Origin of the sequence: Amycolatopsis sp. cmx-11-12, assembly GCF_046269425.1 — a bacterium.
GTDB lineage: Bacteria > Actinomycetota > Actinomycetes > Mycobacteriales > Pseudonocardiaceae > Amycolatopsis.
Window position 1 is genome coordinate 1 of record NZ_JADNQM010000043.1, and the last position, 56,871, is coordinate 56,871.

54 protein-coding genes and 1 riboswitch (1 of these 55 only partly in view) are annotated in these 56,871 nt (G+C 68.9%); of the genes, 26 read left to right on the top strand and 28 right to left on the bottom strand.

Annotated elements, in window-relative coordinates:
- Nucleotides 1–142: 142 nt before the first annotated feature.
- The 3 genes from hemW to ACLARN_RS37640 form a co-directional block, all read right to left on the bottom strand.
- A complete protein-coding gene (gene hemW, locus ACLARN_RS37630) occupies nucleotides 143–1,357 on the bottom strand; it encodes a radical SAM family heme chaperone HemW (RefSeq protein WP_409496253.1) in 1,215 nt (404 codons plus the stop codon).
- Nucleotides 1,358–1,422: 65 nt separating this feature from the next.
- Complete coding sequence (locus tag ACLARN_RS37635) at nucleotides 1,423–1,722, bottom strand: hypothetical protein (protein ID WP_409496254.1); 300 nt, start codon at nucleotides 1,720–1,722, stop codon at nucleotides 1,423–1,425.
- Between the two features lie 11 nt (nucleotides 1,723–1,733).
- Nucleotides 1,734–2,147 carry a VOC family protein gene (locus tag ACLARN_RS37640; RefSeq protein WP_409496255.1) on the bottom strand — a complete coding sequence of 138 codons (414 nt, stop codon included), beginning with the start codon at nucleotides 2,145–2,147 and terminating at the stop codon, nucleotides 1,734–1,736.
- Between the two features lie 81 nt (nucleotides 2,148–2,228).
- Between ACLARN_RS37640 and ACLARN_RS37645 the strand changes: the two genes are divergently transcribed.
- From ACLARN_RS37645 to ACLARN_RS37690, 10 genes are all read left to right on the top strand, one after another.
- The gene (locus ACLARN_RS37645; protein WP_409496256.1) at nucleotides 2,229–2,801 is read left to right on the top strand and encodes a TetR/AcrR family transcriptional regulator; all 573 of its coding nucleotides are present in this window, start codon (nucleotides 2,229–2,231) and stop codon (nucleotides 2,799–2,801) included.
- Nucleotides 2,802–2,954: 153 nt separating this feature from the next.
- Nucleotides 2,955–3,041 (top strand): putative leader peptide, encoded by an 87-nt coding sequence (locus ACLARN_RS37650; protein ID WP_360907593.1) that lies wholly within the window; start codon nucleotides 2,955–2,957, stop codon nucleotides 3,039–3,041.
- A 36-nt stretch (nucleotides 3,042–3,077) separates the two neighbouring features.
- Nucleotides 3,078–4,772, top strand: coding sequence for a nitrite/sulfite reductase (locus ACLARN_RS37655; protein WP_409496257.1), 1,695 nt, complete (start codon nucleotides 3,078–3,080; stop codon nucleotides 4,770–4,772).
- The gene (locus ACLARN_RS37660; protein WP_276368387.1) at nucleotides 4,769–4,921 is read left to right on the top strand and encodes an Insertion element protein; all 153 of its coding nucleotides are present in this window, start codon (nucleotides 4,769–4,771) and stop codon (nucleotides 4,919–4,921) included. The genes ACLARN_RS37655 and ACLARN_RS37660 overlap by 4 nt, the downstream gene beginning before the upstream one ends.
- A complete protein-coding gene (locus ACLARN_RS37665) occupies nucleotides 4,918–5,613 on the top strand; it encodes a phosphoadenylyl-sulfate reductase (RefSeq protein WP_409496258.1) in 696 nt (231 codons plus the stop codon). The genes ACLARN_RS37660 and ACLARN_RS37665 overlap by 4 nt, the downstream gene beginning before the upstream one ends.
- A gap of 11 nt (nucleotides 5,614–5,624) precedes the next feature.
- The gene (cysD, locus tag ACLARN_RS37670; RefSeq protein WP_409496259.1) at nucleotides 5,625–6,545 is read left to right on the top strand and encodes a sulfate adenylyltransferase subunit CysD; all 921 of its coding nucleotides are present in this window, start codon (nucleotides 5,625–5,627) and stop codon (nucleotides 6,543–6,545) included.
- Nucleotides 6,545–7,807, top strand: coding sequence for a sulfate adenylyltransferase subunit 1 (locus tag ACLARN_RS37675; protein WP_409496260.1), 1,263 nt, complete (start codon nucleotides 6,545–6,547; stop codon nucleotides 7,805–7,807). Before cysD ends, ACLARN_RS37675 begins: the two co-directional genes overlap by 1 nt.
- Nucleotides 7,804–8,541, top strand: a complete 738-nt coding sequence (locus tag ACLARN_RS37680) for a sirohydrochlorin chelatase (protein ID WP_409496261.1) — start codon at nucleotides 7,804–7,806, stop codon at nucleotides 8,539–8,541. The genes ACLARN_RS37675 and ACLARN_RS37680 overlap by 4 nt, the downstream gene beginning before the upstream one ends.
- 182 nt (nucleotides 8,542–8,723) lie before the next feature.
- Complete coding sequence (locus ACLARN_RS37685) at nucleotides 8,724–9,347, top strand: cyclase (RefSeq protein WP_409496262.1); 624 nt, start codon at nucleotides 8,724–8,726, stop codon at nucleotides 9,345–9,347.
- A gap of 75 nt (nucleotides 9,348–9,422) precedes the next feature.
- Nucleotides 9,423–10,196: an enoyl-CoA hydratase-related protein gene (locus ACLARN_RS37690; protein WP_409496263.1), complete on the top strand. Its 774-nt coding sequence runs from the start codon at nucleotides 9,423–9,425 to the stop codon at nucleotides 10,194–10,196.
- Here ACLARN_RS37690 and ACLARN_RS37695 read toward each other — a convergent pair.
- The 3 genes from ACLARN_RS37695 to ACLARN_RS37705 are packed head-to-tail and all read right to left on the bottom strand — an operon-like array spanning nucleotide 10,193 to nucleotide 11,243.
- Nucleotides 10,193–10,552: a barstar family protein gene (locus tag ACLARN_RS37695; protein WP_409496264.1), complete on the bottom strand. Its 360-nt coding sequence runs from the start codon at nucleotides 10,550–10,552 to the stop codon at nucleotides 10,193–10,195. The genes ACLARN_RS37690 and ACLARN_RS37695 overlap by 4 nt on opposite strands.
- On the bottom strand, nucleotides 10,549–11,028 hold the full coding sequence (locus ACLARN_RS37700) for a ribonuclease domain-containing protein (protein WP_409496265.1): 480 nt from the start codon (nucleotides 11,026–11,028) through the stop codon (nucleotides 10,549–10,551). Before ACLARN_RS37700 ends, ACLARN_RS37695 begins: the two co-directional genes overlap by 4 nt.
- An 11-nt stretch (nucleotides 11,029–11,039) precedes the next feature.
- Entirely contained in the window at nucleotides 11,040–11,243 is a 204-nt protein-coding gene (locus ACLARN_RS37705; protein WP_409496266.1) for a hypothetical protein, read from the bottom strand.
- Between the two features lie 59 nt (nucleotides 11,244–11,302).
- On the opposite strand from ACLARN_RS37705, the gene ACLARN_RS37710 reads away from it, so the two are divergent.
- From ACLARN_RS37710 to ACLARN_RS37720, 3 genes are all read left to right on the top strand, one after another.
- A complete protein-coding gene (locus ACLARN_RS37710) occupies nucleotides 11,303–12,268 on the top strand; it encodes a zinc-binding dehydrogenase (RefSeq protein ID WP_409496267.1) in 966 nt (321 codons plus the stop codon).
- Between the two features lie 184 nt (nucleotides 12,269–12,452).
- Nucleotides 12,453–13,496: an alpha/beta fold hydrolase gene (locus ACLARN_RS37715; RefSeq protein ID WP_409496268.1), complete on the top strand. Its 1,044-nt coding sequence runs from the start codon at nucleotides 12,453–12,455 to the stop codon at nucleotides 13,494–13,496.
- Between the two features lie 80 nt (nucleotides 13,497–13,576).
- The gene (locus ACLARN_RS37720; RefSeq protein ID WP_409496269.1) at nucleotides 13,577–15,055 is read left to right on the top strand and encodes an amino acid permease; all 1,479 of its coding nucleotides are present in this window, start codon (nucleotides 13,577–13,579) and stop codon (nucleotides 15,053–15,055) included.
- Here ACLARN_RS37720 and ACLARN_RS37725 read toward each other — a convergent pair.
- Entirely contained in the window at nucleotides 15,030–16,079 is a 1,050-nt protein-coding gene (locus tag ACLARN_RS37725) for a nitronate monooxygenase (protein ID WP_409496270.1), read from the bottom strand. The genes ACLARN_RS37720 and ACLARN_RS37725 overlap by 26 nt on opposite strands.
- Before the next feature lie 153 nt (nucleotides 16,080–16,232).
- Between ACLARN_RS37725 and ACLARN_RS37730 the strand changes: the two genes are divergently transcribed.
- Together ACLARN_RS37730 and ACLARN_RS37735 are read left to right on the top strand one after the other, a co-directional pair.
- Nucleotides 16,233–17,996: a family 20 glycosylhydrolase gene (locus ACLARN_RS37730; protein WP_409496271.1), complete on the top strand. Its 1,764-nt coding sequence runs from the start codon at nucleotides 16,233–16,235 to the stop codon at nucleotides 17,994–17,996.
- A 57-nt stretch (nucleotides 17,997–18,053) separates the two neighbouring features.
- Nucleotides 18,054–18,500, top strand: coding sequence for a pyridoxamine 5'-phosphate oxidase (locus ACLARN_RS37735; RefSeq protein ID WP_409496272.1), 447 nt, complete (start codon nucleotides 18,054–18,056; stop codon nucleotides 18,498–18,500).
- A gap of 51 nt (nucleotides 18,501–18,551) precedes the next feature.
- Here ACLARN_RS37735 and lepA read toward each other — a convergent pair whose 3' ends face one another.
- On the bottom strand, nucleotides 18,552–20,390 hold the full coding sequence (lepA, locus tag ACLARN_RS37740; RefSeq protein ID WP_409496273.1) for a translation elongation factor 4: 1,839 nt from the start codon (nucleotides 20,388–20,390) through the stop codon (nucleotides 18,552–18,554).
- A 113-nt stretch (nucleotides 20,391–20,503) separates the two neighbouring features.
- Between lepA and ACLARN_RS37745 the strand changes: the two genes are divergently transcribed.
- Complete coding sequence (locus ACLARN_RS37745) at nucleotides 20,504–21,091, top strand: class I SAM-dependent methyltransferase (protein ID WP_409496274.1); 588 nt, start codon at nucleotides 20,504–20,506, stop codon at nucleotides 21,089–21,091.
- Here the strand turns inward: ACLARN_RS37745 and ACLARN_RS37750 are convergent.
- On the bottom strand, nucleotides 21,088–21,462 hold the full coding sequence (locus ACLARN_RS37750) for a VOC family protein (protein WP_409496275.1): 375 nt from the start codon (nucleotides 21,460–21,462) through the stop codon (nucleotides 21,088–21,090). The genes ACLARN_RS37745 and ACLARN_RS37750 overlap by 4 nt on opposite strands.
- A 23-nt stretch (nucleotides 21,463–21,485) precedes the next feature.
- Nucleotides 21,486–22,364: an EamA family transporter gene (locus ACLARN_RS37755; protein ID WP_409496276.1), complete on the bottom strand. Its 879-nt coding sequence runs from the start codon at nucleotides 22,362–22,364 to the stop codon at nucleotides 21,486–21,488.
- A 360-nt stretch (nucleotides 22,365–22,724) separates the two neighbouring features.
- Between ACLARN_RS37755 and rpsT the strand changes: the two genes are divergently transcribed.
- Complete coding sequence (gene rpsT / locus ACLARN_RS37760; RefSeq protein ID WP_037310642.1) at nucleotides 22,725–22,985, top strand: 30S ribosomal protein S20; 261 nt, start codon at nucleotides 22,725–22,727, stop codon at nucleotides 22,983–22,985.
- Nucleotides 22,986–23,037: 52 nt separating this feature from the next.
- Here the strand turns inward: rpsT and holA are convergent, their stop codons facing one another.
- Nucleotides 23,038–24,021, bottom strand: coding sequence for a DNA polymerase III subunit delta (gene holA / locus ACLARN_RS37765; protein WP_409496277.1), 984 nt, complete (start codon nucleotides 24,019–24,021; stop codon nucleotides 23,038–23,040).
- A gap of 135 nt (nucleotides 24,022–24,156) precedes the next feature.
- Nucleotides 24,157–24,289, top strand: a riboswitch (SAM riboswitch).
- 12 nt (nucleotides 24,290–24,301) lie between these two features.
- Between holA and thrC the strand changes: the two genes are divergently transcribed.
- Entirely contained in the window at nucleotides 24,302–25,567 is a 1,266-nt protein-coding gene (gene thrC / locus ACLARN_RS37770) for a threonine synthase (RefSeq protein ID WP_409496278.1), read from the top strand.
- 17 nt (nucleotides 25,568–25,584) lie between these two features.
- Here thrC and ACLARN_RS37775 read toward each other — a convergent pair whose 3' ends face one another.
- From ACLARN_RS37775 to nadD, 7 genes are all read right to left on the bottom strand, one after another.
- Complete coding sequence (locus ACLARN_RS37775; RefSeq protein WP_409496279.1) at nucleotides 25,585–27,990, bottom strand: ComEC/Rec2 family competence protein; 2,406 nt, start codon at nucleotides 27,988–27,990, stop codon at nucleotides 25,585–25,587.
- A complete protein-coding gene (locus ACLARN_RS37780) occupies nucleotides 27,987–28,709 on the bottom strand; it encodes a ComEA family DNA-binding protein (protein ID WP_409496280.1) in 723 nt (240 codons plus the stop codon). The genes ACLARN_RS37775 and ACLARN_RS37780 overlap by 4 nt, the downstream gene beginning before the upstream one ends.
- A 147-nt stretch (nucleotides 28,710–28,856) precedes the next feature.
- A complete protein-coding gene (locus ACLARN_RS37785) occupies nucleotides 28,857–29,702 on the bottom strand; it encodes a DegV family protein (protein ID WP_409496281.1) in 846 nt (281 codons plus the stop codon).
- Between the two features lie 10 nt (nucleotides 29,703–29,712).
- Nucleotides 29,713–30,438, bottom strand: a complete 726-nt coding sequence (octT, locus tag ACLARN_RS37790; RefSeq protein WP_409496282.1) for a diglucosylglycerate octanoyltransferase — start codon at nucleotides 30,436–30,438, stop codon at nucleotides 29,713–29,715.
- A 3-nt stretch (nucleotides 30,439–30,441) separates the two neighbouring features.
- A complete protein-coding gene (locus ACLARN_RS37795) occupies nucleotides 30,442–31,056 on the bottom strand; it encodes a histidine phosphatase family protein (RefSeq protein ID WP_409496283.1) in 615 nt (204 codons plus the stop codon).
- Entirely contained in the window at nucleotides 31,053–31,457 is a 405-nt protein-coding gene (gene rsfS / locus ACLARN_RS37800) for a ribosome silencing factor (RefSeq protein ID WP_016332398.1), read from the bottom strand. Before rsfS ends, ACLARN_RS37795 begins: the two co-directional genes overlap by 4 nt.
- 54 nt (nucleotides 31,458–31,511) lie before the next feature.
- A complete protein-coding gene (gene nadD, locus ACLARN_RS37805) occupies nucleotides 31,512–32,111 on the bottom strand; it encodes a nicotinate-nucleotide adenylyltransferase (protein ID WP_076166208.1) in 600 nt (199 codons plus the stop codon).
- 161 nt (nucleotides 32,112–32,272) lie between these two features.
- Between nadD and ACLARN_RS37810 the strand changes: the two genes are divergently transcribed.
- From ACLARN_RS37810 to argS, 3 genes are all read left to right on the top strand, one after another.
- Nucleotides 32,273–34,378, top strand: coding sequence for a RecQ family ATP-dependent DNA helicase (locus tag ACLARN_RS37810; protein WP_409496284.1), 2,106 nt, complete (start codon nucleotides 32,273–32,275; stop codon nucleotides 34,376–34,378).
- A gap of 301 nt (nucleotides 34,379–34,679) precedes the next feature.
- Entirely contained in the window at nucleotides 34,680–35,966 is a 1,287-nt protein-coding gene (locus tag ACLARN_RS37815) for an MFS transporter (protein ID WP_409496285.1), read from the top strand.
- 72 nt (nucleotides 35,967–36,038) lie between these two features.
- Nucleotides 36,039–37,763, top strand: a complete 1,725-nt coding sequence (gene argS / locus ACLARN_RS37820; RefSeq protein ID WP_409496286.1) for an arginine--tRNA ligase — start codon at nucleotides 36,039–36,041, stop codon at nucleotides 37,761–37,763.
- Here the strand turns inward: argS and ACLARN_RS37825 are convergent.
- Nucleotides 37,758–39,032 (bottom strand): FAD-dependent oxidoreductase, encoded by a 1,275-nt coding sequence (locus tag ACLARN_RS37825; RefSeq protein ID WP_409496287.1) that lies wholly within the window; start codon nucleotides 39,030–39,032, stop codon nucleotides 37,758–37,760. The two genes, argS and ACLARN_RS37825, sit on opposite strands and share 6 nt — an antisense overlap.
- Before the next feature lie 88 nt (nucleotides 39,033–39,120).
- Here ACLARN_RS37825 and ACLARN_RS37830 point away from each other — a divergent pair, with 88 nt between their 5' ends.
- The 3 genes from ACLARN_RS37830 (at nucleotide 39,121) to ACLARN_RS37840 (ending at nucleotide 41,124) form a co-directional block, all read left to right on the top strand.
- A complete protein-coding gene (locus tag ACLARN_RS37830) occupies nucleotides 39,121–39,756 on the top strand; it encodes a TetR/AcrR family transcriptional regulator (protein ID WP_409496288.1) in 636 nt (211 codons plus the stop codon).
- Nucleotides 39,757–39,832: 76 nt separating this feature from the next.
- A complete protein-coding gene (locus tag ACLARN_RS37835; protein ID WP_409496289.1) occupies nucleotides 39,833–40,324 on the top strand; it encodes a SigE family RNA polymerase sigma factor in 492 nt (163 codons plus the stop codon).
- A 2-nt stretch (nucleotides 40,325–40,326) separates the two neighbouring features.
- Nucleotides 40,327–41,124, top strand: coding sequence for a hypothetical protein (locus tag ACLARN_RS37840; protein WP_409496290.1), 798 nt, complete (start codon nucleotides 40,327–40,329; stop codon nucleotides 41,122–41,124).
- Here the strand turns inward: ACLARN_RS37840 and proB are convergent.
- The 5 genes from proB to ACLARN_RS37865 form a co-directional block, all read right to left on the bottom strand.
- On the bottom strand, nucleotides 41,121–42,230 hold the full coding sequence (proB, locus tag ACLARN_RS37845; RefSeq protein ID WP_409496291.1) for a glutamate 5-kinase: 1,110 nt from the start codon (nucleotides 42,228–42,230) through the stop codon (nucleotides 41,121–41,123). The genes ACLARN_RS37840 and proB overlap by 4 nt on opposite strands.
- On the bottom strand, nucleotides 42,227–43,684 hold the full coding sequence (obgE, locus tag ACLARN_RS37850; RefSeq protein ID WP_409496292.1) for a GTPase ObgE: 1,458 nt from the start codon (nucleotides 43,682–43,684) through the stop codon (nucleotides 42,227–42,229). The genes proB and obgE overlap by 4 nt, the downstream gene beginning before the upstream one ends.
- A 108-nt stretch (nucleotides 43,685–43,792) precedes the next feature.
- A complete protein-coding gene (rpmA, locus tag ACLARN_RS37855; RefSeq protein WP_003067129.1) occupies nucleotides 43,793–44,050 on the bottom strand; it encodes a 50S ribosomal protein L27 in 258 nt (85 codons plus the stop codon).
- A gap of 38 nt (nucleotides 44,051–44,088) precedes the next feature.
- Nucleotides 44,089–44,403 carry a 50S ribosomal protein L21 gene (gene rplU, locus ACLARN_RS37860; RefSeq protein WP_005158538.1) on the bottom strand — a complete coding sequence of 105 codons (315 nt, stop codon included), beginning with the start codon at nucleotides 44,401–44,403 and terminating at the stop codon, nucleotides 44,089–44,091.
- A gap of 169 nt (nucleotides 44,404–44,572) precedes the next feature.
- Nucleotides 44,573–47,692, bottom strand: a complete 3,120-nt coding sequence (locus ACLARN_RS37865; protein ID WP_409496293.1) for a translation initiation factor IF-2 N-terminal domain-containing protein — start codon at nucleotides 47,690–47,692, stop codon at nucleotides 44,573–44,575.
- A gap of 529 nt (nucleotides 47,693–48,221) precedes the next feature.
- On the opposite strand from ACLARN_RS37865, the gene ACLARN_RS37870 reads away from it, so the two are divergent.
- Nucleotides 48,222–49,652: a S8 family peptidase gene (locus ACLARN_RS37870; protein WP_409496294.1), complete on the top strand. Its 1,431-nt coding sequence runs from the start codon at nucleotides 48,222–48,224 to the stop codon at nucleotides 49,650–49,652.
- Nucleotides 49,653–49,926: 274 nt separating this feature from the next.
- Here the strand turns inward: ACLARN_RS37870 and ACLARN_RS37875 are convergent, their stop codons facing one another.
- The 3 genes from ACLARN_RS37875 to ACLARN_RS37885 are packed head-to-tail and all read right to left on the bottom strand — an operon-like array spanning nucleotide 49,927 to nucleotide 52,485.
- Entirely contained in the window at nucleotides 49,927–50,754 is an 828-nt protein-coding gene (locus tag ACLARN_RS37875) for an ABC transporter permease (RefSeq protein ID WP_409496295.1), read from the bottom strand.
- Nucleotide 50,755: 1 nt separating this feature from the next.
- Nucleotides 50,756–51,571, bottom strand: a complete 816-nt coding sequence (locus ACLARN_RS37880) for an ABC transporter permease (protein ID WP_409496296.1) — start codon at nucleotides 51,569–51,571, stop codon at nucleotides 50,756–50,758.
- A complete protein-coding gene (locus tag ACLARN_RS37885; RefSeq protein ID WP_409496318.1) occupies nucleotides 51,571–52,485 on the bottom strand; it encodes an ABC transporter ATP-binding protein in 915 nt (304 codons plus the stop codon). The genes ACLARN_RS37880 and ACLARN_RS37885 overlap by 1 nt, the downstream gene beginning before the upstream one ends.
- Before the next feature lie 118 nt (nucleotides 52,486–52,603).
- Between ACLARN_RS37885 and ACLARN_RS37890 the strand changes: the two genes are divergently transcribed.
- Nucleotides 52,604–53,620: a M14 family zinc carboxypeptidase gene (locus ACLARN_RS37890; RefSeq protein WP_409496297.1), complete on the top strand. Its 1,017-nt coding sequence runs from the start codon at nucleotides 52,604–52,606 to the stop codon at nucleotides 53,618–53,620.
- Nucleotides 53,621–53,690: 70 nt separating this feature from the next.
- On the opposite strand, the gene ACLARN_RS37895 is transcribed toward ACLARN_RS37890, so the two are convergent.
- On the bottom strand, nucleotides 53,691–56,871 hold the 3' portion of the coding sequence (locus ACLARN_RS37895) for a phosphodiester glycosidase family protein (protein WP_409496319.1). It continues 164 nt past the right edge of the window; the window shows 3,181 of its 3,345 coding nt (coding positions 165–3,345); the start codon falls outside the window, past its right edge; its stop codon occupies nucleotides 53,691–53,693.

The window sequence follows — 56,871 nt, forward strand, 5'->3', positions numbered from 1 at the left end:
GCTCGGCGAGCAGCTTCCGCGGCCCCTGAGGCAACCGCGTCTGACGGATCTCGAACAACACAACCCCTGAACAAGTCAGGTGTTGCAACCACCACTAGAACCCAAGGGGAAGGGGGCCTTCACGCGCTTCAAGCCCTGGGCCTCAGGTGAGCCTCCGCACCAACCCGTCCGCCAGCAACCGCCCTCGATCGGTCAGCACCGCCCGCCCCTGACCGTCCAAAGCGGACTGATCGAGCAGCCCCTCAGCGGCGGCGACGCGGGCTTCGGCCCGCCCGTCGTCGTCGAGGGCGTCGAGCGGAAGTCCTTCCGACAGCCGGAGTTCCAGCATCACGCGTTCCAGGTGCCGGTCTTCGTCGGTCAGCAGTTCGCGACCGGCGGCAGGCGAGTCCCCGGCGGCGAGAGAGGCGGCGTACCGGGCCGGGTGCTTGACGTTCCACCAGCGGACACCGCCGACGTGGCTGTGCGCGCCGGGCCCCGCGCCCCACCAGTCGCCGCCACGCCAGTAACCGATGTTGTGCCGGCAGCGGGCTTCCTCCGACGTCGCCCAGTTGGACACCTCGTACCAGCGCAGACCCGCCGAAGCGAGGACACGGTCGATCATCTCGTAGTCGGTGGCGAGTACGTCGTCGTCCGGCGCGGGCAGTTCGCCGCGGCGGATGCGGCGGGCGAGCGCGGTGCCCTCTTCGACGATCAGCGCGTACGCCGAGACGTGGTCGACCCCGGCGGCGAGCACTGCGTCCAGCGAGCCTTGGAGGTCTTCGACCCGCTCCCCCGGCGTGCCGTAGATGACGTCGAGGTTGACGTGCTCGAACCCGGCGGCTCGCGCTTCTGCGGCGGCCGCGACCGGACGGCCCACGGTGTGCACGCGGTCGAGGATCTTCAGGACGTGCTTCGCGGCCGACTGCATCCCGAGTGAGATCCGGTTGTACCCGGCGTCACGGATTCCCGCGAAGAACTCCGGCGAGGTGGACTCCGGATTGGATTCCGTTGTCACCTCGGCATCCGGCGCTAGGCCGAACGTGTCGCGGACAGCGTCGAGGACGCTGCGAAGGCCGTCCGCGCCGAGCAGGGACGGAGTGCCACCGCCGACGAAGACGGTGTCGACCGCGGGCGGCTTCCCGAGCACGCGCGCGGCCAGATCGAACTCGCGCTTGAGACCGTCGAGCCAGGACTGCGGCGATGAATCTCTGTCCAGCTCACCGGCGGTATAAGTGTTGAAGTCGCAGTAGCCGCACCGGGTCGCGCAGAACGGGACGTGCACGTAGACGCCGAACGGCCGGGTGCCGAGCCCTTCCAGCGCGCTCGCGGGGAGCGCGGACTCGACGGGCGCGGTGGTTTCGGGCAGCAACGCGGGCACACCCTAGTGTCCCCCACGCCGTGAAGGCCTCCTTCCCCGGGGAAAGAGGCCTTCACGAAAACGCGTCACCGGTCGACGATGCGCACCTTGACCGACGTCGAGCGGGTGCCGTCCTCGAACCGCACCCAGACGAGGGTCTCCATGGAGATCGAGTAGTCGTTGACCACGTAATCCAGAGACCAGTCGCCGTCCTCGTCGGACCGGAAGTCACGGCTCATGTTCACCTCGAACCGGTACGAGCCGCCCTTGTGCAGCACCGCCCCTTCTTCGGGCGAAACCAGCCCGCACCCTTGCTCGGCCCCGGAAGCCGTGCCCGGGACCAGCAGGGACGCCAGCACCATCGCGGCGACGGCGGCCTTACTCACCCGAAGCGGTCCTAGGCCAACCCGTTCGCGGCCAACCATTCCGGGGACGGCGGGATCACCTCGATGATGTCGACCAGGAAGCCGTTGAGGTCCTCGATGTAGAAGTGCCGCTGGCCGAATTCCTCGTCCACGAGCTCCGTGACGATCTTGACCCCTTCCCCGCGCAGCCGCTCGTATTCGGCCGCCGCGTCGGCGACCATGAACCCGACCATCGAGCCGGCTGCCTCCTGCGACCGCCAAGGCTCCGGCGTGGCCTTGTGGCCGCGCTTCGCGAAGCTCATTTCATACCCCGGCACGCCGGCGTTGAGGCTGGAGAACCAATCCAGCTCGATCGTCACCGTCAACTGCATATGCCGCTTCCACCAGGCGGTGGTCTCGGCGATGTCGTCGACGAGCACACAGGCACCGAAACCGCTGAGTTGCATCTGGTGTTTCCTCCCAGTCGAACCACTTGATGTGTAGTACTATAACCATAGTGGTTTGATCGAGGCAAGGAGAATGTTCCGATGCGACAGAATCCGGAGCGCCGGGCCGCCCTCACCGACGCCGCCATCACCGTTCTCGCCCGTGAAGGCGCACGCGGGCTCACCTATCGCGCGGTCGACGTCGAAGCGGACGTCCCGCCGGGAACGACGTCCAACTACTTCCGGAACCGGGACCAGCTGCTCGGCGAGGTCGGCGTCCGCGTGCACGAACGACTGTCGGCGCCGGCCGAGGTGATGGCGAACCCGCAGGCGGAGACGCCGTCCCACGACCGGGTCGGTGTACTGCTCGGCGAGCTCATGGGACGGCTGACCGGGCACCGCGAGCCCTATCTCGCCCTGCTCGAACTCCGGCTCGAAGCCACCCGCCGACCGGATCTGGCGACCGAGCTGACCAAGACGATCCGCGAAGGAATCGACATGAGCGTCGACTGGCACGTCGCGGCCGGGATGCCGGGCGGGCGGGCCGAGGTACTGCTGATGTATCTCGCGCTGACCGGGCTCACCGTCGAACGACTGACTCTGCCGGAGGTGCTCGCGGACGTCACCGACGAGGACGTCATCCGGGTCATCGTGGACCGCGTCCTCCCTTCTTGAGGCGTGCGCGTTCTGCGTCACAGTGGCGGGCGGCAGACTCGGACTTGACCTTCAAAGCAGGCCTTCGACCAGCGAAAACGTCAGCATTCGGACGTTGTTCCCAGCATTCGGACCGGCCTAGACCACATAGTGGGCGCGTGGCACGCTGAACGAATGACCCGCGCCGGAATCACCCTCGTGGCACGCCGCCACGTGGATCTTCGTCGCGTGGCGAGCGCGCTCTGTGCGACGAACCGCTGACTCCCCGCCACCACCACGATCTGCCGGAGGACTCCCATGTCGTCGCCCACGCGCGAGACCCCTGCCCGCACGCCCCGGGTGAAACAGAAACGGGGCGAAGGACAGTGGGCGTTGGGGTATCGCGAACCGCTGAACCCCAACGAGCGGTCCAAGAAGGACGACGACCCGCTCAACGTCCGGGCCCGGATCGAGAACATCTACGCCCACCGCGGGTTCGACTCGATCGACCCCGGTGACCTCCGCGGCCGGTTCCGCTGGTTCGGCCTCTACACCCAGCGCAAGCCGGGGATCGACGGCGGCCGCACCGCGACACTGGAGCCCGAAGAGCTGGACGACCGCTACTTCATGCTGCGGGTGCGGCTCGACGGCGGCGCGCTGACCACCGACCAGCTGGCCGTGCTCGCCGAGATCTCGCAGACCCACGCGCGCGACACCGCCGACATCACCGACCGGCAGAACATCCAGTACCACTGGATCCAGGTCGAGGACGTCCCGACGATCTGGGCCAAGCTGGAGAACGCCGGGATGACCACGATGGAGGCCTGCGGCGACAGCCCGCGCGTCATCCTCGGGTCCCCGGTCGCCGGCATCGCCGCGGACGAGATCATCGACGGCACGCCCGCGATCGACGAGATCAAGCGCCGCTACATCGGCGACCCGCGCTACTCGAACCTGCCGCGCAAGTTCAAGACCGCGATCTCGGGCCAGCAGGACGTCGCCCACGAGATCCACGACATCGCCTTCGTCGGGGTGAACCATCCCGAGCACGGGCCCGGTTTCGACCTCTGGGTCGGCGGCGGCCTGTCCACCAACCCGATGATCGGGCAGCGGCTGGGCGCCTGGGTCCCCCTGGAAGAGGTCCCCGACGTCTGGGAAGGCGTGATCAGCGTCTTCCGCGACTACGGCTACCGGCGCCTGCGTGCCCGCGCCAGGATCAAGTTCCTGGTGAAGGACTGGGGTGCCGCGAAGTTCCGCCAGATCCTGGAAGACGAGTACCTCAAGCGCAAGCTGACCGACGGCCCGGCGCCCGAAGTGCCCGCCACGCAGATCGACCACGTCGGCGTGCACCCGCAGACCGACGGCAAGTTCTACGTCGGCGCGGCGCCGATCGCGGGCCGCGTCTCCGGTGCCACCCTGCTGGCGGTCGCGAAGGCCGCCGAACGTGCCGGATCGAACCGCGTCAGGCTTACACCGCAACAGAAGCTCGTGGTCCTCGACGTCCCCGAGGCCGAGGTCGCCGGGCTGAAGACCGAACTGGCCGACCTGGGCCTGCAAGTCGAGCCCTCGCCGTGGCGGCGCGGGATCATGGCCTGCACCGGGCTGGAGTACTGCAAGCTCGCCATCGTCGAGACCAAGGCCCGCGCCATCCAGCTGGTCGACGAACTGGAGAAGCGTCTCGCCGACATCCAGGCCGAGTTCGAGAACCCGGTGACCGTGCATCTCAACGGCTGCCCCAACTCCTGCGCGCGGATCCAGACCGCCGACATCGGGCTCAAGGGCCAGATCGTCACCGACGAGGACGGCAAGCAGGTCGAAGGCTTCCAGGTGCACCTCGGCGGCGGGCTCGGACTGGACGCCGGGTTCGGCCGGAAACTGCGTGGCCACAAGGTGACCGCGTCGGAACTGACCGCGTATGTCGAACGGGTCGTGCGGGCGTACCTCGCCGGCCGCGAACCCGGCGAGCGGTTCGCCCAGTGGGTCACGCGGGCCGAAGAAGGCGTCCTGCAGTGACCGAACGAGCGACCCCGTACCACTGCCCATTCTGTGGCGATGAAGACCTCCGGCCGGAAGAGGGCGGCTCCTGGCTGTGCTCGGGCTGCCGCCGGGTCTTCACCGTGAAGTTCCTCGGACTGTCCTTTCCGGAGGTGTCACCAGGATGACCGCCACTGCCGACTACAAGACACTCGCCGAACGCGCCTCGAAAGAGCTCGCGGAGGCGACCGCGACCGAGGCTCTCCGCTGGACCGCGGAGACCTTCGGCGACGACTTCATCGTCGCGTCGAACATGCAGGACGCCGTCCTGATCGATCTGGCCACCCAGGTCAAAGCCGATGTCGACGTGCTGTTCCTGCAGACCGGCTACCACTTCCCGGAGACCATCGGCACCCGCGACGCGGTGCAGGCGGTCTACCCCGGCGTGCGGATCGTCAACGCCGAGGCCGCGCAGAGCGTCGCCGAACAGGACGCGGAGTACGGCCCGAAACTGCACGAGCGCGACCCGAACCGGTGCTGCGAGTTGCGCAAGGTCGTACCGCTTCGGAACACGCTGGCGAAGTACTCGGCGTGGGTGACCGGCGTCCGCCGCGTCGACGCGCCGACCCGCGCGAACACCCCCATCGTCACCTGGGACGACCGCAACGGACTGGTGAAGATCAACCCGATCGCGCCGTGGTCCGACGACGAGTTCAGGGACTACATCGACGAACACGGGATCCTCGAGAACCCGTTGGTGTCCATCGGTTATCTGTCGATCGGCTGCGCGCCGTGCACCGCGAAGGTCGCTCCGGGCCAGGACCCGCGCAGCGGCCGGTGGGCCGGTCAGGGCAAGACCGAGTGCGGCTTGCACGGGTGAGAAGGGACGACATGACCACGCTCGAACCGGCCGCTGACGCTGCCACGGACCACCTGGCGGCACTGGAATCCGAGGCCATCCACATCTTCCGTGAGGTGGCAGGCGAGTTCGACCGGCCGGTGATCCTGTTCTCCGGCGGCAAGGACTCGACGCTCCTGCTGCACCTGGCGATCAAGGCGTTCTGGCCGGCGCCGGTGCCGTTCCCGTTGCTGCACGTGGACACCGGGCACAACCTCGACGAGGTCATCGACTTCCGCGACCGCGTGGTCGAGCAGCACGGGCTGCGGCTGCACGTGGCGAAGGTCCAGGACTGGATCGACGACGGCAGGCTCGAAGAACGCGCCGACGGCATGCGCAACCCGCTACAGACCACGCCGCTGCTCGACACGATCTCCGAGAACAAGTTCGACGCGGTCTTCGGCGGCGGGCGCCGCGACGAGGAACGCGCCCGCGCCAAGGAGCGGATCTTCAGTCTCCGCAACGCTTTCGGCCAGTGGGAACCGCGTCGGCAGCGCCCCGAACTGTGGAACCTCTACAACGGGCGGCACCGCCCCGGCGAGCAGGTCCGCGTCTTCCCGCTGTCCAACTGGACCGAGGCGGACGTCTGGAACTACATCGCGCGGGAGAAGGTCGACCTGCCGTCGATCTACTACGCGCACCGGCGCGAGGTCTACCAGCGCGACGGAATGTGGCTCACCGAGGGCCCGTGGGGCGGGCCGCGGCCGGGCGAGGACGTGAAGGAACTGACCGTGCGCTACCGGACCGTCGGCGACGGTTCGTGCACGGGCGCCATCGAATCGACCGCCGCCACGGTGGACGAGGTCATCGCCGAGGTCTCGGCCTCCCGGCTCACCGAACGCGGCGCCACCCGCGCCGACGACCGGATGTCGGAGGCGGCGATGGAAGACCGCAAGCGTGAGGGGTACTTCTGATGTCCAGTCTGTTGAGGCTCGCGACCGCGGGCAGTGTGGACGACGGGAAGTCGACCCTGGTCGGGCGGCTCCTCTACGACACCAAGTCCGTCCTCGCCGACCAGCTGGACGCGGTCACCCGCGCCAGTGTCGACAAAGGACTGTCCACACCGGACCTCTCACTGCTCGTGGACGGCCTGCGCTCGGAACGCGAGCAGGGCATCACGATCGACGTGGCGTACCGGTATTTCGCGACACCGAAGCGCAGCTTCGTGCTCGCGGACACTCCCGGCCACGTGCAGTACACGCGGAACACGGTGACCGGGGCGTCCACCGCGCAACTGGCCGTGCTGCTGGTCGACGCGCGCAAGGGCGTCATCGAGCAGACCCGCCGCCACGCCGCGGTGCTCGCACTGCTGGGCGTGCCGCATCTGGTGCTGGCGGTGAACAAGATCGACCTCGTCGACTACGACGAAGCGACGTTCACCGTGATCGCCGAGGAGTTCGCGGAGCACGCCGCTTCCCTTGGCTACGAACGCGGTTCCGTGCTCGCGGTGCCGGTTTCGGCGCTGGAGGGCGACAACGTCGCGGAGAAGTCGGACAAGACCCCGTGGTACTCCGGGCCGACCCTGCTGGAGCACCTGGAAACCGTGCCGGTGGCGCCGGATCCGCACGATTCGGCGTTCCGCTTCCCGGTGCAGTACGTGATCCGGCCGCGGACGGCCGACCATCCCGACTATCGCGGGTACGCCGGGCAGATCGCGGCGGGCACCGTCCGGCCGGGTGACGAGATCGTCGTGCTCCCGCAAGGCCTCCGCAGCCGGGTGGAGGGTATCGACACCGCCGACGGACCGCTCGCCGAAGCCGGGTCGGGCACCTCGGTGACCCTGTTGCTGGCGGACGACCTCGACATCTCGCGCGGGGATCTGATCGCCGCCGTCGACCGGCAGCCGGAGGTGACCGACGAGATCGCAGCGACGCTGTGCTGGCTCTCGGCCAAGGCGCTCAAACCGGGCGCCCGGGTGCTGGTGAAGCACGGCGCGCGGACGGTGCAGGCCATCGTCGGCGAACTCCACGCCCGTTTCGACGAGCAGACGTTGTCCAGTGTGGACGGACCGGGGTCGTTGGAGCTCAACGACATCGGCCAGGTCACCCTGCGGCTGGCCGAAGCAATCGGCGTGGACGACTACGGCGTGAGCCCGCGGACGGGCGCGTTCCTGGTCATCGACCCGAAGGATGGCGACACCCTCGCCGCCGGACTCGTCGGCGAAAGGTTCGCATGACGCGGGCGCTCGTCGCCGTCGCGCACGGCAGTCGTGACCCGAGGTCCGCCGCGACCATCCGGGCCCTGCTCGACGTCGCCCGCGGGCTGGCGCCGGGCCTCGACATCCGGGAGTCCTTTTTGGACCTCTCGGAGCCGCTGCTGACCGACGTCCTGCGCGAGTTGTACGCCGAGGGGCATCGCGAGGTCGTCGTCGTGCCGCTACTGCTCGGTGTGGCCTACCACGCCCGGGTCGACCTGCCCGCGCTCGTCGCCGAGGTGACCGCAGACTGCCCTGACCTCGACGTGCGCGTTTCCGGGGTGCTGGGCATCGACCCGGTCATCGAGACGGTCGCGCTGGACCGGCTCACCGAGGCGGGCGCCGACCTCGACGATCCGGGGCTGGGCGTCCTCCTCGCCGGCGTCGGCTCATCGAATGTCGCCGCGAACGACGCGGTCGCCGGGATCACCACCCGCTGGCACCTTCGGCGCGGATTGCTCGCGACGCCAGCCTTCGCCACCGCCGCCCAGCCGGACGTGCCCGCCGCCATCGAGCGGTTGCGGCTCAACGGCGCGCGGCGGTTCGCGGTCGCGGGCTGGTTCCTCGCGCCGGGGCTGCTACCGGACCGGATCACGCGGCTGGCCCGCGAAGCCGACCCGTCGATCATCGTCGCCGGGCCGCTGGGCCCGGATCCACGCGTCGCCAGACTCGTCCTGGAGCGCTACGACCTCGCCGCCGCCCGGCTCGCCGCCTGAGTTGACCGGCTTTGTCCCGTTCGGGCGCTTGATACCGAACTTCGGTGGGTCTCGTTCCCAGTTCCGTGACGCCTCGCGTATGGGAACGGCCATTTCTTGACGACTTACTTAACTTGCCGGTAACTCTCTAAGCGCTGCGCAGCTCGGTTTCTCTCCCCATCGAACCCCCAGGTAGGTGGAACATGAAGGCTGCCATCCGTGCCCTCGTCTGCGTTTCGGCCGCGATCGTCCCGCTCATCGGTCTCGCCGCTCCCGCATCGGCCGCGACCACAGTCGTCTTCGACTGCGAAGCGAAGCCCCCGCTCGTCGGCAACCAGTACCTCAAGCTGAACCAGGACGCCGACGTCACCGCCCCGGCCACCGTCGCGCCGGGCGCCGCACTCGACATCGTCATCGACCCGGCGGCCAACACCGTCCCGGCCGAGGTCAGCGGCTACCAGGTCAAGCACATCAAGGACTTCGCGTTGAAGATCCCGGTCCCGGCCAACTCCACCTGGGTGGGCGCCGACCTCACCGGCGGCTCCGGCATCGGCTCGACCCCGCCGAAGATCACCGTCTCCGGCAACGTCGCGACGTTGAGCTTCCCCGGCCCGATCGCGGGCGGCTCGACGTTCGAACTGCCGACCGTGACCGCGCACCTCACCGCGGGCTCGTCCGGCACCATCGAGACGAAGTTGGCGGGCAGCAGCTATGGCGACCCTGGCCTGACCTTCACGGCGGTCGTCAGCGCGGGCTTCGAGGTCTCGGCGCCGACGTCCTGCTTCCCGAACCCCAGCCCGACCTTCACCACGACGACGATCGGCTGAACCACGCCTGCGCCACCCTCTCGCGGGGTGGCGCAGGCCACTGCCCGGCCGGACCACGCTGTGCGAAGGTGTGGCATGGCTGACGAACTGGTGCACTACGACGTGGTGGGCGGCACCGCCACGATCACCTTGGACTCCCCGCACAACCGCAACGCGCTCTCCGCCCAGCTGCGGCGCGAACTGAGCGAATCGCTGGACAAGGCGCGGGCGGACGACGCGGTACGGGTCATCGTGCTCACTCACACCGGCCCGGTGTTCTGCGCCGGGATGGATCTCAAAGAGGCCCGCGGTGCCGGGGCGGGCAACCAGGGCGTCAACGAGTTCCCGAAGATCCTCGAGCAGCTCTGGACCAGCCCCAAGCCGGTGGTGGCGAAGCTGGCAGGCCCCGCGCGGGCGGGCGGTATCGGCATGGTGGCCGCGACCGACATCGCCGTCGCGGTGCACGAAGCGACCTTCGCCTTCTCCGAGGTGCGGATCGGTGTCGTGCCCGCCGTCATCTCGCTCACCGTGCTGCCGCGGCTCAACGCCCGTGCCGCGCACGAGCTGTTCCTGACCGGCGACACCTTCGACGCGAAGCGAGCCGTCGAGATCGGCCTGCTGAACTCGGCCGTCACCGCCGACGAACTCGACGGCGAGGTCGCCCGCTACGTCAAGGCGCTCGCCCTCGGCGGGCCGAAGGCGCTCGCGGCGACGAAGGAACTGCTCAGCAAGCCTCGCCCGGCCACGCCGGGCGAAGGCTTCGAGGCCATGAACAAGCTGTCCGCCGGGTTCTTCGCGAGCGAAGAGGGCCAGGAGGGCATCACGGCCTTCGCCCAGAAACGCAAGCCGAACTGGGTTCCGGAGGCCTAATCAGGCAGGACGACGGTGAGGCGCCGGGAGTCCGATCGGTCACCGGTCGGCCCCAGCGCCCGCTGCGCGTCGGAAAGCACGCTGCGGACAGCCAGGTACGCCTTCGGATCACGGGCCTTGAGCACCGAGGAATCGGACCAGATCAGCACGTGCTCACCCGGCGGCAACCAGGACAGATCGGTGAGGCAGTCGTAGAGCGCGTCGAGGTTCTTCCCGAAGTAGTCGGGGAAGGACAGCGCTTCCGCGATCGCGTCCAGCGTCGAAGCCTTGTCGGTCGTCTTGCCGCCGTCGATCGGATGCGGATGCGCGCCCCGCGCGAAGGCCTTTTCCGCCTCGCCCTTCTCCGCCGCGCTCATCGGCTGGCGTCCACTACGACGAAGGACTTGTAGTGGTCCTCGGTGTAGTACAGCTCCTTGCCGGTGCCGGTCACCAGCCGCCTGGCCCCGCGATCCGGGCTGCCCGGCGTCTTGACCGTGTATTCCCGGTAGTAGCCGGAATCCTTGGCGGGCAGGACCTTCTCCCGGTTCTGGAAGGTGACGTCGTCGTTGCGCGGATACGGGTACGGTCCGCCCGCCTTGATGAGCTTCCAGGTGTCGGAGGCCTGCGGGGGAAGTCCCGTGAGCGGTTTGACGGGGAGACCGGACTCCACGCCCGCGACCTTGCCCTGGCTCGCCCCGGTGTCGCCCGGCTTCCCGGCCGCGCTGGACGAACTCGCCGGAGCCGAAGTGCTCTTGGTGTCATCACCGCTGATGCCGTCCTTGACGAACCAGCCGGCGAGCACCAGCACGATCAGCCCGATCAGGGCGGCGGTGATCCGCCTACGGTTGAACATGGTTCGCCAGCTTAGGATGGCCGGTCGGAGTCGTTCGCATCGCGGGCCGCGCCGAAGAGCCGGGCGACCTTGCCGAAGACCGTGTCGAGCAACCAGGCCGCGACCAGGCACAGCGGCACCACGACTGCCATGACCAGCACGAACTGCACGGGAAACGGGGCCTGCGCGAGCCACAGCTCGACGCCGTCCCACCAGTCAGCAAGCCCGTTGAACACAGTGTGAGCCTACGCGCGCGCCTGCTGCCACCGCCGGTCAGGCCAGGTAGGTTGCTGACATGTTCGCCGTTTACGCTTCCGAACCCAACGCCGAAAAGCCGCTGGACTCGCTCGTGATCGGCGAGCGACCCGAGCCCGACGTGCCCGAAGGCTGGGTACGGGTTCACGTCAAGGCCGCCAGCCTCAACATGCACGACCTGTGGACGCTGCGCGGCGTCGGCATCAAACCCGAGCAGTTCCCGATGATCCTGGGCTGCGACGGAGCGGGCACACTCGACGACGGCACCGAGGTCGTCCTCCACTCCGTGATCAACGCCCCCGGCTGGCAGGGCGACGACACCCTCGACCCGAAGCGCAGCCTGCTGACCGAGAAACACCAGGGCAGCTTCGCCGAGCAGGTCGTCGTCCCGGCGCGCAACGTCGTGCCGAAGCCGGCGGGCCTGACCTTCGCGGAAGCCTCGACCATGGGCACGGCCTGGCTGACCGCCTACCGGATGTTGTTCGTGAAGTCCGGGCTGCGACCCGGGCAGACGATGCTCGTCCAGGGTGCCTCCGGCGGCGTCTCGACCGCCCTCGTGCAGCTCGGGCGTGCGGCCGGATTCCGGGTTTGGGTGACAGGGCGTAGCGAAGAAAAGCGTGCGCTGGCCGAGAATCTGGGCGCACATCAGACCTTTGAGTCCGGCGCGCGGCTGCCGGAACGGGTCGACGCGGTCTTCGAGACCGTCGGGAAGGCGACCTGGTCCCACTCGGTGAAGTCGCTCAAACCGGGCGGGATCATCGTCGTTTCGGGCTCGACCAGCGGCCCGGACGCGCACGCGGAGTTGCAGCGCGTGTTCTTTCTGCAACTGCGTATCGCGGGTTCGACGATGGGGACCAGGGACGAATTGACCGATCTCCTCGCTTATCTGGAGCTCACCGGGGTTCGACCGCAGATCGGCGCGGAATTGCCGTTCCCGGAAGCGGAAACCGGGTTTAAGAACATGCTCGACGGGGAAACATCAGGCAAGGTGGTCTTCACGCATTGATCGGAGGGGTGGTTTCTCCCCCTTTGCCGTGATCCAGCCCGCACATGAGCGCACGTCCGCGCGGTCCACGCAGGTCAAACAGTCATTTTGCGCTCTTGTCAAGTGTCAAGAACGTTATGACTCAGCGAGCTTTTCACGACCAAAGTTCGACCAAAATCCGACCTCTCGCGGTTAACCTGGATTCATGACCGCATCGCAGCGGCCCGAACCGGCGGACCCGGGGGGCCGGACCACCACCGAAACCGACCCGATCCGAGTCTCTTTCCGGCGCTATGCCGGTGTCCGCACCAGAGTGCTCGAAGTCGGGCCGCAGCCGGTGGAATCCACCGACCGCGCGCCTCGCCGGGTGCTCGGCAAGCGGTCGGCCGCGCGCGGGCACACCAAGCCGACGGCACCGAGGCTGGTGCTGCTCCACGGCTACTGCGACAGCGCCGACACCTGGCGCCCGGTTCTGGAACTGCTCGCGACCGCCGGGATCCCGGCGGTCGCGGTCGATCTACCGGGTTTCGGTGACGCACAGCCACTGCGGCCGGGCCCGATGCTGCCGCAGCTGGACGCGTTCACCGCCGCCGTGATCAAGGAGCAGGCCGTTCTCGGCACGGTGGTGCTCGCGGGTAACTCGCTCGGCGGCACGATGAGCCTGCGCGCCGCGGAGAACCACCGGCTGCCGGTCGCGGGCGTGGTGTCGATCGCCGCTCCCGGTTTCGTGGACAGCTGGCTGATCCGGACCGTGGCGCGCTATCCGCTGCCGCTGCGGATGTACTCGGCGCTGCCGCTGCCGATCCCCGGTTTCGTCGTCCGCGCCGTCGCCGAGCAGGTCGTGCCCCGACTGCTGTACGCCAACGCCACGGCCGCGGACGCCACCCAGGTCCGACGGTTCACGTCCCTGTTCCCCGACTACCGCTCCACCACCACCAGGCTCGAGCAGGCGAGGCAACTCGTCGAAGAGCTGGCGAACGCGTACCGGCTCGAAGAGGTCCGTATCCCGCTCCTGGTGGTCGTCTGCGGCAAGGACAAGCTGGTCAGCGCCGCCTCCGGACGGCAGCTGCACGCGCTGGTCCCGCACAGCAGGCTGATGGTGCGCGAGGACTGGGGCCACTGCCCGCAGCTGGACGACCCCGTCGAGATCTCGGAGCTGCTGACCTACTTCTCCGCCAGCGCGTCGAGGCCGTCGAAGATCGCCTCTCGCGTGGCGGCCGAAGTGAGCGAGGACACCGTCGCCGGATAGGTGCGATGGCCCGACTCCCGCTACGGTGCCTCTCGGACTGTGACCCAGTCCGAGAGGCACGACTTTGTTGGGAGACGACGATGTCCGCACCGCGCAGCCTGGGCTCGGGATCCGGGGTATTCCGCCGCAAACCGATCGAGCAGATCCAAGAACTCAGTGACGGCGGCGGTGGGCTCCAGCGCACGCTGGGCCTGCGCCAGCTGACCGCGATCGGGGTCGGCGGCATCATCGGCGCGGGGATCTTCTCCCTGGCCGGCGCGGTCGCGAACAAGACGGCCGGCCCCGCCGTGCTCATCTCGTTCCTCATCGCGGGTATCGCCAGTGCGGCCGCCGCGTTCTCCTACGCCGAATTCGCCGGGCTGATCCCCCGCGCCGGATCCGCCTACACCTACGGGTACACCGTGCTGGGCGAGATCGTCGGCTGGTTCATCGGCTGGGACCTGCTGCTGGAGTACACCGCGATCGTGGCGGTGGTCGCGATCGGCATCTCCGGCTACTTCAACGAGCTACTCGGTTACCTCAACATCGACCTCCCGACGTGGATGCTGGGCGCGCCAGGCACCGAAAAAGCCGGTCTCGAACCGGGGTCCTACAAGATCAACCTGTTCGCCGTGCTGCTGTGCCTGCTGATCGCCTTCATCCTCAACCAGGGCATGAAGAACGCGGCCCGGTTCGAGACGCTGCTGGTCTACCTGAAGGTCGGCCTGGTCCTGCTGGTGATCGTCGTCGGTGTCTTCCACATCAACACCGACAACTACTCGAACTTCTTCCCGTTCGGCCTCAGTGGTGCGTTCACCGGCGCGGCGACGGTGTTCTTCGCGGTGTTCGGCTATGACGCGATGTCCACCGCGGCCGAGGAGTCGACCGACTCCCAGAAGCACATGCCGAAGGCGATCATCTACTCGCTCGCCATCTCGATGGTGCTTTACGTGCTGGCCTGCCTGGTCCTGACCGGGATGGTCAACTTCAAGGACATCGACAGCGAAGCCGCCTTCTCCAGCGCCTTCGCCGGGCTCGGGATGAAGTGGCTCGGCCTGATCATCGCGGTCGGCGCGATCATCGGTATCACCACGGTGCTGTTCACCTTCCTCATGGGCGCGAGCCGGGTCGGCTACTCGATGAGCCGCGACGGACTGCTGCCCAAGTGGTTCGGCAAGACCCACCCGGTGCGCAAAGTGCCGAGCCGGATGACCTGGGTGCTCGGCATCGCGTCGGCGATCATCGCCGGACTGCTACCCATCGGTGAGGCCGCGGAACTGACGAACATCGGCATCCTGCTCGCGTTCGTCGTCGTGTGCATCGCGGTGATCGTGCTGCGCTACAAGCAGCCGGACCTGCCGCGGACGTTCAAGACCCCGGGCATGCCGGTCGTGCCGATCATCGGCATCGTCTTCTCGATCTGGCTGATCACGTTCCTGAACCCGGAAACCTGGCTGCGGTTCGCGGCCTGGTTCGGCCTCGGCCTGATCATCTACTTCGCCTACAGCCGCCGTCACTCCGCGATGAACGCGAACAACGGCGACGCGAAGCAGGTCAGCGGAGACGACTCAAACGCGTAGCGGCTTCGCGGGCTTCAGTCTGGAGGCGTTCGACGATCGACGCCGCCGGGCCGGAGCCCGCGAGTTCGTAGGTCTGTCCCGCGTAGAGAGACATCACTTCGAGGTCTCCCGCCTTTCCCGCGGCCGCGCGGATCGGCTTGGTCAGGTTGTTGACCTCCGGATACGCCGACGGCGCCGTGGGCGAGAAGTCCGCGACCGCACGGTTGACCAGCGAGCGCGCGGGACGTCCGCTGAAAGCTCGAGTGAACGCGGTCGGCCTGCCGCCGTCCGCCAGCGCCTCCCGGTGCGCGGGCTGCGTTCCGGCCTCGTCCGCCCGCAGGAACGCGGTACCCAACTGGGCCGCGACAGCACCGGCCGCCAGCACCGCGGCGATGTCGGCGCCGTGCACGAGCCCACCGGTCGCGACGAGCGGCAAGTCCGTCCGCGCCGAGACCAGCCGAAGCAGGCTGAGCACGCCGTACTGCGCTCCCCCGCCTTCTGCTCCGGGCTCGTCCGCGAAGAGCCCTCGATGTGCTCCGGCTTCGAATCCCTGGAGCACAAGGGCGTCCGCGCCGACTGCGACAGCCTGATCGGCCTCCGCTGGACTGGTGACGGTGACAGCCACCTTGCTCCCGTTGGCGTGCAGGCGTTCGACGTCCTCGGGTGAAGGCGTGCCGAAGGTGAAGGACACCACCTGCACCTTCCGCTCCAGGACGACCTCGAGTTTCGCGGCGTACGCGTCGTCGTCCCACCGAGGCTCACCGGGCTCGACGCCGTAACGTGCGGCCTCCGTGCGCCAGCGTTCGATGTGCTCACCGAGATCCGCCGACGCGGCGCCACCGGGGACGAACAGGTTCACACCGAAAGCTTCACTGGTCAGCCCGGCCGTCTTCGCTATCCGGTCCGCGAGGGCGTCGGCGCTCAGATAGCCGCCTGCCAGGAAGCCGAAGCCGCCCGCCGCGGTCACCGCGGCCACCAGCTCGGGAGTGGTCGGCCCGCCCGCCATCGGAGCCGCTATCACCGGGAAACGCAGGTCTTCGAACACGATTCCGACGATAGCCCCCTCGCGGCGACACGGAATGTGACCTTCGAGTCACTCCAAGGTTCCTCCCTGGTGGTCTAGACCTTTAACGTCGAAAATGCGACGATCGGTCCATGCGTGACGTGGGTCACGTCTCCCCACCCCCTGGAGGCCCCGGTGAAGACCTTGAGAACGCGGCTGGGCCGCGCCTTCGTCGGGGTGGCGCTGCTCGCCGGCGTCACCACCGCAGCCGCCCCTGTCGCCAACGCGGCCACCCCGCCACTACAGGCGGTCGTGCCCGTACCGGTCTCGGCCCAAGCCGTCACCGGCTCGGACCACTCCTTGACCGCGAGCACCAAGATCTACACCCAGGCCGGTTCGACGCCCGCCAAGGCGGTCGGCGACTACCTCGCCGAAGTGCTGCGCAAGTCCACCGGCTTCGCCCTGCCCGTTTCGGACGCGCCGTCGGGTACACCCGCTGACGGCATCTCACTCCTGCTGTCCGGCGCCGACGCCCGGGTCGGCGACCAGGGCTACCAGCTGAGCTCGAGGTCCGCTTCGGTGATCCTGCGCGCGACGACGGCGCAAGGCCTCTTCGGCGGCGTCCAGACACTGCGACAGCTGCTGCCCGGCAAGATCGAGAGCTCCACCGTGCAGCAGGGCCCCTGGACGATCCCGGGCGCCGACATCCTGGACTACCCGCGGTTCGGTTATCGCGGCGCGATGCTCGACGTCGCGCGGCACTTCCATCCGGTCGCGAGCGTCAAGCGGTACATCGACCAGCTGGCGCAGTACAAGATCAACAACCTGCACCTGCACCTGGCCGACGACCAGGGCTGGCGGATCCAGATCGACAGCTGGCCACGCCTGACCACCTACGGCGGCAGCACCCAGGTCGGCGGCGGCGCCGGCGGCTACTACACCAAGGCGCAGTACACCGAGATCGTGAACTACGCGGCTTCGCGATTCATCACGGTCATCCCGGAGATCGACATACCCGGGCACACCAACGCCGCTCTGGCGTCGTACGCCGAGCTGAACTGCAATAACACCGCTCCCCCGCTGCGCACCGACACCGCGGTCGGCTACAGCTCACTGTGCATCTCGAAGGAAATCACGTACACCTTCGTCGCCGACGTCATCCGGGAGGTCGCCGCGCTGACGCCGGGGCCGTACTTCCACCTCGGTGGTGACGAGGCCCAGGCCACCAGCGACGCGGACTACCGCACCTTCATGAACCGCGTGCTGCCGATGGTGGCCGCCAACGGTAAGCAGGTCGTCGGCTGGCACGAGATCGGCAAGGCCACCCTGCCCGCCACGGCGACCCCGCAGTTCTGGGGCACGACGACGTCCAGCACGGAGGTCTCGAACGCCGTCGCCCGCGGTAGCAAGGTGATCCTGTCGCCGGCGAACAAGGCGTACCTGGACATGAAGTACAACTCCAGTACGCCGATCGGGCTCTCGTGGGCGGGCTACATCGAGGTGCAGGACGCCTACAACTGGAACCCGGGCGCCTACCTCTCCGGGGTGCCGGAATCGGCCGTCCGCGGCGTCGAATCCCCGCTGTGGACCGAAACCGTGGTGACCCCGGCGAATATCGACTACCTGGCCTTCCCAAGGCTCCCAGCGCACGCGGAACTCGGCTGGTCCCCGTGGTCGACGCACGACTGGAACGTCTTCCGGGTGCGCCTCGGCGCACAGGCCCAGCGCTGGCAGGCGCAGGGCATCGGCTACTACGCGTCGAGCCAGATCCCCTGGGAGACCGGATCCACCAACCCCGGCACCTGTTCACTCCCCGCTTGGGACCGGGCGTCCACCTACACCGGCGGAGCGACCGTCTCCCACAACGGGCACAAGTGGGCGGCCCAATGGTGGACGCGAGGCGAGGAACCCGGAACCACCGGCCAATGGGGCGTCTGGCGCGACAGCGGCACCTGCTGAGATCTCACGTACGCTCGCTCGGCCCCTTCCCCGGGCCGAGCGGGCTACGGTGGGTCCATGGCAGCTGATCTCGAACTCGTCCGCACCCTTTCCTTACGTGAAAACGGACTCGCGACCGTTGCGACGGTTCGCGCGGACGGCACCGTGCACTCGTCGGTGGTGAACGCCGGGGTGATCGAAGACCCGGTCACGAAGGCACCGGGAATCGGTTTCGTCGCGGTGGGCGGAGCGAAGAAGCTGGACCTGTTCCGCCGGGCGGGCCACGCGACGATCACCTTCCGCCGGGGCTGGGAATGGGCGGCGGTCCAGGGCGGCGTCCGCCTCATCGGCCCGGACGACCCGGACCCGGACTTCGACCCCGCCGGACTCCCCAAGCTGCTGCGTGACGTGTTCGCCGCGGCGACCGGGACCCATGACGACTGGGACGAGTACGACCGTGTGATGGCCGCCGAACGCCGCGTCGCCGTCTTTATCTCCGCGAACCGTGTCAGCGGGAATCGCTGACACGGAAAGGCCGCCCGGTAACGCTTCGGGCGGCCTTTTCGCGAGTACTGCCTACTTCTTCTTGCCGCTGTCCTCAGTGGACAGTGCGGCGACGAAGGCCTCCTGCGGGACCTCGACCCGGCCGACGGTCTTCATTCGCTTCTTGCCTTCCTTCTGCTTTTCCAGCAGCTTGCGCTTACGCGAGATGTCACCGCCGTAGCACTTCGCGAGCACGTCCTTGCGGATCGCGCGAATGGTCTCGCGGGCGATGATGCGGGCCCCGATGGCGGCCTGGATCGGCACCTCGAAGTTCTGCCGCGGGATCAGCTCACGAAGCCGGTTCACCATGCGGTTGCCGTAGTTGTAGGCATCGTCTTTGTGCACGATCGCGGAGAACGCGTCGACGCCCTCGCCCTGAAGCAGGATGTCCACCTTGACCAGGTCCGCCGCCTGCGAGCCCGCCTCTTCGTAGTCCAGCGACGCGTAGCCACGCGTACGCGACTTCAGCGTGTCGAAGAAGTCGAAGATGATCTCACCCAGCGGCAGGTTGTACCGCAGTTCGACCCGGTCCTCGGACAGGTAGTCCATGCCGAGCAGGGAACCGCGCTTGTTCTGGCACAGTTCCATGATCGTGCCGATGAACTCGGACGGCGCCAGGATGCTCACCTTGCTGACCGGCTCGAGCACCTTGTCGATCTTGTTCCCGGTCGGCCAGTCCGACGGGTTGGTCACGTGGATTTCCTTGCCGTCGTCGAGCACGACGTCGTAGACCACGTTCGGAGCGGTGGAGATCAGGTCGAGGCCGAACTCGCGCTCCAGCCGGTCTCGTGTGATCTCCAGGTGCAGCAGGCCGAGGAAACCGCAGCGGAACCCGAAGCCGAGCGCGACGGACGTCTCCGGCTCGTAGTCCAGCGCGGCGTCGTTGAGCTGGAGCTTGTCCAGCGCCTCACGCAGTTCGGGGTAGTCCGAACCGTCCACCGGATACAGGCCGGAGTAGACCATCGGCTTCGGCTCGCGGTAGCCCGCGAGGGCCTCCTTCGCGCCGTTGCGCTCGGAGGTCACGGTGTCACCGACCTTGGACTGGCGGACGTCCTTCACCCCGGTGATCAGGTAGCCGACCTCGCCGACCCCGAGCCCCTTGCTGACCTTGGGCTCGGGCGAGATGATCCCGACCTCGAGGAGTTCGTGGGTGGCGCCGGTGGACATCATCTTGATGCGCTCGCGTGGGGTGATCTTGCCGTCGACGACCCTGATGTAGGTCACGACGCCCCGGTAGGTGTCGTACACCGAGTCGAAGATCATCGCCCGTGCCGGAGCGTCCGCGTCGCCTTGCGGGGCGGGCACCTGCTTCACGACCGCGTCGAGGAGTTCCCCGACCCCGACGCCGGTCTTCGCGGACACCCGCAGCACGTCCGACGGCTCACAGCCGATGATGTGCGCGATCTCGGCGGCGTACTTGTCCGGGTCGGCGGACGGCAGGTCGATCTTGTTGAGCACCGGGATGATCTGGAGGTTGTTCTCCAGCGCGAGGTACAGGTTCGCGAGTGTCTGCGCCTCGATCCCCTGTGCGGCGTCGACCAGCAGGACCGCCCCTTCACACGCTTCGAGCGCGCGGGAGACCTCGTAGGTGAAGTCGACGTGGCCGGGGGTGTCGATCATGTGCAGGACGTGGTCCTGGCCGTCGACCTTCCAGGGCAGACGCACGTTCTGCGCCTTGATGGTGATCCCGCGTTCCCGCTCGATGTCCATCCGGTCGAGATACTGAGCTCGCATGGCCCGTTCCTCGACCACGCCGGTGAGCTGCAGCATGCGGTCGGCCAGGGTCGACTTGCCGTGGTCGATGTGCGCGATGATGCAGAAGTTCCGGATGAGCTCCGGGGGCGTGAAGGTCGTGTCGGCGAAAGTCGTCAACGGGTTTCCTCGCGAAGGTCGGGGTGTGCCACCTCTATGGTCCCATGCCGCTCCGGGTGCGAGTGGGGGTCATCCCCGATGCGGCCTCTGTCTCGCTGTGGTGCCCTCGAAGTATGAGTAATTCACTGACCCAAATGCTCGAGAAGACGTTCGGCCATCCCAGGGGACTGCTCGGCCGGTTCGGTGGCCTGGCGATGGCGCACGGCAACGCTGCCACCGAACTTCGCGTCGTCGAACTGGCGTCGATCGAGTCCGGCGAAACCGCACTGGTCGTGGGCCCCGGCCCGGGTGTCGGCCTGGAAGCCGCGGCCGGACACGCGGGCCGCGTGATCGGCGTCGACCCGTCCCCCGAGATGCTCGCCCGCTCCCGCCGCCGGTGTGGCGACAAGGTCGAGCTGCGGCGTGGCACCGCGGACGCCACGGGCGAGCCGGACGAAGGCGTCGACGTCGTCCTGACCGTCAACAACGTGCAACTGTGGGAGGACCGGGCGGCCGGGTTCGCCGAGCTGTTCCGCGTACTGCGGCCGGGCGGCAGGCTGCTGCTGTCCGCGCACGAGAAGTGGCTTCCGGTGTCCCGGCACGAACTGGCCGACGAAGCGGCCGCCGCCGGCTTCACCGACTTGCAGACCTGGACCTGGGAGCCGCCGGGCTTCGGCGCCGCCCTCGCCGCTCAGCTGCGCGCGGTCAAACCCGCTGCCTAGCGCGGGTCGGTACGCAACGGATGCTCACGCGGCACCTCGACCAGCACGATCCTGGCGCCGTCCGGATCCGCGATCCACGCTTCGTCCAGGCCCCAGGGTTCACGCCGCGCTCCGCGAACCGGTTCCAACCCCTTCGCCGCGAGTTCCTCGAGCGCCGCGGGCAGGTCCCGGACCTGGAGCCACAAGGCGACGTCGGGGGTCGGGCCGCTCTCCCCGGTACCGACGATCTCGATCGACCCGTTCCCGGCGAAGAACACCGTCCCGCCGGGGAACTCCTTGTCGATCGCCAGGCCCAGGGTGTCCCGATAGAACGCCGTCGACACGTCGAGGTCCTTCGGGTGGATCAGCACCCTGCTGCTCAGCACGTCCATGGCTCAATCCCTACCGGATGGGTTCAGGCCATCGCAATCGCGGTGATGCCGGCCAGCACCACCGCCGACCCGACCAGTCTGCGGACGGCGTTCGACTCCCCCAGGACCAGCCAGGCGGCCAGGCCACCCAAGACGATGCTCAGCTCCCGAGCGGGTGCGACGAGGCTCACCGGGGCGATCTGGAGTGCATAGAGGACCAGCAGGTAGGCGACAGGCGAGAGCAAACCGACGATGAGGACTTCGCGCTTGTGCTCACGCCAGAGCCACGAGACCTCTTCGCGGTCCTTCAGCGCGTACGGCGCCATGAGCAGGATCTGCACGATCGCGCTCGTTCCCAGGTAGACGATCGGCGGGACGCCGAGACCGGTGACCGAATGCGCGTCCCACAGCGTGTAGGCGGCGATCGTGAGCCCGGTCAGCAGCCCGTACGCCACACCCTTGCGGCGAGCGACGCGATCCGCTGCGTCGGCGTGGGCAGGTGCTCGCCCGGTACCGATGACCAGCACCCCGGCGATCACGAGGAACGCGCCCGCCAGACTGAGGGGCCCCGGCCGCTCACCGAGCAGCACGACGGCGGCGAGCACCGAGATCAGTGGCCCGGTACCGCGGGCGAGGGGATACACGACGGACAGATCGCCGACGGCGTAACCCCGCTGGAGGACGACTCCGTAAATGACATGCAACATCGCGGTGACCGTGGCGGCAAGCAGCCACGTCCACTGTGGACGTTGCGGCTCCACGGCCAGCGAGACCGCCATGACAGGGAAGAGGAGGACCGCGGAGAGGCAGGAATACGCCCAGACGAACCGGGCTCCGCCTCGGCGGAGCCGCTTGGCTGCCAGGTTCCAGCCCGCGTGGATGACGGCGGCGATGATGACGAGGGACAATGCGGTGGCGTTCACTACGGACCTTTCACGTTTTCCGCGCACACGGAAAACACCGGTCCTCCAGGCTTTTGTCCCGTCAGATGAACGGTGGCGCTTCCAGCCCCGCCGATGGTGCCGCTCGGACCTGTCCCGCTTGCCCTGATTGTGTGTTTCGCTGAACGGGCAGGCGACGGAACCCTAGGCACTACGATCATCACCGTACCGCAGGCACCCGTCCGGAGGCGGCCGCGATCGGCCCCAGGACGACTGTTAAGCTTGCCCCTTCACCGCTGTGTGGCATTCCGTCATGGAGGAAACCCGCGCCGCTTTCACGAGCGCGCAGGGCCGGTCACAGCGCCGCGGTGAAACCACCGAGAGATTAAGAGGAGCGCCCCCGTGGCCAACATCAAGTCGCAGATCAAGCGCATCACCACCAACGAGAAGGCGCGTCAGCGCAACCAGGCGATCCGGTCCTCGGTGAAGACCGCGATCCGCAAGTTCCGCGAGGCCGCCGACTCCGGCGACAAGGCCAAGGCGCTGGAGCTGCAGAAGGACGCGGCCAAGAAGCTGGACAAGGCCGTGACCAAGGGCGTTCTCCACGCCAACCAGGCCGCCAACAAGAAGTCCGCGCTCGCGAAGCGCGCGAACTCTCTCTGATCTGCTTTCGAAGGGCCCCGGCGACGCGAGTCACCGGGGCCCTTCGCCATGTTCAGCGGCTTGTGCCGTGAGCAGCGACGACTTCAAGGACGGCGCGTTCCAGCGCGTACTCCGGGTCGGCCGCGACACCCTTGACCTCGGCGTTGAGCCGGGCCACGACCCGCATCGCGGTGGCGAGACCGTCCTGCCCCCAGCCGCGGGCCTGCCCCTGCGCCTTGCGCACCTTCCACGGCGGCATCCCCAGCTCGCCCGCCATCTGGTTCGGATTGCCGCGACCGGCGCCGGAAACCCGCGCGATCGTCCGGACAGCGTCGGCGAGAGCGTCCGCGACCAGCACGTACGGAACACCCAGCTGCATCGCCCAGCGCAATGACTCCAGGGCCGCCGCCATGTCCCCGGCCACGGCCTTCTCTGCGACGGCGAACCCGTTCACGTCCGCGCGGCCCCGGTGGTAGCGGCGGACCGCCTGCTCGTCGACCGTTCCCCCGGCGTCCGCGACGAGCTGTGTCGCGGCCGACGACAACTCGCGCAGATCCGAGCCGACGGCGTCGATCAGCGCGAGCACGGCGGCACCGTCGATCTTCCCGCCGACCCGGCGGACCTCGTTGCGGACAAAGGATTCCCGCTCGGCGGGCTTGGTCAGTTTCGGGCACTCGACGACCTCCGCCCCGGCCTTCTTCAAGGCCGCGGGAAGCGCCTTCGCGGCCTTGCTCCGGCCACCTCCGCTGTGCACGACGACGAGCACGATGCCGTCGGCGGGTGCCTTGACGTAGGCCATCACCCCGTCGGCGAGCTCCTGCGAGATGTCGTGCGCGGATTCGAGGACGATCACCCTGCCCTCGGCGAACAGCGAGGGGCTGACCATCTCCGCGAGTGCGGGGACTGTGAGGTCCGACACTCTGATCCGGCTGAGGTCCGCCGTCGGATCGGCCGCTTTGGCCGCGTCCGAAGCGCCGCGGATCGCGCGTTCGATCAGCAGCTCTTCCTCACCGAGAACCAGGACCAGCGGCGATGGGGCGGAACCTTGCGTCGTCACGGTGACGATCCTGCCACTCCTCCACTCGTGTGCTTTGTCCGGTGATGTGTTGTGGGCACGGTGGCCCCACGCGAGCCCCATGTCGTACGGTGTTGGCGAGGCGACGCGATGACACGCGTGCCGACAATCGAATACCGCTCATCCAGAGGGGCAGAGGGAACGGCCCGATGAAGCCCCGGCAACCGGCGTCAGCCTGTCATCCCGCGATCGCGGGGTAGCTGACGAACACGGTGCCAATTCCGGCCCGCCATGGCGGGGCAGATGAGGAAAGGACCTCGCGATGACCGCAACCCTCGGTACGACCTCCACCACCAAGACCCCGGATCTCGGACCGGCCGTCGAACTGGTGTCGAAGGAAGAGGGACACCGGCAGCCGCTCGCCCCCGAATTCGTTTCCGCCGAGGACTTCTCGCCGCTCGAGGTCGCCTACGACTTCGGCCGCGTGCGCCGCGAGGACATCGAAGCCGGGCCGAAGAACATCTGGCGCTACAAGAAACTCCTTCCCGTTCCCTCGAACGTCGAAGAAATCCCCAACACCGAACCCGGCTCCACCCGGCTCGTCCAGGCCGACAGGCTCGCGAAAGCGTTGGGCGTCAAGAAGCTCTGGGTCAAGGACGACACCGGCAACCCGACCCACTCGTTCAAGGACCGCGTGGTCGCCGTCGCACTGGCCGCCGCGCGCGAGTTCGGGTTCGAGGTGCTCGCCTGTCCGTCGACCGGCAACCTGGCCAACGCGGTCGCCGCCGCGGCCGCCCGCGCCGGCTGGCGGTCGGTCGTGCTGATCCCGAAGAGCCTCGAGCGCGCCAAGATCCTCACCACCGCCGTGTACGACGGGGACCTGATCGCGGTCGACGGCAACTACGACGACGTGAACCGGGTCGCCACCCAGCTCGCCGCCGAGCAGGAGAGCTGGGCGTTCGTCAACGTGAACGTCCGGCCCTACTACTCGGAGGGCTCCAAGACGCTGGCCTTCGAGGTCGCCGAGCAGCTCGGCTGGCGGCTTCCCTCGCAGATCGTGGCGCCAATCGCCTCCGGTTCCCAGCTCACCAAGGTGGACAAGGGTTTCCGCGAGTTCGGACAGCTCGGCCTCGTCGACGAAACGCCGTACAAGGTGTTCGGTGCGCAGGCCACCGGCTGCTCCCCTGTCTCGGCGGCGTTCCGCGCGGGCCACGACGTCGTCCAGCCGGTCAAGCCGGACACGATCGCCAAGTCGCTGGCGATCGGCAACCCGGCCGACGGCCCGTATGCCCTCGACGTGGTCAACCGCACCGGTGGCGCGATCGAAGACGTCACCGACGAAGAGGTCGTCGAAGGTATCCGGCTGCTCGCCCGTACCGAAGGCATCTTCACCGAGACCGCCGGTGGGGTCACCGTGGCGACGGCCAAGAAGCTCATCGAGACTGGCAAGCTCAACCCGGACGAGGAGATCGTCCTGCTGATCACCGGTGACGGCCTCAAAACGCTCGACGCCATCGAGGACAAGGTCGGCCCGAAGGCGACCGTCGGCGCCTCGGCCGACGCGGTCCGCGAGGCACTCGGCATCTGAGTTCCCGCCGGCCCGCCTCAAGAACGAGGCGGGCCGCGGGGCTCACCCCGGCGCACCAGGGCGAGGCCTCGCGCGTCGGTGACGACCGCGGTGTCGCCGTCCGTGTCGGTTCTGGCGATCGAAGCGCCGACAGCCGTCAGATTGTCCAAAGTGGACTTGTTCGGGTGACCATAGTTGTTTCCGGCACCGACACTCACCAACGCGGCGCGTGGTGCGACGGTGTTGAGGAAATCCGGTGCCGTGTAACGACTTCCGTGATGCGGGACCTTCAGGACCTCGGCACGCAGATCGGCACCCTCGGCCATCAGGTCCGCCTGCGCGGCGAGTTCGACGTCGCCGGTCAGCAGCATCCGGCCCGCGGGCGTCCCGGCCCGCAGGACGACGGAACCGTTGTTGATCACCGTGCCGTCCTGTTCGAGGACCGATCGCCGAGTGACATAACGCGGCCCCAGTACCTCCAACGACAGTCCCGGCCAGTCCAGCCGTTGCCCGATCCCCAACTCCAGCAAGGGAATCCCGCGGCGCGCGGTCTCGTCGGCGACCTGCTGCCACGCCCACGCAGGAGCCCGGCCCGGGCCCACGGCGACCGCGCCGACCGACCGGCCCTCGAAGACGGATTCGAGACCGCCGATGTGGTCGGCGTGCAGATGGCTCAGCACGATCAGCGGAACACGGTCCACCCCGAGCCTGCTCAGGCATTCGTCGACCGGTCCCGGTTCCGGCCCGGTGTCGACCAGGACCGCCCTCCCCGGCTCGGTCGTGGCGAGGACGGCGGCGTCGCCCTGTCCGACGTCGCAGGCGACGGCACTCCACGAAGCCGGTGGCCACGCCGGGGCCAGCACCCGCACCGGCACGAAGACGAGGAGTCCGCCCGCCAAGGCGACCGCCAGCAGGATCCTGGCGTGGCGCAGCCGGATGGCGACGAGCAGCACGACGAGCAGACCAGCCGCCAAAAGCCCGCCCCACCAGCCATCTGGCCAGTCCACCACCGCTCCCGGCGCGCGGGCACCGTGGCGGGCCACGGTGATGAGCCAGCTCGCCTCGGGCTCGGTCAGGCGGACCAACAACCTGCCCGCCGACGGCCACCACGGTCCGACGGCGGTGGCGAGCACGCCGAACACGGTGGCCGGGGCGACCACCGGGGCGGCGAGCACATTGGTCACCACCGAGACGAGACTGACCGATCCCGCCATGCCCGCGATGACCGGTGCCGTCATCACGAACGCGGCCAGCGGGACGGCCAGTCCCTCGGCGTAGCCGGACGGCACACCGCGGCCGACCAGCCACTCGGCCCACCGCGGGGCCAGCAGGACCAGGCCTGCCGTGGCCAGCACCGAAAGGGCGAAGCCGAAGTCGGCGGCCATCGCGGGATCGGCCACGACGAGCCCCGCCACCGCGAACGCCATCGCGGGCAGTGCCGAACCCCGGCGCCCCAGGGCGAGCGCCAGCAACCCGACCGCCCCCATCACCCCGGCGCGGAGCACGCTGGGCGCGGGCCCGGCGAGGACCACGAACCCGGCGAGCCCCGCGGCGGCCGCGGCGGCGGACGTCCGCGGCCCGACCCGGAGCACTCTCAACAGGAGAAGGATCGAGCCGCAGACGATCGCCACGTTCCCACCACTCACGGCCATCAGATGGGACATGCCGGAGTCCGTGAACTCGCGTTCGACCCTCGGGGACAGCGTGCTCGTGTCCCCCACGACCAGTCCGGGCACGAGACCGGCCTGCTCCTCCGGGAGGACGGCGCACAGCCCCCGGAGCCCGGTGCGCAGCGATTCCGCGGCTCGCTGCCACCAGGGCGCCGGTCCGAGGGCTGACGGCGGGCCCCGCGCCGAGAGGACCGCGACCGTCAGCTCGGCCCCTTTGGCCGGCGCGAGCCGGCCGGAGGCGGTGACCTGCTGCCCGGGCAGCAGGTCAGTCCACCCCTCGGCGGGAGCGAGCAGGAGGATCCGGCCGGCCGAATCCACCGCCCGCTCATCGGCCACCACGGCGTCCACCGTCGCGGCGATGACCACCAGGCGGGTGCCTGCCTGGCGATCGGCGTATCCGGCGCCGCGGACCGGACGTGGCCGCTCGGTGACCGCCACCCTCATGGTGGCCTCGCTCCCCCGTGCGGCGGCAGCACGGAGGTCGTCGTGTTCGGCGGCCCGGATCCGCAGCGCCACCGGGCCGGCCGTGAGCACGCCGAGGACCGCCAGCGCACCCAGGCCCGCCACCCACCGGGACGCCTTCCGGTGGGCGCGGACGCCGGCGGCGATCGCGAGCACCACGGCGGCCGCACCGCAGAGCATCGTGATCCACCAGCCGCCGAGCAGCCCGGAAAGGCTGCCGAGCCAGGCCATCGCCGCGGCCGGTACAAGCCGCAGGTCCTGACCTCGCCACGACGTGGTGTCCACTTCGGACGGATCGGCGGACGGGTTCATCCGACGGACACCAATTCCCGGACTTTCTTGAATTTAGATTCGCCGATCCCTTCTACGTCACGGAGTTGCTCGACCGTGGTGAACCCGCCGTGCCCGGACCGCCAGTCGACGATGCGTTTGGCCATCACTTCGCCGACCCCGGGCAAGGTGTCGAGTTGTTCGGCCGTGGCCGTGTTCAGGTCGAGCTTCCCGGGTGGCGTTCCCGTCCCGGCCGCGGCCGGAGCGGGAACGCCGACGGCCACCTGCTCGCCGTCGGTGAGCCGCCTTGCCAGGTTCAGCCCGGTCAGATCCGTTCCGGGCTGTGCCCCACCGGCCGCCGTGAGGGCATCGGCGACCCGTGCGCCCGAAGGGATCGTGACCAGGCCGGGGTTGACCACCCGGCCGACGACGCTGACCACCAGAGGCGCCTTGGCCGCCGCGGCGGGGACGTCTCCGGCGGCCTTGGCCGACGGCAGGGGCGGAAGGGGCTCCGCCCCTGGCCGGTGTCCGAACAAAGTGATCGCGCCTGTCACGATCACGGCCACCGCGATCACCACGGCCAGCACGGCGAACCACCGCCGTTTCACCGGTATCCCGTCCGCTGTGAACCGGGCGGGCACCCAGCGGCGCACGAGCCTGCCCGCGGGCGGGCCCTGGGTGGGTGACGACAGCTGCGAGGTCAGCCACGCCAGCCTGGCGTTGACGGAGGAGCCCGGTGAGCGGGCGGTTTGGTCGAACACGTGAACGACGCTACGGAGCGGGGGCGGCGGGCGGCAGTGATGAATCCCGGGGCTGTGGACAAGTGGGGTGTTGTGGACAACTCGGCCCCGACCGGAGTCGCGTCACCGGATTCTGTCGGTGCCGTGTGGAACGCTCGTGGGTTTCCCTCAACCCGCTCGCTGGATCACGACACCGAGTACACCGGGGCCGGTGTGGGCCCCGATGACGGCACCGATCTCCGACACCACACAGCCCTCCGGGCAGCTGATGGACTCCTCCAGCCGGTTGGCCAGTTCGACGGCACGCTCCGGTGAAGCGAGGTGGTGGACGGCGATGTCGGCGAGTCCTCCATCGGCTGCCTTCACGGCGAGTTCGACCAGCCGCGCCACCGCGCGGTTCATAGTCCGCACCTTCTCCAGCGGCTGGATCCTGCCTTCGGACATGTGGAGCACCGGTTTCACCGCGAGCGCCGTGCCGAGCAGGGCTGCCGCCGGGCCGATCCGACCGCCACGGCGCAGGTATTCGAGGGTTTCGACGGCGAACAAGGTCTCCGAACGGCTCACCGCGTCGACCGCCGCCGCCTCCACCTCGGCCGGACCGGCCCCGTCCGCGGCGGCACTCGCCGCACGCAAGGCGGCGAAACCGAGTCCCATCGCGGTGCTGCGCGAATCGACCACGCGCACCTTGTCCGGCCCGACCTCCTGGGCCGCGAGCACCGCCGCCTCCCAGGTCCCGGACAGCTCACGGGACAGATGGACCGACACGACGGCGTCCGCGCCGTCGGCCAGCGCCGCCCGGAACTCCTTGACGAATTCGGCGGGCGTCGGCCGGGACGTCGTCACCATGCGGCGTTTGCCGAGCGCTTCGGCCAAGGCCGCGGGACCCATTTCGACGCCGTCGAGGAAAACGACGCCGTCCACGAGGACGTGCAGCGGGACCACCCGGATCCCGTTCCGTTCGGCGAAGCCTTCCGGCAGGTGGGCGGTGGAATCCGTGACTACGGCGACCGACACGGCAGCCAGCCTACGTTGCCGCCGGGCGCAGCACCGGAGCCATCAGGCGGGCCATTTCCGCGCCGACGGCGGCATGTCCTTCCCAGCCCCAGTGCATCCCGTCCGGATTGCCCCGGCCACTCAGCACGTGGTCGCCGACGACGGCTTCCAGATCCAGCAGCGGGACATCCGCGCGCCGCCCCCAAGCGGCCATGGCCGCGGCGGCACCAGAGCGGGCGGTGTGGACGCGGCCGTAAGAGTCGGACCGGTGCACGGACGGCAGCATGCCGAAGATCTGCAGCTCCGGCCGCAACACCCGCAGGGCTCCCACCGCCTCGTCGAGATAGCGGACGGTCAGCTTGGCCGGAAGGACCGCCGGACGTCCCCGGAAGGCGACGGCGAGCCTGGGCTGGGCGGCCAGATACGTCTTGCGCACCACCCGCCGCAGCTGGTCGGGTCGCAGGTAGCGCAGCCCGGTCCGCAGATAGGTGGGCAACGGCGAAGGCAGTGTGTCCATGCTTCCGATGGCCAGCACCACGGCGTCGACGTGGTGGAGGTCGGCCCAGACACGCGGATCGCCGGTCAGGGACCACCAGGCGTCGCGGGCGGTCCAGCCGAACCCGGCGACGAGGTCCGCGTCGCCACCGAGCGCTTCGGCTGCGATGTTGGGCCACAGGCGCGCGTCGTCGGCGGCGAGCGGGCCGTCCGGGCCGTGGAAGCTGAGGGAATCGCCGAACACCAGCAGGCGCGGGGCCATGGATCAGCCGGTGATTCCCGCGTTGTAGGCGGCCAGGCGCCAGGCGCCGTCACGCCGGGTCAGCTCGACCCAGTGGCAGTTCGCGATCCCGCCGAGCGACGGCCAGGACGAGACCGGCAGGCCGAGCAGTTTCGCGGTCAGCGCGATGATCAGGCCGCCGTGCGTGGCCAGCAGCACGGCGTCACCGGCGTCGGCGTTGGGCTGATCCAGGTCGGCGACGACTTCCAGCGCGCGTTCGGCGACGTCCACCCGCGACTCGCCGCCGGGCGGCGCCCAGGTCGCGTCGACCCGCCAGCGGGCGCGTTCGCCCGGGTAGGCCTCGTCGACCTGCTGGCCGGTGAAGCCCTGCCATTCACCCAGATGGGTTTCCCGAAGACGCTTGTCGATCCGCAGCGGGACACTGATGGCCTCCGTGAGCACGGTGGCCGTGTCGGTCGCGCGGCGCAGATCCGAGGCGATCACCAGATCCGGTGAGAACCTGGCGAGCGCGGGCACGGCGAACCGGGCCTGGTTCCAGCCGACCGGTGTCAGCGCGGAGTCCAGATGCCCCTGCATCCGGCCCGCCGCGTTGTAGTCGGTCTCACCGTGGCGCCAGAACACCAGCCGCCGCGGACTCACGAGGCACCTTGCGCGTCGGCGGGGTCCTCCTCGGCGGGTGTCTCCAAACCGGCGACCTCGATCCGCGGGCAGTCCTTCCAGAGCCGCTCGAGACCGTAGAAGGAGCGTTCCTCCTGGTGCTGGACGTGGATGACGACGTCGACGTAGTCCAGCAGTACCCAGCGGCCCTCGCGGGCGCCTTCACGGCGAACGGGCTTGTGCCCGCCGAGCCGCAGCTGCTCCTCGACGTTGTCGACGATCGCGCCGACCTGGCGCTCGTTGGGCGCGGACGCGATCACGAAGGCGTCGGTGATCACCAGCTGGTCGGACACGTCCAGCACGACCACGTCGCTCGCCTTCTTGTCCGCCGCCGCATGCGCGGCCGCTACGGCCAGCTCTCGTGCCTCGGACGTGGCTGTCACAGTTCTCCTCAAAAGATGGCTTTACTCGCAGGTGCGCCCGACGAGAGTACCCGGTCAGCCACGGCGGTCTTTGCGATAGAGGTCCTTTTTGGCGATGTAGCGCACCACACCGTCGGGGACGAGGTACCAGACGGGTTCCCCGCCTTCGACCCGCTCGCGGCAGGCGGTGGACGAGATCGCCATCGCGGTCACCTCGACCAGGCTCACCTTCCCACTCGGCAGATGCTGCGAATTGAGCCGGTAGCCCGGCCTGGTGACACCGATGAAATGCGCCAGGTCGAACAGCTCGTCGGCGTTGCGCCAGGTGAGGATCTGTTCGAGCGCGTCGGCGCCGGTGATGAAGAACAGCTGGTCGTCCGGATACTCCGCACGCAGGTCGCGCAGGGTGTCGACGGTGTAGGTCTGCCCGACGCGGTCGATGTCGACGCGGCTGACCGAGAAGACGGGGTTGGACGCGGTCGCGATCACCGTCATCAGGTAGCGGTCCTCGGCCCGGGTGACCACCCGGTCGGACTTCTGCCACGGCTGCCCGGTGGGCACGAAGATGACCTCGTCGAGCGCGAACCGGGACTGGACCTCACTGGCCGCGACGAGGTGTCCGTGGTGCACGGGGTCGAAGGTGCCACCCATGACCCCGATCCTGCGTGGTGACATGGGTCGTGAGCCTATACACCGGTGGAGCGGTCCCGCTCGGGTCGCCGGACCCACCGACAGTGGGTGATCTGGGTCACATTACCCTCGGTTCCATGGATGAACGGTCCGTTCACGACACGCCGCCCGCGACTTCGTCGGTGGCATGGGGTAGAGGTGGGGACGTGGACACCTCAACTCTCCGGGACCGCGCCGAGACCCTCCTCCGGGCGCTGGCGGGCGATGGCGCCCGGCTGCGCGAAGACCAGTGGACGGCCATCGAGGCGCTGGTCGCGCACCGCCGTCGCGCGCTCGTCGTTCAGCGCACCGGCTGGGGGAAGTCGGCGGTGTACTTCCTTGCGACCGCGTTGCTGCGAGAGCGCGGCGAAGGCCCGACCGTGATCATCTCGCCGCTGCTGGCGCTGATGCGCAACCAGATCTCCGCGGCCGCGAGGGCGGGTATCCACGCGGTGACGATGAACTCCGCGAACCCACAGGAGTGGGATCAGGTCCAGGCCGCGATCGCGGCGGGCGAGGTCGACGTCCTGCTGGTCAGCCCGGAGCGGCTGAACAACCCGGACTTCCGCGACACCGTCCTGCCGAAGCTGACCGCGAGCGCCGGACTGCTGGTGGTCGACGAGGCGCATTGCATCTCGGACTGGGGCCACGACTTCCGGCCGGACTACCGGCGGCTGCGAACGCTGCTGAAGGACCTGCCCGACGGCGTCCCGGTCCTCGCCACCACCGCGACCGCGAACGACCGGGTGGCGACCGACGTCGCCGAACAACTCGGCATCGGCAACGGGGGCGGCACCCTCGTCCTGCGCGGCACTTTGGACCGCGAAAGCCTCCATCTGTCGGTGGCCAAGCTGCCGACGTCGCAGGCCCGGCTCGCCTGGCTGGCCGAACACCTGGAAGAACTGCCGGGCTCCGGGATCATCTACACGCTCACCGTCGCGGCCGCGCACGACGTGGCCGGTCTGCTGACCGAGCGCGGCTATCCGGTCGCCGCGTACACCGGGAAGACCGACCCGGCGGACCGGCAAGCGGCCGAAGACGATCTGCTGAACAACAACGTCAAGGCGCTGGTGGCCACCTCGGCACTGGGCATGGGATTCGACAAGCCGGACCTGGGGTTCGTCGTCCACCTCGGCGCCCCGTCCTCGCCGATCGCGTACTACCAGCAGGTCGGCCGTGCCGGGCGTGGCGTCGATCGCGCCGAAGTGATCCTGTTGCCGGGCCACGAGGACAAGGACATCTGGGCGTACTTCGGTTCGCTGGCGTTCCCGGACGAACTGCGGGTGACCCAGGTGCTCAACGCGCTGGCGTACGCGGACCGTCCACTGTCGACACCCGCGCTCGAACCGTTCGTCGAGCTGTCCCGGTCCCGGTTGGAGATGGTCCTCAAGGTGCTGGACGTCGACGGCGCCGTCCGCCGGGTGAAGGGCGGCTGGGAAGGCACCGGCGAAGAGTGGCAGTACGACAAGGAACGCTACGCGCGCGTGAGCGCGGCGCGGACCAACGAACAGAACGCCATGCTCGCGTACCTCGAAACCACCGGCTGCCGGATGGAGTACCTGCGAAAGCAGCTGGACGACCCCGAAGCGACGCCTTGCGGCCGATGCGACAACTGCACCGGAAAGTATTGGGACACCACGATTTCCGATGACGTCGTCGACGCCACCCGGCAACGCCTGCGCCGGCCGGGGGTCGAGGTCGCGCCCCGGAAGATGTGGCCGACCGGGATGGCGGGGCTGGACGTCCCGCTCTCCGGGCGCCTGCCGGCGGGCGAGCAGGCCGAAACCGGTCAGGTCGTCGGCCGGGTGACCGACGTCGGCTGGGGCACACGACTGCGCGAACTCGTCGGGCCGTCGGCGGCGGACGCCAAGCTTCCCGATCCTGTCTTCCAAGCCTGTATCGAGGTACTCAAGGGCTGGCAATGGGCGGAGCGCCCGGTCGCGGTGGTGGAGGTACCGTCCGCCACCCGGCCTCAGCTGGTCCACAGTCTGGCGATGAAACTGGCCTCGATCGGACGGCTGGAATATCTGGGCGCCATCGCCTCAGCCGGGCCGCCTCCTCGTCAGGCGAACAGCGCCCAACGGCTGGCCGATCTGTGGAAGAGGCTCAGCCTTCCCGACGACCTCGCCGCCAGGGTCGCCGCGGCCGAGGGCCCGATCCTGCTGGTCGACGACCTGATCGACACCGGGTGGACGACGACGCTGTCCGCACGCCTGCTCCGCCAGGCCGGAGCCCGCGCCGTTCTGCCGTTCGCTCTCGCCAGCACCTCGTGACTCAGGAGCCGTAAGCCGAAGGAGTGAGACGAGCGCAACGAGAATCTCGGCTTCAAGGTGATCGCCCCGACCTGGCCCGGTCTCGAAGCCGACGCGGAGGCGCTGCGGCGTGACCCGGCCCGGGGTCGCCGCCGCCGAGGTGACGATCGACTCCGAGCCGATGAAGGGCGTACTCCGGCTCCCCGCATAGGTCGTCGAACCCACCCCGGTCACCTCGGACTGATCCCGGCATTCGACAGATTCTTTCCCGCGCGGGGACTTTCTGGCAAGGTTCCGCCCACGTGCGAGTACGGAGGTGCCGATGGCGGACTCAACGACGGAGCGGCTGGGGCATCGGCTCCCGGTGAAGAAACTGTTCGCCGCCAGTGTCGGGAACGCGCTGGAGTGGTTCGACTGGACCATCTACGCGACCTTCAGCATCTACTTCGCCAGCGAGTTCTTCCCGAAGGGCAACGAAGCCCTGGCGTTGATCAACACCTTCGCCACGTACGCGCTCGCGTTCTTCTTCCGGCCGCTCGGCGGGATGTTGCTCGGCCGCTTCGCCGACGTCAGGGGCCGGAAGCCGGCGATGATCCTGACCATCGTGCTGATGGCGGGCGGTTCGATGGCCATCGGTCTCCTGCCGACGTTCGACCAGGTCGGCTGGCTGGCCCCGATCCTGTTGCTGCTGGCGAGGGTGGCACAGGGGCTGTCGCTCGGCGGCGAGATCTCGAACGCCTCGGCGTACTTGGGTGAGATCGCGCCGCCCACCCGCCGCGGTCGGTACTCCGCGTTCTTCTACATCTCGACCGGTTCCGCCGTCCTGATCGCCTCGATCCTCGGTTTCGTGCTCGCGCGGACGATGTCCAAAGCTGATCTGACCGCGTACGGCTGGCGGATCCCGTTCCTGCTCGGCGGTGTCCTCGGCATCATCGGCCTGTGGCTCCGGCGCAGTCTCGCCGAAACCGAGATCTTCGAGGAGAGGAAGTCGACCGCGCGCCGGGTCGAGCGACCGCTGCGCACCACTCTGCGCGAGCACCCGCGCGCCGTCGTGCAGCTCGTGGGCTTCTCGATGCTGTCGACCCTTTGCTACTACACGTTCTTCAGCGCGCTGACGTCCTTCGCGGTGAAAACCCGCAAGGCCGACGACGTCGACGTGTTCCTGGCGTTGTCGATCGCGACCGCGTTGTTCGTCGCGCTGCAGTACCCGATGGGCGCGCTGTCCGATCGCTTCGGCCGCAAACCACAGCTGCTCGTCTGGTCGGCGGCGACCGCGATCATCATCGTCCCGCTGTCCACTTTGGTCCGTCCGGGACTGCCGGGGCTGCTCGTCGTGTTCTGCGTCGGACTCTGCCTCTACACGGCGTTGACGTCGATCGCGCCCGCGATCATGAGCGAACTGTTCCCCACGGAACTGCGCGGTGTGGGCATCGGCGCTTGGTACAACCTGACCGTCGCGCTGTTCGGCGGCACCGCTCCCCTGGTGCTCACCGCGCTGTCCGACGCCGGCCTGTCGACGTTGTTCTTCTGGTACGTGGCCGGCGCCGCGGCGATCGCGTTCTTCGTCATCCGGACCCTCCCGGAGACCAAGGGCAGCGACCTGCGCTGAAAACTCCGTCGCTGACGGCGTACCGAGGTGGCTACCCTCGCGCTCCTACGACGAGCGCGAAGGAGGGACACCGTGTTGTTCGGCGATGTAAGCGAGGAATTGGCGCGACGCGTGGTGGCGGCCCTTCGCCACGTCATCGAAATCGAGCCGCCGTCCGCCGTGGTGCGGGTCTCGTCGCAGCGCGGTGTCGACTATCAGTGCGACCTCGCGATGAGTCTGGGCAAGCGGCTCGGGAAGGCTCCGAGGGAGATCGCCGCCGGCATCGCGGCACGGCTCGACGTCGCCGATCTCGCCGAGCCGCCGGCGGTCGCGGGACCGGGCTTCCTCAACTTCACCCTGCGTTCGTCCTGGCTGGAAGACCGGGCGACCGCGCTCAACGGTGACCTGCGGCTCGGCGCCACGGTGACGGCGCGACCGCGGCGGATCGCCATCGACTACAGCAGCCCGAACGTGGCGAAGGAAATGCATGTCGGGCATCTCCGGCCCACCGTCATCGGTGACGCGATCGCGCGGCTGCTGCGGTTCGCCGGGCACGACGTCATCCCGCACAACCACCTCGGCGACTGGGGTACCCCGTTCGGCATGCTGATCGAGCATCTGCTCGACGAGCGCCCGTCGGCTCCGCACACGATCGGGGATCTCAACGGCTTCTATCAGGCCGCCCGGTCGAAGTTCGAAACCGACGAGGACTTCGCGACCCGGTCACGGGCGCGTGTGGTGCTCCTTCAAAGCGGTGACCAAGCGACTTTGTCGTTGTGGCGGCAGCTGGTCGACGAGTCGACACGGCACTTCACCCAGGTCTACGAACTCCTCGGGATCGGCCTGTCGAGTGGGGACGTCTACGGCGAGAGCTTCTACAACCCGTTTCTCGCCGCGGTCGTGGACGATCTGACCGCCGCCGGACTGACCGCGATCAGCGACGGCGCCGTCTGTGTCTTCCCCGACGGCTTCCTCAACCGGGAAGGCGAGCCGCTGCCACTCATCGTGCGCAAGCGGGACGGCGGCTACGGCTACGCGGCCACCGATCTCGCGACCCTGCGCTACTGGACGGAACAGCGCGAGGTCACCGATCTGCTTTACGTCGTCGGCGCGCCCCAAGCGCAGCATTTCGCGATGGTGTTCGCCGTCTGCCGGGCAGCCGGTTGGCTCCGCGAGGAGCATCGGGCCGAGCACATCGGGTTCGGCTCGGTACTCGGCGAAGACGGCCACGCCATGAAGACCCGGGCGGGCGATTCGGTCCGCCTTTCCGACCTGCTCGCCGAGGCGGTTTCCCACGCCGCCGAAGTGATCGACGGCCGGGGCGATCTCTCCCCCGAGGTCGGGGAAGAGGTCGCCGAGGCGATCGGGATCGGCGCGATCAAGTACGCCGATCTTTCCGGCGATCGCGGACGTGACTACGTCTTCTCCTGGGAACGGATGCTCTCCAAGAACGGGAACACGTCGGTCTACCTGCAGTACGCCAACGCGCGGATCCGTTCCGTGCTGGCGAGGGCGGATCAGGATCTCGCCGGCGTGCGGGTCCTGCTCGGCCATCCCGCCGAACGGGCACTGGCGCTCGCGCTGATCCGCTTCCCCGAGGCGGTCGGCGCGGCGACCGCCGGACATCTCCCCCACAAGCTGTGCACGTACCTCTACGAAACCGCGGTCGTGTTCTCGCGGTTCTACGAACTGTGCCCGGTGCTGGACGCGGAGGGTCCCGGCGTCCGCGACTCACGACTGCTGCTGGCCGAACTCACTTCGAAAACACTGACGCTGGGCCTGTCCCTGCTCGGCATCTCCGCCCCTGACAGGCTATGAGTCGCCGTGGTCGCTGAAGACCTTGCGCTTCAACGGAGGGACGGCCTGGAAGAAGCGGAACATCCCCCGCGCCATCGTGCGGCCCGCCCGGTTCTCCGACACGAACTGGCGCGCGCTGCGCTCCGAGTCGCGGACCGCCGCGAAGCCGTAGTCCCGCATCCGCTGCTCGTAGTCGGCGATCGCGGGGCGCACCGCGCCGGTCTCCCTGGCGGCGACGAGGTTGCGGCACAACAGTCGCGCGTCCCGGAGCGCGGTGTTCGCACCGATGCCGCGGAACGGTGTCATGCTGTGGATCGCGTCGCCGAGGAGGGTGATGTTGCTCGTCGGCCACGGCTCGACGGGCTTCGACGTGAAGATCGGCAGCCTGGACACCGAGCCCGCGGGCGAACCGGCGACCAGTTCCTTGAACGCGGGATCCCAGCCGTCGATCAGGTCCAGTACGAGAGCACGGAGGGCTTCACCGTCCAATGAGGACACATCGTCGGGGTAGCGCCGGTTGGCCGCCGCGAACGCCCACATGATGTAGCTCGAGGTGTTGTCGAACAGGACAGGGTCGTAATCGGCGGTCTCGTCGTTGACCGACAAGGCGCCGTTCAGCTCGTGCGGCGCGCTGAACAGGCCAGCGCCGGTACGTGGCATCACCATGCTCGGGCCGTCGGTGAGCCTGACGGGCAAGCGTTTGCGCGCCTCTTCGGTCAGCGGATGCTTACCCGCGATCGCGATGATTCCGGTGTCCACTCGGGCGGCGTCAGGCAAGAACTGTTTGCGCACCCGGGAATTGGCCCCATCGGCGCCGATGACCAGGTCGGCTTCGACGGTGCTCCCGTCGGCGAACTCGCAGACGACCACCTCCCCCTCGCGGCGGTAGCCGACGAATTCCTTGCCGTGGTGCAGAACGCCGTCGAGTCCATCGGACAGCACCTGATGCAGGCTGATCCGGCTGACCGAATGGTGGTTCGACGCGGGATCCGGACTCCACGTCAGTTCGCTGTCGATCACCATCAGATCCTTCAATTGCTCCGTCACGAAGGTGAAGGCCCCGCTCGTCGTACCGGTAGTGGCCAGGAACCGTTCCCACAGCTCAGGTGGCAGACATTCGTGCAGCGCGGCCGAACCGTGCGGGTTGATGTGCACGCGATAGCCCTGCAGCCGCTCGGTCCGCGTGCGGCTGCGCTCGTGGACGGACACGTCGACACCCGCCTTGCGCAGCCCTTGCGCCAGGCAGAGTCCGCCCGTGCCGCCGCCGATGATCGCGATTCTCGTGGTCATGGATCTCCTCTCTCCGCCGTCCACTATCAACCAGACGGATAATAAAGTCAACCGAATGTTTGATAGAGTCAGCGGCTAAGGTGACCCCATGTCCGAAGCCGCCCCGCGCAGCCCTCGCCGCGCCCCCGCCGAACGCCAGCGCGATCCCGAGCGCACCAAGGCACAGCTGCTGGAGGCGGCGAAGGCCGAGTTCGGAGCGAAGGGCTACGCCGCGGCACGCGTCAGCGAGATCGCGGCGAGGGCGGGTGTGAACAAGCAGCTGATCTCGTACTACTTCGGCGGCAAGGAAGGGCTGTACAACGCGCTGACCGCGACGATGTACGACGACTACGTCGCGGCCTCCGAGCACGACATGCCCTTCGCCGACGTCGTGCGCTTCTTCGCCCAGTCCGGGGTCCGGGACCACGATCTCGCCAAACTGTTCCTCTGGGAGAACCTGACCGACGGCGCACCCGACGCGATCGGCGTCGAAGGCCAGCGCGGATTCCTCCAGCGCCAGGTGGAGTACGTCCAGGCCCGGCAAGCCGCAGGCGACTTCCCCGCCGACCTCGATCCGGCGTTCCTGCTGGTGATCTTCATGGCCGCGTCCAGTGCCGCGCTGGCACTCCCCCGCGTCGTGCGGGCGGTCACTGGCCAGGACCCGAACTCGGCCGAATTCGCCGAGGCCTACGGCGAGCAGCTGGCGCGGCTCGTCGGCCACCTCGCCGATCCAGAGAAGCGATAGCAAAGGTCCCCTGCTGTCACTTGAACCGTTCGGGCCCCTTCCGGACTAGAGAGGGCAGGACAAAAGGGGGTGGCCGGTGGGACAAGCGAGAGACACCGACTTCAGCGAGTACTTCGAGGCCCGCGTGCAGCGGTTCCGGCGACTGGCGTTCGGCATGTGCGGTGACTGGCACGGCGCCGAGGACCTGGTGCAGGCCACGTTCATCCAGCTGTACCGGCACTGGCGGCGGGTCCAGCCCGACACCGTCGACGCTTACGCGCGCCGGATCCTGCTGAACGCCTTCCTCACCGGACGGCGCAAACGCGGCAAGGAGCTGGTGACCTCGTCGCCGCCTGAACGGGCCGCGCCACCGGGCCACGACAGTCACGAGCGGATCGACCTGGAGCGGGTACTCAACGATCTGACACCGCGTCAGCGCGCGATGGTCGTTCTTCGCTTCCTCGAAGACCTTTCGGTTGCCGAAGTGGCTTCGCTGCTCGGTGTCGCCGAAGGCACTGTCAAAAGCCAGACCGCCCGCGGCGTCGAAGCACTGCGCGCCGTCCTTCCTTCCCCGACGAGCAAGGAGTAGTCATGAATGACCTCGATGTTCGCTCTGTGCTGACGAAGTACGTGACGGAAGCCGAACCGCCGATCGGGCTCACCGGCGACAGTGTGCTCGCCGCTGGCCGACGGTCGCGGCGACGCCGCCTCTCGGCGGCCGGTATCGCGGGTGCCGCGTTCGCCGTGGTGGCGATCCTCGGAGCCACCTCCGTGATGACCACACCGTCACCGCCACCGCAGCCTGCGAAGCCCGCCCCGGGAGACCGCTGCGGCACGAGAACCCCCGGCGAGACCGCACAACAGGTACTCACCCGGTTGAGCTGCACCGTCGACACCTCGGTGCGGTCCCGGGTCACGCCGGGGGCACGGATCGACAGACTCACCCTGCCTGATGAGATCCCGCCGCCGGATCCGTTCCTCCTGACGGCCAAGCAGGTCGAGGAGCAAGGAACCGTGTCCACGCACTACTACCTGGAGGTGCGCGTGAGTGACGACCGCGGCGCGGGCTCGGTTCTCGTCCGCATTCTTTCGCCGGCCTACAACGCGGTGCCGAGCTGTGAAGACGCGACCATCCCCCAAAGGGCCTCGTGCTCCACGCGCCAGATCGCCGAGGGTGTCCTGCGGGAGACGACCGACCGCAACGAAGAAGGCCTGATCTTCCGCACGACCCAGCTCACCATGCCGACCGGCACCATCTACCTCATCACCAGCAACACCGGTGTCGTGGAATCCGGCGACGGGATCTACCTGCCGGTGGAACGGACCGAGCCTCCGCTGACCTCGAAGCAGCTCGAGGAAATCGCGACCATGCCGGGGCTGGTGCCCTAACGACGGAGGGGGACGAGGTCGTCGGCGTGGACGACCTCGCGCCGCTGCTCGGCGGGCAGGTCGTGGCTGGAACGGCCGATGAGATCGGGCAGCTCCCCCGCGTCGAAGGCGACGACGCCCCGCGCCACGGTGCGCTGCCGGAGATCCACCAGGTCGACGACGTCGCCCGCCTGGAAGTCACCGTCGACACCGGTGATCCCGGCGGCGAGGAGGGAGCGGCGGCGGCGGACGACGGCCGTGACGGCGCCGTCGTCGAGGTACAGTTTCCCGGACGCGCCCGCGGCGTAACCCAGCCAGAACCGGCGGGCCGACAGGCGGGAGTTCGCGGCGACGAAGGCCGTGCCGACCTCGGCCGTGGTGAGGGCGCGTGCGGCCTCGGAGGCGGCGGCGAGGAGGACCGGGATCCCGGCGCTGGCCGCGGTACGGGCGGCGGCGAGCTTCGAGACCATGCCACCGGTACCGAGCCCGGAGCTCGACATGCCGACGGTGATCCCGTCCACATCGGACTCCCCGGTGACCTCGGCGATCTTGCGAGTCGCGCCGTCACGGGGATCCCCGTCGTACAGACCGTCCACATCGGACAGCAGGATGAGCGCGTCGGCACCGATCAGGTGGGCGACCAATGCGGCGAGCCGGTCGTTGTCGCCGAAGCGGATCTCTTCGGTGGCCACGGTGTCGTTCTCGTTGACCACGGGAACCGCGCCGAGTGCCAGCAGGCGGGTGAACGTGTTCTGCGCGTTGCGGTAGTGCGCACGGCGCACGACGTCGTCCGACGTCAGCAGAACCTGGCCAACGGTCAGGGAAAACCGGCCGAACGACTCGGCGTAGGCGTGGGCGAGCGCGAGCTGCCCGACGCTGGCCGCGGCCTGCTGAGTGGCGAGGTCACGCGGTCGCTTGCCGAGTGCGAGCGGCGCCAATCCCGCGCCGATCGCCCCCGAGGACACCAGCACGATCTGCGTGCCGCGGGAGACCCGGTCGGCGATCGCGTCGACCAGCGCGTCCAGCCTGGTCACGTCGAGACCGTCGCCGGCCGTGGTCAGCGCGGAGGAACCGACCTTGACGACCACCCGCTTCGCGTCGGCGATCGCCACCCGGGTCGAGCTCACTCGTCGTCCGTCCCGTCTTCGACACCGTCCGGGCCGTCGCGGCGGATCCGGCGGGCTTCCTTGCGCTCGGAAGCACCGATCCGGCTGTTGTTCTCCAGCCGGACGTCGGTGCCCCGGCCCGACATGTGCACCGCGACCCCGGCCGGGGTCGACGGCTCCCATTCGAACTGGACGTCGCCGATGGTGACCGGGCTCCCCGGCACGGCGCCCTTGCGGGCCAGCGCCTCTTCGACACCGAGCCGCTGCAACCGGTCCGCGAGGTAGCCGACGGCCTCGTCGTTGCCGAAAGTCGTCTGACGGATCCACCGCTCCGGGCGGACACCGCGCACGATGAAGGCGCCATCCTCGTCGGGGTCGATCTCGACGGTGAAACCCGCGTCGTTGACGGCCATCGGCCGCAGCACGACCTTCTCCGGCTCCGGTTCCGGCTGTTCGGCGCGGTACTTCTCGACCACGGCGGCGAGCGCGTAGGTCAGCTCCTTCAGTCCCTGGCGGGAAGCCGTGGAGATCTCGAACACACTGAGCCCGCGGGCCTCCAGTTCCGGGCGCACGAACTCGGCGAGTTCGGCGGCGTCCGGGACGTCGATCTTGTTGAGTACCACCACCCGCGGCCGGTCGGCGAGGTCGCCGCCGAGGCTCGGGGTGTAGCGGGCGAGTTCGTCTTCGAGCGCGTCCATATCGGACAGTGGGTCGCGCCCGGGTTCGAAGGTGGCGCAGTCGATGACGTGCACCAGCACCGCGCACCGCTCGATGTGCCGCAGGAAGTCGAGGCCGAGGCCCTTGCCTTCGCTCGCGCCGGGGATCAGGCCCGGGACGTCGGCCATGGTGAACACGGTCGAGCCCGCAGTGATCACGCCAAGGTTCGGCACCAGGGTGGTGAACGGGTAGTCGGCGATCTTCGGCTTGGCCGCGGACAACACCGAGATCAGCGACGACTTGCCTGCCGACGGGAAGCCGAGCAGGCCGACGTCGGCGACCGAACGCAGTTCCAGTACGAGGTTCCGGCTCTCCCCCGGCTCGCCCAGCAACGCGAATCCGGGCGCCTTGCGCGTGTTGGAGGCCAGCGACGCGTTGCCGAGCCCTCCACGGCCGCCCTGAGCGGCGACGAAGGTGGCTCCGGAGCCGACCAGGTCGGCCAGGATCTCGCCGTCCTCGGTCATCACGACGGTGCCGGAGGGGACCCGCATCTCCAGCGTGTCGCCCGCCGCTCCGGCGCGGTTGCCGCCCTGGCCCATCTTGCCGTTGCCGGCGCGGGCGTGCGGGCGGAAGTGGAAGTCGAGCAGCGTGTGGACGTTCGGATCGACGATCAGCAGGACGTCTCCGCCGTTGCCGCCGTTGCCGCCGTCCGGGCCGCCGAGGGGCTTGAACTTCTCGCGGTGCACCGAGGCGCAGCCGTTCCCACCGTCACCGGCGGTCAGATGGATCACCGCGCGGTCCACGAAACGGGACGCCATGACTTGCCTCTATTCATTCGCGAGAAGGGGATACATAAAACAAACGAGGGGTGGGCCCGGATATTCCGGCCCCACCCCTCGTCAGAGGTTCTAACTCGAAGCCGAAATTCAGGCTTCGGACGGCACGATGTTGACCGTCTTGCGGCCACGCTTCTCGCCGAACTGGACCGCACCGGCGGCCAGCGCGAACAGCGTGTCGTCGCCGCCACGGCCGACGTTGACGCCGGGGTGGAACTTGGTGCCACGCTGGCGGATCAAGATCTCGCCCGCGTTGACTTCCTGGCCGCCGTAGCGCTTGACGCCCAGTCGCTGCGCGTTCGAATCGCGACCGTTGCGGGAGCTGGACGCACCCTTCTTGTGAGCCATGGCTCAATCCTCTTTCTGACGAAGATCCGGAGAAAGTTCTACTTGGAGATGCCGGTGACCTCGACGCGGGTCAGCTTCTGCCGGTGACCCTGGCGCTTGTGGTATCCGGTCTTGTTCTTGAACTTGTGGATCCGGATCTTCGGACCCTTGGTCTGCTCGACGACCTTGCCGGTGACCGAGACCTTCGCCAGCGCGTCGGCGTCCGTGGTGACGTCGCCACCGTCCACAAAAAGGACTGCGGGGAAGGTGTGCTCGGTACCAGGCTCGCCTTCGAGCTTCTCGACCTCGACGACGTCGCCGACGGCCACCTTGTACTGCTTGCCGCCAGTCTTGACGATCGCGTACGCCGACACGGAAGTCTCCTGCTTACTCGACAACGGGTGGGGGCTTGCGTGACCGGCCCACCGGATCTCTCTCGGCGGTCCAAGGTCTGCGCAAGGTGCCCGCCTCTAGTGGCGGGCCGCTCTACAGGTTACGGGGGGCTCCCCGGTGCGATCACACCGGGGTGCCCCTCGCTGTTCACTAGCTCTTTTCCGACGCCTTGACCGGCGGACCGGCCGGCCGCGAGGCCGCCCGTCGCGGACGGCGGCGGGTGGTGGAACGACCGGCCGGGGCCGGGACGTCCACCTCGGGTTCGCTGTCCTCAGGTGTCACAACAGCCTCAGGAGTCACCGGAACCTCGGGAGCTTCGGGCTCCGGGCCCGATTCCCCGACGACCGAGATCTCTTCTTCGCGCGCGGCCGGAGCCTCGTCGTCCGAGGTCGTCACCGGTTCACCGGCGAGTTCGGTCGCGGGTGCCTCGGCGATCGGCTCGGAAACCGGCTCAGCCGCCGCCTCGGCAGCCTGCTCGACGGTTGCCTCGGCAATGGGCTCCGAAGCGTCCTTCACCGGCTCAGCGGGCTGCTCAGCCGCCTGCGGCGCGTGGCCGTTGAGCGCGGCGCCGTCGACGTTCTCCGTGACTTCGTGCGGGTGCTCACCCTTGGCCGCCTTGGCGGCGTTGGCCACGGCCTGGACCGCCGAAACCACCGACTCACGCTGACCGGAAGCCTGCGGGGCCTCGGTCTTGGTCGCCGCGGGCTCGTTCTGGCCCTGATCTTCGCCCTTGCCGCGACCACGGGACCGGCGGGAGCCGCCCTGCTGCTCCTTGCCACCACCGCTGCCACTGCCACTGCCGTGACTGTGGCCATTGCCACCGCCACCGGTGCGCTGCGGCTCGGTCGAGACGACCACACCGCGGCCCTTGCAGTGCTCGCACGGCGTCGAGAACGCCTCGAGCAGCCCGGTGCCGATCTTCTTGCGGGTCATCTGGACAAGGCCCAGCGAGGTGACCTCGGCCACCTGGTGCCGGGTGCGGTCCCGGCCAAGGCATTCGGTCAGGCGGCGCAGCACCAGTTCACGGTTGGATTCGAGCACCATGTCGATGAAGTCGATGACGATGATGCCGCCGATGTCCCGGAGCCGGAGCTGGCGGACGATCTCCTCCGCCGACTCCAGGTTGTTCCTGGTCACCGTCTCCTCGAGGTTTCCACCCGATCCGGTGAACTTGCCGGTGTTGACGTCGATGACCGTCATCGCCTCGGTGCGGTCGATGACCAGGTAGCCACCCGAGGGCAGCCAGACCTTGCGGTCCAGTGCCTTGGTGATCTGCTCGTCGATCCGGTGGTCGGCGAAGGCCGAACCGGTACCCGTGTACCGCTTGACCCGGTCGGCCAGGTCCGGCGCCACGTGCTGCACGTAGTCGTAGATGGTGTTCCAGGCCTTGTCGCCCTGGATCTCCAGCTTGGCGAAGTCCTCGGTGAACAGGTCACGCACGACCTTGACCAGCAGGTCCGGCTCTTCGTAGAGCATGACAGGGGCGCTGTTCTTCTTGCCGCCGTTGCCGACTTCGGCCTTCTCCTTGATGACGTCCCACTGCGCCTTGAGGCGGCGGACGTCGCGGTCCAGCTCTTCCTCGACGATGCCCTCGGACGCGGTGCGGATGATCACACCGGCGTCCTCGGGGACGATGCGCTTGAGGATGTCCTTCAGGCGGCGGCGCTCGTTCTCCGGGAGCTTCCGGGAGATGCCGGTGGCGCCGCCCGCGGGCACGTAGACCAGGAAGCGGCCCGGCAGCGAGATCTGCGTGGTCAGCCGGGCGCCCTTGTGCCCGACCGGGTCCTTGGTGACCTGGACCAGCACGGAGTCGCCGGTGGAGAGCGCCTGCTCGATCTTGCGGGCCTTGCCCTCGAGACCGGCGGCGTCCCAGTCGACCTCACCGGCGTAGAGCACGGCGTTGCGGCCGCGGCCGATGTCGATGAAGGCGGCCTCCATCGACGGCAGCACGTTCTGCACGCGGCCGAGGTAGACGTTGCCGACGATCGAGCCGGTGCCCGACGAGGTCACGAAGTGCTCGCACAGGACACCGTCCTCGAGCACGCCGATCTGGGTGGACTCGCCCTTTTCGGCGACGACCATGGTGCGCTCGACCGACTCGCGACGGGCGAGGAACTCGGCCTCGGACAGGATCGGCGCGCGGCGGCGGCCCGCCTCGCGGCCGTCCCGGCGGCGCTGGCGCTTGGCCTCGAGCCGGGTCGAGCCGCGCACGCTGCGAACCTCGTCCCTGGCGGGACGCTCGGTCTCGGCGGCCTTGGCCTGGCGGACGTGGACGACCGTGTTGGGCGGGTCGTCGGTGGTGGCCTCGGCGTTGTCGTCGTCCCCGCCCTTGCGACGGCGGCGGCGACGGCGACGCTTGCTGCCGTTGTCGGAATCGCCGTCATTGTCCGAGTCTGACTCAGCTGAATCGGACGTGGCTGACGCCTCTTCGGCGGTCTCGGCCTCGGCCTCTTCGGCGTCGGTGTCCTTTTCGTTCTTGTCGTTGCGGTCCTTGCCACGCGGCTGACGGCCGCGAGGGGGCTCGGGCTGCTCGTCGTCGTTCTCGGACTCGGCCGAGTTCTCGTCGCCGCCCTTGCCCCGGCCACGGCCGCGACGCCCGCGACGGCGGCGGCGACGGCCGTTGGCGTCGTCACCGTCGTCGTCGACACCGTCCTGGCGATCGGACTGCTCGGTCTGTGTCTCGTCCTCGTCGGAGTCGGGCTCTTCGGTCTGCGTGAAGGCCGGCTCCGGCTTGCGGACCGGCTTCGCCGCGACCGGCTCCGGCGGCAGGAACACCGGCGACGGCGCCGCGAACACCGGGACGTGCACGGCCGCCCTCGACGGACGGGTCGTCCGCTGCGGCGGCTCCGGGGTCACCGGGGCGGCCAGCGCGGGCGGAACACGCCGCGGAGGCGCCTCCACCTGCGGAGCAGGCTCCGGCTCGGCCTCGGGCTTCGCCTCGGACTTGACCTCGGGCGCCTCGGGCTCGGGAGCCTTCGGGGTCTCGACGACAGGCGCCTCGGCGGCAGGAGCCGCTTCGGTGGTCTCGGACTCGTCTCCACCGGAGAGGGCTTCGGCGAGCTTGACGGCCACATCGCGGGTGACGCTGGATTGCGCGCTGCGGACGGTCTCGCCGAGCTCACCGAGCTTGGCCATCAGTTCACGGCTGTTGGAACCCAGGAGCTTCGCCAGTGCGTGCACCCGGATCCGGGGCGGCAGTTCGGCCAGCTGGCCTGCGATGGGTGTGGCGGTATTCCCGCCGGTGACGGCGGGTGTGTCCGCGTTCGACATATATCTCCTCCGCCCCCGGGCGCGTCGGCTGGCTCACACCGGCTCGACGCGGCCGCGCAGGGGCCCCTTTCTGTTCGTTCCGCCGTGGTGGTCACCAGCAGCGGGAATCCTTGCCCGGCACCGCGACGGCGCCGGGGTTGTCCGGGCGCCGCGTACGGCTGAAGGTCTACTCGGCGGAGCGCTGGCCACGTGTGCGACATCGGGCCGCCCGCCACGTCGTCGAGCCGCATGAAAGCGGCGACGCGTGTGGAGGATGTGCAGCACACCACCGGGCCACGAGACCGCGAGCGCCACCTCTCACGTGTGCCCGTCGGCCAGCGGCCACCGCGAGTATCCCACACCCCGGCCCCACTCCGGTGTACTCGGTGCCACAGACCTGACTCCCGGGCGCGCCGCGGCCACCGGCCGAGCGAACTTCGCGAGAGAGCTTGTCGACCCGGCCGAGGGTGGCTAGCGTGCCGCTCGGGGGATGCCGATGCCCAGGCAGCGGCGATCCCCGTGGTCCCTCTGTTCTCCGGTGGGAGGTCCGGTGTCCCTGCTGGGGCGGTCCCTGCGAGCGGCCGTGTGCGCCTTCATGGTGCTCTGCGGTTCGGTCGCCGCTGTCGCGACGGCCGAGGCGGTGCCATCGTGCCATCCCGAAGGCCGGGCGCTGCGCTACGTCGTCGCCTTCGACCGGGGCACCTCCGAAGCCGAGGCCAGGGCGGCCATCACCGGCGGCTGCGGGGGCACCACGATCTACTATCCGCAGATCGCGGTGGCCGTGGCGACCTCGGCCGACCGGGACTTCGCCGAACTGGTCCGGCCCGCCGCCGCGTTCAGCGCGCAGGCGGAGCGGCTGGCGGTGCAGCGGGCCAGCGGCACCCCGTCGGCCAGGTCCACCCCCTCCCGCGCCGAACTCGAACCGACGGATCCGGCGAAGGTGTCCTCCGCCGACCGCACCGACGAGCAGTGGGACATGCGCGCGATCGGCGCCGACAAGGCTCACACGATCGAGCGGGGCAGCCGGGACGTCGTCGTCGGCGTCCTCGACTCCGGCGTCGACGACGCCCATCCCGAACTGACGACCGCGCTCGACCCCGACAAGTCCGCGGGCTGCCTGACCGGCGCGCCCGACCGGAACTGGGCCGCGACGACGTCGGCGCACGGCACCCATGTCGCCGGGATCATCGCCGCGGCCGACGACGGCAAGGGCGTCACCGGGGTGGCGCCCGGCGTGCGGATCGCCTCGGTGAAGGTGATCGACGACCGCGGCTACGCCGACCCCGAGGCCGCCGTCTGCGGGTTGATGTGGGCAGCCTCACAGGACATGGCTGTGACGAACAGCAGCTACTTCGTCGACCCGTGGTCGCTCTCGTGCTCGCACGCCGACGAACGGGGTGTGGTGAACGAGGTGATGGCGCGTGCCGTCGAGTACGCGACCTCGGCGGGCACGCTCAACGTCGCGGCGGCGACCAACGAAGCCGTCGGGCTGGTGCCGTCGCCACGCTCGGGGGTCAGGGTCCAGACCGACGGCTGCCAAGCGCTGCCCGCCGGCCTGCGTGACGTCGTCGCGGTGTCGTCTGTGAGCGCGGAGCGGGTCAAGGCCGGTTACAGCTCGTACGGGCTGAGCGTGATCGACGTGACCGCACCCGGCGGCGAGGCCGGGCAGTGCGTGCTCTCGACCGTTCCCGGCGGGTACGCGCCGCTGTGCGGGACGTCGATGGCCGCGCCGCACGTCGCCGGTGTCGCGGCGCTGCTCGCTTCGGCGCACCCCGGCTACGGCGCCCGCCAGCTGAAGCGGACGCTGGACGCGCAGGCGACGCCGATCGCGTGTCCCGCCGACTACGACCTGACCGGCGACGGCTCGCAGGACGCGTACTGCACCGGGTACGCGGGCTTCAACGGCTTCTACGGGCACGGGATGGTCGACGCGCTGGCCGCGGTGGCACCGAGGGTGACGGGCTCGAACCCGGCCCGGTGACTGCGCTGGCGCAAGTAGGCGACTACTTGCGGCCAGGCCGAAGGCGCTCGACCTTCACACCTTCCCCAAGTACATGAAGGCCCCCTTCCTGTACTTAGGCGCAAGGAAGGGGGCCTTCATGTACCTCGGCGGCAAGGCGCCGGACCCGCGGCCCTGTGACCACCAGATCCGGGAGGGGGTGTGTGGAAATAGGGACATTCAACGTCCCTATTTCCACACACCCCTCACCCGACGCCACGGGACCGGGCGCAAGTAGTCGGCTACTTGCGGCGGATCAGCGCAGCAGCAGCTTGCCGAATCGCTTCGACGATGCGTAGATCCCGACGGCCGCCAGCGCCAGCAGGTACGCCACGTGTCCGAGCATCCCCCACGACAGCACGCCGATCGAGAGCCCGCGCATCAGCTCGATCCCGTGGTACAGCGGGAAGATCTTCACGATCCACTGGACCGCCTCGGGGTAGACCGTAAGCGGGTAGAACGTCGTGGAGAACAGGAACAGCGGCATCAGCACGAGGTTGATGTAGTCGAATTGCGACACCGACCGCAGGAAGGTCACCAGCACGATCCCGATGGCCGAGAACGCCATCGCGATCAGCAAGGCCGCCGGGATCATCAGCACGGCCCACCAGGATCCGCTGAGCCCCATCGCGGTCATCACGCCGAGGAAGGTGACCGAGTAGATCCCGCCGCGCAGCACCGACCAGCCGACCTCGCCGAGCGCGATGTCCAGCGGCCCGATGGGGGTGGCGAGCATGGCGTCGTACAGCTTCGCGTACTTCAGTTTGAAGAACAGGTTGTACGTGGAGTCGAGGATCGCGCCGTTCATCGCCGACGCCGCGAGCAACCCGGGCGCGACGAAGGCGACGTAACTCATGACCTGGCCGCCGGGACCGACGACCTCGCCGACGAGTTTGCCGAAGCCGAGCTGGAAGGCCATCAGGTAGAACAGCGGCTCGAAGACGCCGGACACGAACAGCATCCAGGCGTGCGAATAGGTCAGGAACGTCCGCTCCAGCACCGCCGTGGACCGGCCGCTGTACAGCGCCGACGGCAGGATGCGCAGCAGCACCCCGCGTCGCGGCGACTCGGTGAGAACAGCCACTTCAGACCACCAGCCGTCGGTAGAAGTACTTGTGCGCCAGCGCCCAGCCGACTCCGGCCAGCACGACAAGGAAGGCGAGGTGCCCCAGGGTGGCGAGCGGGCCGACGGTGCCGAGGCTGATCGCCCTCGCGGCCTCGTTCCCGTGCCACAGCGGGGAGATCCAGGCGATCCACATCAGCGGGTCCGGCAGCTGCGAGATCGGGAAGAAGGTGCCGGAGAACAACGTCATCGGGATCAGGATGAACCGGAACACCAGGCCGAACCGGGTGCCCTCGTCGTAGGTGGTCGCGGCCAGCGCCATCACCGGGGTGCCGCAGGCGATGCCGGTGAGCACGCCGATCAGGATGACCGCGAGCACGCCGAAACTCGTCCAGGAGCCGAAAAGAGCCGCGATGACGGCGTAGATCGACCCGGCGAGGGCCAGCCGGAGACTCACCCACATGATCTGGCTGCCGAGCACCTGCCCCGGTGTGATCGGGGTGGCGGTGACGGCCACGTAGTCCTGCTGCCACTTGAACCCCGACAGCACCGGATAGCTGGACTCCCCCACCGCCAGCTGCGCCGCGCCGGCGACGAGCAGCGCTGGGGCGACGTACTCCAGGTACGAGAACCCGCCGGTCGCGGCGCCCGCCTGGACCTGCGAGCCGAAGCCGAGACCCATCGCGGCCAGGAACAGCACCGGTTGCAGGCCCGTCGAGTACAACGTGGACAGCCAATACCGGCGGTACCACATCCAGTGGCCCTCGACCCGCAGCCAGGCGCCAGCCCAGGACGAGACCACGCGGCCCGTGGACGCCTTCGTCTCCGTCGTGGTCATCAGTCCACCAGCGTCCGGCCGGTGAGGCGGAGGAAGACGTCCTCCAGCGAGCTGCGGCGGACCAGGCTCGACAGCGGACGCAGCCCGCGCGCGTGTGCCTGTTCGAGGGTGGCCTCGCCGGTCATCGTGTAGAGCAGGACGCGGTCCGGCAGAACCTCGACGCGTTCGGCGAGGCCCTCGATCTGCTTCGCGGCCGATTCCTGCTCGCCGTTCGGGAACCGCAGTTCGACGACCTCGCGGGTGGAGTACCGGCTGATCAGGTCGGCGGGCGAGCCTTCGGCGGCGATGCGGCCGTTGTCCATCACGACCAGCCTGTCGCACAGCTGCTCTGCTTCGTCCATGTAGTGCGTGGTGATGATCAGGGTGGTCCCGCCGGCCTTGAGCCGGAACAGCCTGTCCCACAACAGGTGCCGGGCCTGCGGGTCGAGCCCCGTTGTCGGCTCGTCGAGCAGGAGCAGTTCGGGATCGTTGACCAGGGAGCGCGCGATGGTCAGCCGCCGCTTCATCCCGCCGGAGAGTGAATCGACCTCCGCCTCCGCCCGGTCGGTGAGCTGGGCGAACTCCATCAGCTCCTCGGCCTTGCTCCGCACGTGCGAGCGGGACAACCCGAAGTAGCGGCCGTAGATCTGCAGGTTCTGACGGACGGTGAGCTCGGTGTCCAGGTTGTCCTGCTGGGGCACGACCCCGAGCCGGGCCCGGATCTTCGGCCCCTCGACGTCCGGATCCATGCCGAGGACCCGCAGGTCACCGTCGCTGCGAGGGGACACGCTCGCGATCATCCGCATGGTGGAGGACTTGCCCGCGCCGTTCGGCCCGAGGAAGCCGAACGCCTCCCCCGGGCGGACCTCGACGTCGATCCCGCGTACGGCCTCGAAGTCGCCGAAGCGCTTGACCAACGCCTTCGCCTGCACCATCGCCGGTCCGTGCTCTGAGTCACCCACGGTAGGCACCCTAGGACCTGCCACCGACAAAACTCGACCGGTTTAACCGCACCCTTGTTGGACGGTCGCGGCTCGTCGATACTCACCGACCATGAGTCTCAAGTCCCGAATCGCCTTGTTGTCCGTTTTTGTCAGCGCCGGGCTGCTCGTGGCTCCGGCCGCCCAAGCGGTCGAGACCACTGTGGACGGCCGGACCGTCGACCCGCGTCCTTCCACCGGCAAACTCGCCTTCGAACTGCACAAGCTGGCGTTGCTCAGCCACGGCAAGATCCGGGTGAGCGGCATCGGCCGCAGCAACGAGGGCCGTCCGGTGTGGGCGGCCAGGGTCGGCCACGGCAAGACGCGTATCCAATACGTCACCCAGCAGCATGGCGACGAGCCGCTCGGCACGCCCGCCGCGCTGGAGTTCCTGCGCAAGGTCGGCGTCGAACGCGGCTCATGGCAGCGGGATCTGCTCTCGAAGGTGACCGTCGACATCGTCGTGCGCGCCAACCCGGACGGGCACGAGCGCGACTGGCGCTACAACTACGACCCGCAAGCCACTCCCGAGTACGGCGAGAAGGGCAAGGGTTACGACATCAACCGCTACCACGACCCGGCCGTCGCGCCCAAGGACAACCCGGCCACCGAGGCGGGCCTGATCCAGCGGCGGAACGCGTCGTTCAAGCCGGACATCATGGTCGACTACCACATGCAGGGCCGGTACCAGGACACAGGAGGCAAAGAGATCACCGCTTCGACGCTGTGGCCGACGCACGCGGGTGTGAAACAGTCCGATGTGGACTTCGCGAAGCAGATCGCGGTCGTGGTGCAGCGGTCGATCGACGGCAACGGCGGGTATGTCTCGCAGTACCCCGGCGGTGACTACCAGGGCATCGCGCGCAACGGGTACGGGCTGCTCGGCAACGGCAGCGTGCTGATCGAACTGAGCCTCATCCCGGAGCGGGAGCAGCAGCAGATCCAGGACGCGCTGGCCTCGATGCTCGCGATCGCGAAGACCGCGGCCGACGGTTCGGTGCGGAAGGTGGACCCGGCGAAGGCCGACGCGATCCCGCCGCGTGGTCCGGCTCTGCCGGGTACGGTCGAAGAGGCGCACGAAGCCGCCTGACACGTGTTATGAACGGACCTTTCATAACAAATTTTGTTATGAAAGGTCCGTTCATAACAGCCGTGGCAGATCAGCGGACGGTGATCGAGAGGCTCTGCGTCACCCCGTTGACGGTGACCGAGAGCCGTGCTACCCCCGGCCGCAGCGCGGTCAGCACCCCGGTCCCCGGGGCGAAGGACGCGACGTCCCAGGGCATCGCGGGCAGGAAACCGTCGGCCACGTGTGTGCCCCAGCCGCCCTTCCAGTCCGCGCTGACCGGGTACGACACCGGCACCTGACGCGCTCCCTGTGCCGCCACGGCCCGGATGTCCGCCTTCTCCCCGCGCGCCAGCGACGAGGGCCCGGACAGCGTCAGCGCGTCGACGTTCGGCCGTGTCTCGAACCGCACTGGCTGCGCCTTGTCGCCCGGCTCGAACCGGACCATCGTCCAGCCGACGAAACCGCCGTCACCGGGGGCCGCCGCGGGCGACTTCCCCGAGTTGCCGTTCACCAGGTACGGCACACCGTCCACACGCGACAGATTGAAAACGCCCGCGTGCGAAGCGATCGCGGCCGTCTGCTTACCCGATTCGCGTTCGAAGGCGGTCAGCCAGCCGGTCAGCATCGCGGCCTCCTTGCGGTCGGCCAGTTGCGAGTTCCCGGTGGGGCTGGGGTCCTTGACCGGGTGATGCATCGCGACGACCACGCCGCGGACGCGCCTGTCGGTCTTCGCGCCGTCGAGCGCCTCGCGCAGCATCCGGATCTGGTCGAACCCGCCCGCGCGCAGCGATCCGCGCGAGGAATCCATCAGTACCAGTCGGATCCCGGCGACGTCGACGACGCGGTGGGTCTCCCCGAACGCCGCCTTGAACTCGGTGATCCCGTGCCCGCCATCGGCTTCGTGATTGCCCGGCACGTAGTACCAAGGTGCCTTGCCGACCAATTCCTCGTCGATGATCGAGCGAGCCAACACGAAATCGGCGGTCGTGCCACGGTCGACGAAGTCGCCGTTGATCAGTACGAGATCCGGTTTCGCCGCCACCGCCTCACGCAGCGCCCGCCGCGCCTGGGCGACCAGCGGGCCCTTCGGGTCGTCGGCGGTGAACTGCGCGTCGCTGACCACGGCGATCCGCAGACCGCCGGTCGCCGTGCCATCGGTGATCAGTGCCGGATCACGCGGTGCAGGGTCGGCCGGGACAGTGGCCGCGGGCGCGACCTCGAAGGTGAGGTCGTCGAAGACCAGCCGTCCCTCGTACTGCTGATCCGGGACGTTCTCGACGGCGTAGAACTTCGTCAGCCGCTGCCCGTCGGGGAGTCCGGCCGGGATCGCCGCGCGGACGTAACGCCAGCCCGTCCAGTCGACGCTCAGCGACAAGTCCACAATGGACGGAACGTTGGCGGCGTCGCGGAGTTCCGCCCGCAGCCAGGCACCCTTCGCGTCACCGTTGACCCACAGGCCGACACGCTGAGTGCCGGGCGGTACCGCGATCGGCGCCGCCGAGTTGACGTAGGCCGCGCGCGTGGCGTTGGTCCCGTTCAACCGGTAGTCCAGCGCCAGCCCGCGTCCGCCCTCACGGCCGGGAGCCTCGGAAAGCGCGGCACCGACAACGGCGGGGAAAACACTGGCGGACCAGCCCGCCGGGCCGTCCAAAGACGCCGCCAGACGGGATTCCGTGCCGACGGACGCCGCGAGGTGCGTCGACTTCCCGCCGGCGGTGGCGGTGATCGCCGAAGCACCCGACGCCTTCAGCGCGGTGACCGCGAATCCGTCGCCGGACGGCTCGATCCGCACCACCGCGGGGTCGTAGTCGAGTTTGACGTCGTCGGGCTCGATCCACGTGCCGTAGCCGTCGGCGTCGTAGCCGAACACCTTGAACGTGCTCTTCGCGCCTTCGCCGGACAGCGCGACCTGTTCGGTGCTGGTGCCCAGCCTGACCGGCGAGCCGAGAACGTTCAGCGTCACCTTGCCCAGGACACCACCGCGCTTCGCGAGAACGTCGACGTTCGCGGGCACGTCCGGCCGGAACCGGTCGGCGTGCGCGGTGAAGACCCCGTTGGTCACCGTGCCGCGGAAGGGATTCGTGCTGAGCCACTGTGCGGAAGTCTCGACGGCGGCACCGGTTTCGTCGTGCGCACCGGCGGTGAGTTTCCGTGTCAGTCCGGAAAGCACCCGCGTCGCGTCGGCGGTGTCCTGCGCGGGACGCGGCGAGAATCCGGTGAGGCGTCCACTGCCGGGCACGGTGGTGACGCCGATCCCGTTGGGCACCAGGCGTTCCCCGCCATCCGACGGCGAGTTGCGCACCAGCGGCGCCTTCTCGCCTTCCTCGCGGGCGAGCATGGTCGAGGAGCCACCGCCGTCGAGGTTGATGGCGTCGTCCGCGCCGAGCGACTTCAGGTGACGGGCGAGTTCCAGTTCCGTCATGCCGCGGCTGTCGGCCTGGCGGCCGTCGACCGTGGCCAGCCACATCTTCGTGCCGTCGGCGGAGAACCCGACCGCGGTCCGGGGGTGCATGGCGACGTTGTCGACCGGCTGGATCGCGCCGTCGCGCAGCAGGACCTTGTTCCCGCCGATCGAGACCGACAGCTTGCCCTCGTCGCTCTTCGGCGCGTATGCGACGCCCACCCGGTCGCCGGTCTTCAAGCCGGACAAGGCGTCCACGCCGCCCTCACGGGCGAGCAAAATCGTGGCACCGGCGGCGATCGGGCCGTCCGCGGGCTGCGGCCGCACCTGCGTGACGACACCGTCCCGAAGCTCGATCTCGACGACACGCTGGGCGCCCGCGACCGAAGTCCGCCGCGACGCCGCGCCCCACAGCGGCGTGTAGACGCCGATCGCGTTCCCGCTCAGCACCGGGCTGTTGAAGTTCGACGCGGGCACGACCTTGCCGTCGGGCAAGGTGACCGAAGCTTCGAGGAACACCTCCGCGAGCCGAGCCTTGCCCTCCTCGGTGATCGACGCGGTCAGGTTGTGGCCGCGTGCGGGCGCCGTCTGGAGTTTCCCGGCGTCGACGCCGACCCCGATCGGCGCACCGGTGGCGTTGATGTCGAAGAAGTCGCCGTTGACCCCGGCGACCGCGCCGGTCTTGGCGACCTGCTGCGAAAGCGGCGTCCGCGCGGAAACCGTGCCAGGGCTGAGATACGTCGGCTTGAGCGTCTTGCTGGTGAGGTCGACGGCGAGGGTGTCGCCGCGGATCCAGCCCGCCGGGTCGTAGCGGTCGAACTCGGTGAGACTCAGGCCCGGCGCCACGCGCGAGGTCGCGCTGGTGGTGACG

Excerpts from the sequence above, each read along its gene's own strand:
- ACLARN_RS37640 (WP_409496255.1), bottom strand. The coding sequence starts at position 2,147 with ATGCAACTCAGCGGTTTCGGTGCCTGTGTGCTCGTCGACGACATCGCC.
- ACLARN_RS37645 (WP_409496256.1), top strand. The coding sequence starts at position 2,229 with ATGCGACAGAATCCGGAGCGCCGGGCCGCCCTCACCGACGCCGCCATC.
- ACLARN_RS37650 (WP_360907593.1), top strand. The coding sequence starts at position 2,955 with ATGACCCGCGCCGGAATCACCCTCGTGGCACGCCGCCACGTGGATCTT.
- ACLARN_RS37655 (WP_409496257.1), top strand. The coding sequence starts at position 3,078 with ATGTCGTCGCCCACGCGCGAGACCCCTGCCCGCACGCCCCGGGTGAAA.
- ACLARN_RS37665 (WP_409496258.1), top strand. The coding sequence starts at position 4,918 with ATGACCGCCACTGCCGACTACAAGACACTCGCCGAACGCGCCTCGAAA.
- cysD (WP_409496259.1), top strand. The coding sequence starts at position 5,625 with ATGACCACGCTCGAACCGGCCGCTGACGCTGCCACGGACCACCTGGCG.
- ACLARN_RS37675 (WP_409496260.1), top strand. The coding sequence starts at position 6,545 with ATGTCCAGTCTGTTGAGGCTCGCGACCGCGGGCAGTGTGGACGACGGG.
- ACLARN_RS37680 (WP_409496261.1), top strand. The coding sequence starts at position 7,804 with ATGACGCGGGCGCTCGTCGCCGTCGCGCACGGCAGTCGTGACCCGAGG.
- ACLARN_RS37685 (WP_409496262.1), top strand. The coding sequence starts at position 8,724 with ATGAAGGCTGCCATCCGTGCCCTCGTCTGCGTTTCGGCCGCGATCGTC.
- ACLARN_RS37690 (WP_409496263.1), top strand. The coding sequence starts at position 9,423 with ATGGCTGACGAACTGGTGCACTACGACGTGGTGGGCGGCACCGCCACG.
- ACLARN_RS37695 (WP_409496264.1), bottom strand. The coding sequence starts at position 10,552 with ATGAGCGCGGCGGAGAAGGGCGAGGCGGAAAAGGCCTTCGCGCGGGGC.
- ACLARN_RS37700 (WP_409496265.1), bottom strand. The coding sequence starts at position 11,028 with ATGTTCAACCGTAGGCGGATCACCGCCGCCCTGATCGGGCTGATCGTG.
- ACLARN_RS37710 (WP_409496267.1), top strand. The coding sequence starts at position 11,303 with ATGTTCGCCGTTTACGCTTCCGAACCCAACGCCGAAAAGCCGCTGGAC.
- ACLARN_RS37715 (WP_409496268.1), top strand. The coding sequence starts at position 12,453 with ATGACCGCATCGCAGCGGCCCGAACCGGCGGACCCGGGGGGCCGGACC.
- ACLARN_RS37720 (WP_409496269.1), top strand. The coding sequence starts at position 13,577 with ATGTCCGCACCGCGCAGCCTGGGCTCGGGATCCGGGGTATTCCGCCGC.
- ACLARN_RS37735 (WP_409496272.1), top strand. The coding sequence starts at position 18,054 with ATGGCAGCTGATCTCGAACTCGTCCGCACCCTTTCCTTACGTGAAAAC.
- ACLARN_RS37745 (WP_409496274.1), top strand. The coding sequence starts at position 20,504 with ATGAGTAATTCACTGACCCAAATGCTCGAGAAGACGTTCGGCCATCCC.
- ACLARN_RS37750 (WP_409496275.1), bottom strand. The coding sequence starts at position 21,462 with ATGGACGTGCTGAGCAGCAGGGTGCTGATCCACCCGAAGGACCTCGAC.
- thrC (WP_409496278.1), top strand. The coding sequence starts at position 24,302 with ATGACCGCAACCCTCGGTACGACCTCCACCACCAAGACCCCGGATCTC.
- ACLARN_RS37775 (WP_409496279.1), bottom strand. The coding sequence starts at position 27,990 with ATGAACCCGTCCGCCGATCCGTCCGAAGTGGACACCACGTCGTGGCGA.
- octT (WP_409496282.1), bottom strand. The coding sequence starts at position 30,438 with ATGGCCCCGCGCCTGCTGGTGTTCGGCGATTCCCTCAGCTTCCACGGC.
- nadD (WP_076166208.1), bottom strand. The coding sequence starts at position 32,111 with ATGTCACCACGCAGGATCGGGGTCATGGGTGGCACCTTCGACCCCGTG.
- ACLARN_RS37815 (WP_409496285.1), top strand. The coding sequence starts at position 34,680 with ATGGCGGACTCAACGACGGAGCGGCTGGGGCATCGGCTCCCGGTGAAG.
- ACLARN_RS37825 (WP_409496287.1), bottom strand. The coding sequence starts at position 39,032 with ATGACCACGAGAATCGCGATCATCGGCGGCGGCACGGGCGGACTCTGC.
- ACLARN_RS37830 (WP_409496288.1), top strand. The coding sequence starts at position 39,121 with ATGTCCGAAGCCGCCCCGCGCAGCCCTCGCCGCGCCCCCGCCGAACGC.
- ACLARN_RS37840 (WP_409496290.1), top strand. The coding sequence starts at position 40,327 with ATGAATGACCTCGATGTTCGCTCTGTGCTGACGAAGTACGTGACGGAA.
- obgE (WP_409496292.1), bottom strand. The coding sequence starts at position 43,684 with ATGGCGTCCCGTTTCGTGGACCGCGCGGTGATCCATCTGACCGCCGGT.
- rpmA (WP_003067129.1), bottom strand. The coding sequence starts at position 44,050 with ATGGCTCACAAGAAGGGTGCGTCCAGCTCCCGCAACGGTCGCGATTCG.
- ACLARN_RS37865 (WP_409496293.1), bottom strand. The coding sequence starts at position 47,692 with ATGTCGAACGCGGACACACCCGCCGTCACCGGCGGGAATACCGCCACA.
- ACLARN_RS37880 (WP_409496296.1), bottom strand. The coding sequence starts at position 51,571 with ATGACCACGACGGAGACGAAGGCGTCCACGGGCCGCGTGGTCTCGTCC.
- ACLARN_RS37885 (WP_409496318.1), bottom strand. The coding sequence starts at position 52,485 with ATGGTGCAGGCGAAGGCGTTGGTCAAGCGCTTCGGCGACTTCGAGGCC.
- ACLARN_RS37890 (WP_409496297.1), top strand. The coding sequence starts at position 52,604 with ATGAGTCTCAAGTCCCGAATCGCCTTGTTGTCCGTTTTTGTCAGCGCC.